Annotated in this window: 46 protein-coding genes (2 of these 46 cut by a window edge); 20 read left to right on the top strand and 26 right to left on the bottom strand. The window is 53.9% G+C overall.

Going from position 1 to position 57,671, the window contains the following annotated elements; genetic code table 11:
• The 9 genes from VGN67_RS03660 to VGN67_RS03620 form a co-directional block, all read left to right on the top strand.
• Positions 1-527 carry the 3' portion of a TraG family conjugative transposon ATPase gene (locus VGN67_RS03660; protein ID WP_327485413.1) on the top strand. The gene continues 1,987 nt to the left of window position 1, outside the view, so the window shows 527 of its 2,514 coding nt (coding positions 1,988-2,514); the start codon falls outside the window, past its left edge; its stop codon occupies positions 525-527.
• A gap of 113 nt (positions 528-640) precedes the next feature.
• Positions 641-1,825, top strand: coding sequence for a hypothetical protein (locus VGN67_RS03655; RefSeq protein ID WP_327485412.1), 1,185 nt, complete (start codon positions 641-643; stop codon positions 1,823-1,825).
• Complete coding sequence (locus VGN67_RS03650; RefSeq protein ID WP_327485411.1) at positions 1,822-2,997, top strand: type IV secretion system protein; 1,176 nt, start codon at positions 1,822-1,824, stop codon at positions 2,995-2,997. The genes VGN67_RS03655 and VGN67_RS03650 overlap by 4 nt, the downstream gene beginning before the upstream one ends.
• 5 nt (positions 2,998-3,002) lie before the next feature.
• Positions 3,003-3,212: a hypothetical protein gene (locus VGN67_RS03645; protein ID WP_327485410.1), complete on the top strand. Its 210-nt coding sequence runs from the start codon at positions 3,003-3,005 to the stop codon at positions 3,210-3,212.
• Complete coding sequence (traK, locus tag VGN67_RS03640; protein ID WP_327485409.1) at positions 3,209-3,826, top strand: conjugative transposon protein TraK; 618 nt, start codon at positions 3,209-3,211, stop codon at positions 3,824-3,826. The genes VGN67_RS03645 and traK overlap by 4 nt, the downstream gene beginning before the upstream one ends.
• Complete coding sequence (locus tag VGN67_RS03635) at positions 3,827-4,066, top strand: hypothetical protein (RefSeq protein ID WP_327485408.1); 240 nt, start codon at positions 3,827-3,829, stop codon at positions 4,064-4,066.
• A gap of 4 nt (positions 4,067-4,070) precedes the next feature.
• The gene (gene traM / locus VGN67_RS03630; RefSeq protein WP_327485407.1) at positions 4,071-5,486 is read left to right on the top strand and encodes a conjugative transposon protein TraM; all 1,416 of its coding nucleotides are present in this window, start codon (positions 4,071-4,073) and stop codon (positions 5,484-5,486) included.
• Between the two features lie 34 nt (positions 5,487-5,520).
• Positions 5,521-6,504 (top strand): conjugative transposon protein TraN, encoded by a 984-nt coding sequence (gene traN, locus VGN67_RS03625; protein WP_327485406.1) that lies wholly within the window; start codon positions 5,521-5,523, stop codon positions 6,502-6,504.
• Between the two features lie 1,232 nt (positions 6,505-7,736).
• Complete coding sequence (locus VGN67_RS03620) at positions 7,737-9,176, top strand: replication initiation protein (RefSeq protein WP_327485405.1); 1,440 nt, start codon at positions 7,737-7,739, stop codon at positions 9,174-9,176.
• A gap of 75 nt (positions 9,177-9,251) precedes the next feature.
• Here VGN67_RS03620 and VGN67_RS03615 read toward each other — a convergent pair whose 3' ends face one another.
• Positions 9,252-9,569: a hypothetical protein gene (locus tag VGN67_RS03615; RefSeq protein ID WP_327485404.1), complete on the bottom strand. Its 318-nt coding sequence runs from the start codon at positions 9,567-9,569 to the stop codon at positions 9,252-9,254.
• 208 nt (positions 9,570-9,777) lie between these two features.
• Here VGN67_RS03615 and VGN67_RS03610 point away from each other — a divergent pair, with 208 nt between their 5' ends.
• From VGN67_RS03610 to VGN67_RS03590, 5 genes are all read left to right on the top strand, one after another.
• Positions 9,778-11,151, top strand: coding sequence for a helix-turn-helix domain-containing protein (locus VGN67_RS03610; protein ID WP_327485403.1), 1,374 nt, complete (start codon positions 9,778-9,780; stop codon positions 11,149-11,151).
• Positions 11,152-11,248: 97 nt separating this feature from the next.
• The gene (locus VGN67_RS03605) at positions 11,249-11,425 is read left to right on the top strand and encodes a hypothetical protein (RefSeq protein WP_327485402.1); all 177 of its coding nucleotides are present in this window, start codon (positions 11,249-11,251) and stop codon (positions 11,423-11,425) included.
• A gap of 348 nt (positions 11,426-11,773) precedes the next feature.
• Entirely contained in the window at positions 11,774-12,739 is a 966-nt protein-coding gene (locus tag VGN67_RS03600) for a tyrosine-type recombinase/integrase (protein WP_327485401.1), read from the top strand.
• Between the two features lie 282 nt (positions 12,740-13,021).
• Positions 13,022-13,273 carry a type II toxin-antitoxin system Phd/YefM family antitoxin gene (locus VGN67_RS03595; RefSeq protein WP_327485400.1) on the top strand — a complete coding sequence of 84 codons (252 nt, stop codon included), beginning with the start codon at positions 13,022-13,024 and terminating at the stop codon, positions 13,271-13,273.
• Entirely contained in the window at positions 13,270-13,542 is a 273-nt protein-coding gene (locus VGN67_RS03590; protein ID WP_327485399.1) for a Txe/YoeB family addiction module toxin, read from the top strand. The genes VGN67_RS03595 and VGN67_RS03590 overlap by 4 nt, the downstream gene beginning before the upstream one ends.
• A 168-nt stretch (positions 13,543-13,710) precedes the next feature.
• Here the strand turns inward: VGN67_RS03590 and VGN67_RS03585 are convergent, their stop codons facing one another.
• The 14 genes from VGN67_RS03585 to VGN67_RS03520 all read right to left on the bottom strand — a co-directional run bounded on the left by VGN67_RS03585 (position 13,711) and on the right by VGN67_RS03520 (position 31,857).
• Positions 13,711-14,355, bottom strand: a complete 645-nt coding sequence (locus tag VGN67_RS03585; protein WP_327485398.1) for a hypothetical protein — start codon at positions 14,353-14,355, stop codon at positions 13,711-13,713.
• Complete coding sequence (locus tag VGN67_RS03580; protein WP_327485397.1) at positions 14,334-15,650, bottom strand: hypothetical protein; 1,317 nt, start codon at positions 15,648-15,650, stop codon at positions 14,334-14,336. Before VGN67_RS03580 ends, VGN67_RS03585 begins: the two co-directional genes overlap by 22 nt.
• A gap of 410 nt (positions 15,651-16,060) precedes the next feature.
• Positions 16,061-16,246, bottom strand: coding sequence for a hypothetical protein (locus VGN67_RS03575; RefSeq protein ID WP_327485396.1), 186 nt, complete (start codon positions 16,244-16,246; stop codon positions 16,061-16,063).
• A 125-nt stretch (positions 16,247-16,371) separates the two neighbouring features.
• Positions 16,372-17,643 carry a hypothetical protein gene (locus VGN67_RS03570; RefSeq protein ID WP_327485395.1) on the bottom strand — a complete coding sequence of 424 codons (1,272 nt, stop codon included), beginning with the start codon at positions 17,641-17,643 and terminating at the stop codon, positions 16,372-16,374.
• Positions 17,644-17,757: 114 nt separating this feature from the next.
• Entirely contained in the window at positions 17,758-19,146 is a 1,389-nt protein-coding gene (locus VGN67_RS03565; protein WP_327485394.1) for a hypothetical protein, read from the bottom strand.
• A gap of 85 nt (positions 19,147-19,231) precedes the next feature.
• Entirely contained in the window at positions 19,232-20,710 is a 1,479-nt protein-coding gene (locus tag VGN67_RS03560) for a hypothetical protein (protein ID WP_327485393.1), read from the bottom strand.
• Between the two features lie 176 nt (positions 20,711-20,886).
• Entirely contained in the window at positions 20,887-22,029 is a 1,143-nt protein-coding gene (locus VGN67_RS03555; protein WP_327485392.1) for a hypothetical protein, read from the bottom strand.
• An 18-nt stretch (positions 22,030-22,047) separates the two neighbouring features.
• Positions 22,048-22,557: a fasciclin domain-containing protein gene (locus tag VGN67_RS03550; RefSeq protein WP_327485391.1), complete on the bottom strand. Its 510-nt coding sequence runs from the start codon at positions 22,555-22,557 to the stop codon at positions 22,048-22,050.
• A gap of 6 nt (positions 22,558-22,563) precedes the next feature.
• A complete protein-coding gene (locus VGN67_RS03545; RefSeq protein ID WP_327485390.1) occupies positions 22,564-23,964 on the bottom strand; it encodes a RagB/SusD family nutrient uptake outer membrane protein in 1,401 nt (466 codons plus the stop codon).
• A 41-nt stretch (positions 23,965-24,005) separates the two neighbouring features.
• The gene (locus VGN67_RS03540; RefSeq protein ID WP_327485389.1) at positions 24,006-27,476 is read right to left on the bottom strand and encodes a TonB-dependent receptor; all 3,471 of its coding nucleotides are present in this window, start codon (positions 27,474-27,476) and stop codon (positions 24,006-24,008) included.
• Between the two features lie 6 nt (positions 27,477-27,482).
• Positions 27,483-28,478 carry a FecR domain-containing protein gene (locus tag VGN67_RS03535; protein ID WP_327485388.1) on the bottom strand — a complete coding sequence of 332 codons (996 nt, stop codon included), beginning with the start codon at positions 28,476-28,478 and terminating at the stop codon, positions 27,483-27,485.
• Between the two features lie 52 nt (positions 28,479-28,530).
• Positions 28,531-29,169 (bottom strand): RNA polymerase sigma-70 factor, encoded by a 639-nt coding sequence (locus tag VGN67_RS03530; RefSeq protein ID WP_327485387.1) that lies wholly within the window; start codon positions 29,167-29,169, stop codon positions 28,531-28,533.
• A 119-nt stretch (positions 29,170-29,288) separates the two neighbouring features.
• Positions 29,289-30,701, bottom strand: coding sequence for a sulfatase (locus VGN67_RS03525; protein WP_327485386.1), 1,413 nt, complete (start codon positions 30,699-30,701; stop codon positions 29,289-29,291).
• Between the two features lie 40 nt (positions 30,702-30,741).
• Positions 30,742-31,857, bottom strand: coding sequence for a hypothetical protein (locus VGN67_RS03520; RefSeq protein ID WP_327485385.1), 1,116 nt, complete (start codon positions 31,855-31,857; stop codon positions 30,742-30,744).
• A 148-nt stretch (positions 31,858-32,005) separates the two neighbouring features.
• On the opposite strand from VGN67_RS03520, the gene VGN67_RS03515 reads away from it, so the two are divergent.
• Positions 32,006-32,872, top strand: coding sequence for a sugar phosphate isomerase/epimerase (locus tag VGN67_RS03515; protein ID WP_327485384.1), 867 nt, complete (start codon positions 32,006-32,008; stop codon positions 32,870-32,872).
• Between the two features lie 13 nt (positions 32,873-32,885).
• On the opposite strand, the gene VGN67_RS03510 is transcribed toward VGN67_RS03515, so the two are convergent.
• The 10 genes from VGN67_RS03510 to VGN67_RS03465 all read right to left on the bottom strand — a co-directional run bounded on the left by VGN67_RS03510 (position 32,886) and on the right by VGN67_RS03465 (position 49,538).
• Complete coding sequence (locus tag VGN67_RS03510; protein ID WP_327485383.1) at positions 32,886-34,721, bottom strand: DUF5060 domain-containing protein; 1,836 nt, start codon at positions 34,719-34,721, stop codon at positions 32,886-32,888.
• 27 nt (positions 34,722-34,748) lie between these two features.
• Positions 34,749-36,152, bottom strand: a complete 1,404-nt coding sequence (locus tag VGN67_RS03505) for a Gfo/Idh/MocA family oxidoreductase (RefSeq protein WP_327485382.1) — start codon at positions 36,150-36,152, stop codon at positions 34,749-34,751.
• Between the two features lie 27 nt (positions 36,153-36,179).
• Positions 36,180-37,637, bottom strand: a complete 1,458-nt coding sequence (locus tag VGN67_RS03500) for an arylsulfatase (RefSeq protein WP_327485381.1) — start codon at positions 37,635-37,637, stop codon at positions 36,180-36,182.
• 55 nt (positions 37,638-37,692) lie between these two features.
• On the bottom strand, positions 37,693-39,183 hold the full coding sequence (locus VGN67_RS03495; RefSeq protein WP_327485380.1) for an arylsulfatase: 1,491 nt from the start codon (positions 39,181-39,183) through the stop codon (positions 37,693-37,695).
• Between the two features lie 37 nt (positions 39,184-39,220).
• Positions 39,221-40,726, bottom strand: a complete 1,506-nt coding sequence (locus VGN67_RS03490) for a RagB/SusD family nutrient uptake outer membrane protein (RefSeq protein WP_327485379.1) — start codon at positions 40,724-40,726, stop codon at positions 39,221-39,223.
• A 21-nt stretch (positions 40,727-40,747) separates the two neighbouring features.
• Positions 40,748-44,074: a TonB-dependent receptor gene (locus tag VGN67_RS03485; RefSeq protein WP_327485378.1), complete on the bottom strand. Its 3,327-nt coding sequence runs from the start codon at positions 44,072-44,074 to the stop codon at positions 40,748-40,750.
• 29 nt (positions 44,075-44,103) lie between these two features.
• Positions 44,104-45,687: a sodium:solute symporter family transporter gene (locus VGN67_RS03480; RefSeq protein ID WP_327485377.1), complete on the bottom strand. Its 1,584-nt coding sequence runs from the start codon at positions 45,685-45,687 to the stop codon at positions 44,104-44,106.
• 136 nt (positions 45,688-45,823) lie between these two features.
• Positions 45,824-46,999: a mandelate racemase/muconate lactonizing enzyme family protein gene (locus VGN67_RS03475; RefSeq protein WP_327485376.1), complete on the bottom strand. Its 1,176-nt coding sequence runs from the start codon at positions 46,997-46,999 to the stop codon at positions 45,824-45,826.
• Positions 46,996-47,913, bottom strand: coding sequence for an aldo/keto reductase (locus VGN67_RS03470; protein WP_327485375.1), 918 nt, complete (start codon positions 47,911-47,913; stop codon positions 46,996-46,998). Before VGN67_RS03470 ends, VGN67_RS03475 begins: the two co-directional genes overlap by 4 nt.
• On the bottom strand, positions 47,910-49,538 hold the full coding sequence (locus VGN67_RS03465) for a right-handed parallel beta-helix repeat-containing protein (protein ID WP_327485374.1): 1,629 nt from the start codon (positions 49,536-49,538) through the stop codon (positions 47,910-47,912). Before VGN67_RS03465 ends, VGN67_RS03470 begins: the two co-directional genes overlap by 4 nt.
• 412 nt (positions 49,539-49,950) lie before the next feature.
• Between VGN67_RS03465 and VGN67_RS03460 the strand changes: the two genes are divergently transcribed.
• On the top strand, positions 49,951-50,823 hold the full coding sequence (locus VGN67_RS03460) for an AraC family transcriptional regulator (RefSeq protein WP_327485373.1): 873 nt from the start codon (positions 49,951-49,953) through the stop codon (positions 50,821-50,823).
• Positions 50,824-51,470: 647 nt separating this feature from the next.
• Here VGN67_RS03460 and VGN67_RS03455 read toward each other — a convergent pair.
• Entirely contained in the window at positions 51,471-52,334 is an 864-nt protein-coding gene (locus VGN67_RS03455) for an AraC family transcriptional regulator (protein ID WP_327485372.1), read from the bottom strand.
• Between the two features lie 165 nt (positions 52,335-52,499).
• On the opposite strand from VGN67_RS03455, the gene VGN67_RS03450 reads away from it, so the two are divergent.
• The 4 genes in view from VGN67_RS03450 to VGN67_RS03435 are tightly spaced (at most 60 nt apart) and all read left to right on the top strand, a layout consistent with a single transcriptional unit that may run on beyond the window.
• Entirely contained in the window at positions 52,500-53,327 is an 828-nt protein-coding gene (locus VGN67_RS03450; RefSeq protein ID WP_327485371.1) for a phytanoyl-CoA dioxygenase family protein, read from the top strand.
• 46 nt (positions 53,328-53,373) lie between these two features.
• Positions 53,374-54,471, top strand: a complete 1,098-nt coding sequence (locus tag VGN67_RS03445) for a Gfo/Idh/MocA family oxidoreductase (protein ID WP_327485370.1) — start codon at positions 53,374-53,376, stop codon at positions 54,469-54,471.
• 14 nt (positions 54,472-54,485) lie between these two features.
• On the top strand, positions 54,486-57,191 hold the full coding sequence (locus VGN67_RS03440) for a PQQ-dependent sugar dehydrogenase (RefSeq protein ID WP_327485369.1): 2,706 nt from the start codon (positions 54,486-54,488) through the stop codon (positions 57,189-57,191).
• A 60-nt stretch (positions 57,192-57,251) separates the two neighbouring features.
• Positions 57,252-57,671, top strand: the start of a protein-coding gene (locus VGN67_RS03435; RefSeq protein ID WP_327485368.1) for a sugar phosphate isomerase/epimerase. 486 nt of this gene lie beyond the right edge of the window; 420 of the gene's 906 nt are visible here — the first part of the coding sequence; the start codon lies at positions 57,252-57,254; its stop codon lies off the right edge, out of view.

The following is a 57,671-nucleotide window of genomic DNA, read 5'->3' as shown; positions in this document are numbered from 1 at the left end:
TTCAGGTAAAAGGCGTTATCAAGGTGCTGATCATAGAAGAAGCCTGGAAGGCGCTCACGAAAGACAAATTTGCCAACTTCCTGCGGTGGGCATCTAAAACAGTACGGAAGCACGATGGCTCACTGGTGGTCGTAACGCAGGAACTGGATGACCTGGTAGGAAATGAGGTAGTTAAAGATGCCATCATCAACAATTCAGATATCAAGGTTCTGCTGGATCAGAAAAATTACGAGAACCGGTTTTCGGAGATAGAAGGCCTCCTGGGGCTTAGCCCCAAACAATCGGCCATCGTTCAGAGCGTCAACCGCTCCCTGGATCACCGACGGCCACCCTACCGGGAAGCCTGCGTGATGCTGAAAGACCTGACAAAAGTCTACGGCATTGAAGTGTCACCGACTGCCTACGCGGCTTTTACCACGAAAAAAAGTGAAGTGGAGCAAATTGAGAACTTAACTTCCAAAATCTACAAGGGTAATACCGAACGGGCCATCCGGGCCTGGGGTAGGGGAGAGCAGGCGGAATGCTAGCAGTGAGGTAGCTGATACCTTCTACAAAAGTGACACCGTGTCACTTTTGTAGAAGCAGGTGCCCCGACGAAATATAGTACATCAAGATCAATGGAAAGCAGAAACAACCCTCCATGTGTCGTAGCCGAAATATAGTCTTTCTCCTGTTAATGGGCTTATCATTGGCGGGATACCAGTCCAAAGCGCAAATGGTCACCTATGACCCTATTCATACGACGGTAACTACCATCATCAAATTTTTCCAGGAGCCCTCCTTTGGAGAGCTGGTGGGGAATGTCAAAAAGCTGGTACAGATCTCAAAATTCATTCGTCAGGTAGGCCGGGGAGTAGAGTTGGCAAAAGAGGCTACTACCACCTTGACGCTCATTAATAGTTACGGTAAAGTCATGGCGGCCGACAGGCACATCCTGTCTACTGAATACGCCGTCATCTCCAAGGATTTTGTATCCTTCGCCAAGGAGGTAGCCGCCATCACGACCGATCTGGCGGAAGTAGTACAACAGAAAAGCTCCTCCATGGACGATGGCCACCGTTTAAAGTTGGTGAACGATGCTTCCGACAGACTGAAGAAATTAAACGGAGAAATCAGAAGCTACGTCGGTCGGATTAACTACATATCGCAGCGCAGGTCCTTTGGAGTCGAAGACAAAGCGGCAACCGCCCGGTTGTATAAGATCGCAGCGGATGTGTCCCGGGCAGGAGGGAGTAGTTTTAGTGGGGTGGGGGAGTTTCCGGGTTACACCTACGGGAACGAGTATGACAACGAGAAAGTTGATTTCGAGGTAGAACGAAAAATGGCGCAGGAAGCCGCCCTGATCCAGCAGAAACTATATCAGGAGTATGAAACAAAGCTTCGCATCGCAGAGCTTGAGGCGCAGTCAATGGTAAGTCTGCAGATCCCCAAAACCACTAAGGAAGGCTTTTACCACATTAAAATGAAAGAAGGAGCCTCTCCGATGGTTCCACAGCTAACCCCGCACAATACCTTTTTTGCGACCACCATGCATTACGACTCCGCCAGCGGAGCCACCGTCACAACCCAGTACGAAGACAAGGGGAAAAATGCTTTCGATAAGGCACTCAAAGATTGGGAGTACCAGATGGAAGAAATCTGTGGTCCCTTGTGGAATGCCTACGAAAAGAAGATAGACTACGAACGAAACCGGATCATCCAGGAAATCATAACTCCCCTCAGGGAACAGTACCAACAGGAAATGAACGAAAAATTGAATGCTGCCAACGAGGCCATTACCCAAAAGTACAAAGGACAGTCAACCACCAAAGCCAAACCCCAATGAGTAATCTTACAGTTCTCGCATTCGGCAGCGCTGATATGCTTAACGTTATTGATACGATGTACGCCCGGGAGATTGCCCAGAATACGTATTCCAGTGGGATTGGCACGGAGCTGATGAACGCTTCAAGGGCTATTGCCGGTATTGCCGGACTGGTCTACATAGCCTCTAAAATCAGCGGGCAGATTGTCAGAAACGAGGGAATTAATTTTATCCCACTGCTACGGCCCTTTGGACTAATGATCTTGATTGGACTAGTACCTCAGATCACTACCCTTATTGATACTACTTTTAAAAAAGTGGCCGTAGCCGCTCAGGCCGATAGCGAGTCGGTCAGACTTCGGGTGGCTCAGCTGCAGAAGAAACGGGACGAAGCGGTTAAGAAGAAGTGGAAGGACATTGAGTCAAATGAGGATGCCTATTCCATGGAGTTTGGAGAGCCGGGTGATGCTATGTTTGAGGTGGTCATTAAATCATTTAACATAGCTACGGGAAAAATGGCGGACGATTTCAAATCCGCCCTATATGACTTTACCCAGTCCATGCTATCGCTGCTTGGAGATATAGCCTACATCATTCTCTATCTGATCTCGGCGGTGTATCGCATCATTCTCAGGGTGGTAGCTCCCCTGGCCATTGCTTTTGCCATCTTTGATGGTCTTAGTAATAATGCGCTCGAGTGGTTTGGCAAGTATATCAATTACGCCTTGCTCCCCATGGTAGCCGGCATCTACCAGAATATCGCGGTAACGCTGAATATGGGCTTTCTGGATGAAATGATGCTGTCGGGAGATATGTCCGGTACCCTTCCTGCCCAGGATCCATTTGCCTTTGGTCTTGTGTATACCGGTGTTCTGATTATACTCCTTGTTCTCTACACGCAGATTCCCTCCCTGACCAATATGATCATGGTGGTAGGGGGCACCTCCGGGATGATACAGGGCTTAACGGGTAAAACGGTGGCCGGAGCCAGTACAGCCCGAAAGGCAGGCAACGTACGCCTGGCCGCTGGGCCAATGAGTGCGGCCGCCATGGGAGCCATGGGCAGCATTGTGAAGGAAATGGCGGCGAACCGCACAAATCCCGGTGAACCCACCGGAAGAGCCGGTGGATTGGCGGGACAAAACTCATCCAACCGCCGGGGATTCATCCAGAATCCTACCCCTAAATTGTAAAACAAATGGGAAAGAAATCAATCTACGAGAGTTATGTACGGATTCAACTGGAGGCCATCATGATAATGGTACTGACCCTCACCCTAACCCTGTGCTGTTTACTTTGGTCCATTCATAAGTACCGGGAGGCTACCCGTCTGACGTACATCCATAACCAGGGAGTTACATTACAGATATTTGAGGTTACCGGCAACGAAATCAAAATTAAAAAATGAAAGAGCTCATTGATCTGGAGAAAGGGCACCAGCGTGCCAGATTACTGGTCCTAACCGTTGTGGTGGGTTGCCTGTTGCTCTGTTGTACTTCGGTTATCGTGGCTTTTAAGTTTGCGGCCGACGCTTCAAAAAGGATTTTTGTGGTGAACCGGGGCGTGGCACTGGAAGCATTCAGCGCTAATGTACTGGAAAACCGACCCGCCGAAGCGGTTTTTCACGTAACCCGTTTTCATGAGCTCTTCTTTACCAATCCGCCCGATGCCAGGTCCATTGAAGCCAATTTCATTAAGGCCTCCTTCCTGGCTGATGAGTCGGTAAAACTAACCTTCGACCGATTGAAGGAGGATACCTTCTACCAGAAACTCATCCAAACCAACACCAATCAGAAAGTAGTAGTAGAGAAGGTGGATGTAGATATGAAGAAGTACCCCTACAAGGTTCGGACGGTATTCAAAATTATTCAGGAGCGGGCCACTAACAAGAGTACCCGATTGCTGGCTTCCGAGGCAGTTCTGGTCGATGTTACCCGTTCGGAAGTAAATCCACAGGGATTTTTGCTCCGGAACTTCCGGATCACCCAGCGTAGTGAAGCAAGGGAGGAAATAGTTCGGTAAATGAATAACAGGTATATAGGGCGAATAGCCAAAAGGGTGGAGCCGGATCAGCCTCCCGCAGGCTATGACCTGGGAGCTGGCCTTAGAAAGAAGAGCATTCGAAAAGTGGAGCAACTGGGGAAAGGCTTGAATACCTTACAAAGTAGGGTAGGAGCCCGAGCTACCGGAATAGTGGTAGCCCTCCTGTGGCTGGCGGCCTTCTGCTATTTTGCCCATTTGATGATATCCTTACTATACTAATACTATGTCAGAAAAAGTAGATCTAAAGGCCGAAAAGGCTAAACAACTCTCCCTGCCGTCCAGGCATATATTTCGGTTACTCCTTCCGGTATCACTCCTGATTTCAGTGGGATTCCTGGGTACCCGCCAAGGATGGATTGGTAGCCCCCATGACACCAGCAGGGAGATGTCCGGTGTAGTGATGACCATTCCGGAGGCAAAAGTAAAAGAGCTTGATAAAGAAAAGAAGTATGGAGCTACTTCGGGAGAACCCGCGCTGACTGACGTCAATGGCATTGGAATCTCCCTGGATGAGAATTCAAATATCAATTCCAGAATGCTGAGTGGAGAGGCTGCCAACGTAGTAGGCTTAGATGCCAATACAAACCAGGCCACCCAGCAGCTGGCCCGGGAAATGGGCGTAGGTACCCCGCAGGGTACACCGGCTACGTATGAGGCCATGAAAATGACCAGCCAGCAAAAGAAAAACGGGATGCGAAACCAGCAGACAGTTCTTCAGCGGGAGTATGACCGGAAGGTGCAAACGTCAATCAACAGTATGTACCGAACTCCATCCTTGGGCCAGGAAGAAAAGCGGGAACGTGAAAGGACCGAAAGAGAAGAAGAGCAGCGGCTCACGGCCAATGATAAGCTCCTGGCTATACTTGATAAGCAGATCCAACAGCAAAACCAGGGGGTGACAGTAAGTAGAATTGATCCTGACCTAACTATACAAGCTCCCCAGCGGACGACAGAATCTCCAGAAACCACGTCGGGCACTTATGAAGTAATGCCCTATTCACGAATGGTTGGTACCAATGGAAGAGAAGGTGGAAATGCATTCTATAGTTTGAACGGTCACAAGATCAGCAACACCAGACCCTCCAGGGTCGGAGGTTCCATCAGGGCGGTGGTACACGGGGACGGGGATGGAATTACTATTACCAACGGTACCTCCGTTGCAGTTCGGATGCAGGAAGAAACGGTTATACTGATCGAAGGGGAACCCCTGGTCCTTCCCGTAAATACATTGATTTACGGGGTCGGAAGAATTAGCGGTGACCGTATAGACATTACCGTTAGTACCATACGGTTGGAGAACTACCTCTATACCGTTAACCTGGTTGCTTATGACCTCGACGGACGTAAAGGCTTATATGTACCTGATATGAAGATCAAGCAACAGGTTCAAAATGCCCTGGTACAGGGTTCCTCCCAATTGGCAAATCCGGGGTATATAATCGGCGGATCAGTTGGTCAGCAGGTGGGAGGTCAATTGGCCAGTCAGGGTATAGGCGTTGCGCTTAATGCAGGGAAGAATCTACTTAACCGGAAGGCACAGCAGGCAAGGGCACTGGTTAAACCCAACTATCAGCTCCTCTTGCGGTCCGGGAATGGCCCAACCTCCAACCTACCTGCCCGTGAGGACACCGATGAATAGAGACTAAGAAAAATAAAACTACTAATCTATCGTAATGAAACTACTTCACCTGGCAGGAATGATGCTGGCAGGTCTGTCCTGTGTTCATGGTCAGTCCGCCAAAATAGATTCCCTGATTCCCAATAGCGCTATTCGAAGAACAGAAGTTCTACAACCTATTGTCCTGGACCCGTATCCCTATATGCTTCCAATCGCCAAAGCTTCTGTAAGGGGAAGTTACCCCCTGGAGTTGTCCTACAATAAGACTACCCACATCGTGTTTCCATCAAAAATCAGGGATTTTGACGCTGGAAACGATGCGATCATTGCGATGGTCCCCGAAAAAATTCTAAACGTACTCCGTGTCAAGTCGGATAGTAAGGGGTTTATGGAGGAAACGAACATGACAGTGTTTACGGAGGACGGTGGTTTGTACAGCTTCCTGGTGCGATTTAATGAAAACCCGACAGTATTCAACCTTAATATGACTAATAACACGGCTGCCGATATTCAGGCTACACTAGCACTGGGAATAGGGAAGGATTTAAATGCTGGATCTAACTCCTTTGTTAGGCCTTCGGGTAGTTTCAATGAGAATGACATCATGTATTCTTCCAGGGAAGCGTTGGCCCGAAAGGATAATATCCGACGTACAGGAGTTCGGGGAAATGATTTTCAGGTATTTCTAAAAGGGATTTACCTGGATAAGAACAATGTACTGTACCTCAAACTCGAATTAAAAAACAAGAGTTACATGCCCTACCAGATTGACTTCATCAAACTTTTTGTCCGGGATAGAACCCACGCCAGGCGCATGGCGGAGCAACAGGAAGAAATCCCGGCGATTATGAAGTATCCTGAAAATGTTACCCACCTGAATGGACTACAGAAGTTGGAAAAAGTGGTATCCATTCCTTACTACACCCTAACCGACGGAAAAGTGTTGGAAATGGAAATTTACGAGAAGGGGGGAGGGCGGCATCTCAAACTTCAATTCACCAACGAAACTCTTCTTAAAGTCAAGCCGCTGGGCTTATAGTAAATGGGCTATGTTTGCAGGTGATAACAGATTTAAGAGGTTTGTCGTCATCGGCCCCGTATGCCTGTCAGCATACGGGGCTACTCTTTTCAAACCGATCATGAACTAATAGGCCATTCAAAAGTCAGGAGGAAGTCTTTACGGAAGTTAAGAATCCAGGCATTTCAGATGATACACACTTTTATAGGAAAAGCAACAAATTGAGGAGATTTAGAAATTAATTTAAAATTTTAATTTTAAAACATAAATATAAATACCAAGTTATTACATATAGAAACGATAAAAAGAAGACTATATGGTTGAAGAGAAACGGAGGAGATAAATACCAACTATAACTGATTTCACGGAGGCCCGGGAAGCTGATAGTCATCAACTATAACGGATTTCACGGAGCACATTGGGGAAGGCCAAAGCAAACTATAACCGTTTTCACGGAAACCAGAGGGAGCAGGTATGCTTAAACTATAACCAATTTCACGGAGAGCGAATTAGGAGCAGCGCACGTATTATAACCGATTTCACGGAAATCAGGTGGATCACCATAGACCAACTATAACCATTATCACGGAGAAAGTAGATGCAAAAATGGAGCTTATCTTAGGGCTGGTCAGAATTCTTCCAAGGTTAGCCAAAAGGACTTCCTGAAAGGTGTGCTAACGGGATAAACCCGTTAACTATAACGGATTTCACGGAAGCGAGCCCAGGTCTGTTCCTGAACTATAACCGATTTCACGGAGGGAATGGGTTTGCCTGGCTGCTCGATATATAACCACTTTCACGGAGAAGAGCCTTTGTTTGGCTCTATAACTATAACCGATTTCACGGAGCCGGGTAAATTTTAATTTAATGCACTGAAATGGTATTTTTCTTGGGGATAATACTACAGAAACCGGTTAGTTTAGGATCAATATTTTATAAATAGCCTCATTTTTTACCTAACTTAAAAAGAACAGGCGCTTTTGTGTGTTTTTTTCTTTTTTTCTTTTTTTAACTTTTACCCCCATAACCTATTGTAAATCAGAGGTTCATGGTCCTAATTATAACTGATTTCACGATATCTATAACCGATTTCACGGCAACTATAACGGCTTTCACGCTAAACTATAACCTGTATCACGGCGAACTATAACCTTGATCACGAAAATACTGAGAACTATAACTTATAGAGATGTTGGTTATATTAAATTGATCCTTATTTTTGTAAGTAGCTTGCAGAAACCTTAGGAGAAAGTATGGCCAGAAAGAAAAACAACTATCAAGACCGTTATTTGATACGGATGCAGGGTGGAAAGAGGGGCCTGGTGGAAGCTACCTCGAAAATGGATATACATGAGTTTCGGGTATTTATGACCATGCTTACGATGGTTTTGCCTGAGGATCATGATTTTGTTGAATATGAGATCAGAACGCAGGACATTCTTAAACTCTTTTCTCTAAGTGATGATGGCAGGTATTACGAAGCTATACGCGATGCCGCCGAAAGGCTTTTCAACAAAAAATTTGTAATCTTCGAACGGAAAGAAGATGGGGAAATATATAAAACTACTATTCACCTGATAGATGAAACAAGTGAGCCAGTCAAAGAAAGCGAACAGAATCGCATACGGGTCAAGTTTAATGCTAAGTTGAAACCCTACCTGTTACAGTTGCAAAGAGAGTACCTTACGATTGATGTTAGAAATATTACCCAGATCCAAAGCCCCTACTCTTTAAAACTGTACATTATTCTTAAGCATCAATACAATCTGGGCAACAGAAAAGCCGCCTATACCATCGAGAGACTGAGGGAAATTCTAGCTATTGATGATCATGAGTATCCTCTATACGGAAATTTTAAGCAGAAAATTATTAAGAAGGGAATGGCTGATCTGGAGAAGAATACAGATTTAATGGTTACCTATTTAGAGGAAAAAAAAGCCGGAAGAGCGGTAGAGTCGGTAGTTTTTCATTTGGAGGCCAGGCAAACTACCCGTTTAACTCAAACCAAATCGGCCCATTCTTCTGGAAAAGCATTGTCAGGTAGTACAGAAGGAATCCCGGCAAAGAAGAAAGACTTTGGCGAAGAGCAGTTTGATGAGTATCAGATAGCGGATGTCGAAGATGCCAATAAAGAAGACCCTCTGGACAAGCTTTACCAGGATATAAGCAGGTATGTTTCCAGGACTACCCTTGAAAAGTGGATTGGCCAGTATCCCTATGAACAAATCGAACGGGGGATACGCTATGCTCTGCAACAGGGACTAAAGGGTAAGGTGAAAAATATGGGGGCTTATTTGCAAAAAATGGTAGCAACGGCTGACCTGATCGACTCCGAACAGGTACAAAAGGAGGCTAAGAGAGTTTTAACGGGTAAAAAGCAACAGGTAGCAAGTACCGACCAGGTTCAGAAACAGATTGAAGAACTAAGGGAACAGGCTCATGGGCAGTGCATTGAACTTTTCAGGGAACTTGTTGAAAGCCAGGAAGATGCTCAGACACTGATACTCAGCAAACTGAAAATGGGACTATTTAGTTCGTATTATAAAAATAAGTTGAGCTTTAATGAAAACCTAGAAGATCCGGCTCTTTCTGGCATATTGGTAGGTATAGCCAGACAGCTTTATCCAGGTATCTTTACTTCGGTGATTCCCCTGGAAGAAAAAATATATAGCCTGGAAAAGGGGAGAAAGTAGTCCGTTTTCATTAAAGATAAATCAGGGCTTCCGCATAGGCTGAAAGGTAGTGGGGTAGGGGAGGGCAGCAGCTAACTACTTCTGATCAGTAGCTTTACCATTTTTGCGCAAAAGCCCCAGCTCCTGCTGAAGCCTTTCGTTCTCTTTTATATAGTGGGAGAGTTGTCCTTTCAGGTAAGCGAGCTGAGATAGGAGAGCGTCGACGGTTCTTTCGGTTTCGTCCCAGGGCACGGCTTCCTCAATTTTGCTGGCCTGGTTGGCGTATCCGCGGCAGGTACTGGAGCAGTACTTGGCGGTAGATCGGCTGGCGTAGTAGGTAGTCCCGCACCAGAGGCACGTTTTCTCAAATACCTTGGCGTTATATTTAAAATCGGAGCGGTCTAATTTAGGCATGGCAGGATGTTTTGGTATTTGATGTAAATATATAAAATATTTTTATAATGTTATTATATCGTTACAATATTTATATTTATGATATCCCTTGAAAAGTTTGAATAGACAATATTCATAGTACCTATTTCAACAATTTAATATTTCAACTATTAAGCAATATCTATATACAGATTTGGTAATAAGAAATGTTAGTTTTACACACAAACCTATGCTAACGCCTGAATCAATCCAATTACTGGCCGCAAACGGTGAAGGTTATAACGCCGAGTTCAAAGTTTCAGTACCCTCCAAGGTGCGGGAGCTGTCGGAAGAGGTGTGCGCTTTTGCCAACGCAGCCGGCGGTGTATTACTACTGGGTGTGGATGACCATAATCAGATTCAGGGTATTCAGCTCGATAATGCCAGGCGATCAGCCATTCAGAATAGCCTGGGCGACATCTCTCCCCCCTTGCGCTGTGAACTTTCGGTAGTCGAGGTAGACGGTAAGACCGTTGGCGTAATTGAGGTACCTTCCGGGCCAAATAAACCTTATGTGCTATCCGGTGCAATATACGTGCGGCAGGGACCCAATACCCAAAAGCTGACGACGGCCGAGCAGATGCGTGATTTTTTCCAGCAAGCGGAAAGGGTATATTTCGACGAAACCCCCTGCCCGAATTTTAACCCGGATACCGAACTAGACGAAGCTTTTCTGGCGGAGTTTTTGGCCGAGGCCCGCCTAAGCCGGACGGTGTCGCAGGAGCAGATATTCCAAAACCTGAGACTGTATACCCCGGAGAAAAAAATCAAGAAGGGAGCCGTCTTATTTTTTGGTAAGGATCCACAGGCGTACGTAGAAAAGGCAATCGTTCGCTGTGTGGCCTTTCAGGGCACGGATAAGCGCTTCATCATCGACGATCAGCCGTTCGGTGGCTGTCTGCATGAACAATACCTTCGCGCCATGCAGTGGTTGCGGGGCAAAGTGAACGTCCGCTACGACATCGAAGGGCAGGGCTCCAAACCCCGGAAAGAAATCTGGGAGATTCCCGAAAATGTTTTTAAGGAGGCGATCATTAACAGCCTGTCTCACCGCGACTACTACGAGAAAGGCGCGGTGACTACTGTCGAGGTCTTTACCGATCGGGTCGAAATCAGAAACCCCGGGGGCCTGGTTAGTGGTATTCGTATCGAGGATTTTGGGCAAAGCAGTCTTTCCCGCAACCCGCTTGTTTTCGGGCTGTTTTCCCGGATGCACCTTGTGGAGCAGATCGGTTCAGGTATTATGCGCATGAATGATCTGATGCGCGGTGCTGGATTACCCACTCCTGAATTCCGAACACATGGCATGTTTACGGTTACACTACGACGACCAGTTCGCACTGTGGAGAAAACTGTGGAGAAAACTGTGGAGAAAACCTCCAGAGAACAGATAAGTGAGTTGATTAAGCTTAACCCAAAGATAACGATTAAGGAAATGACGCAGGCAACCGGACTGACGCGACGAGGAGTGGAATATCAAATAAACCAAATGAAACATGATGGCGATTTGAAACGCATAGGCTCTGACCGGGGAGGCTATTGGCAACTAAGCGATCAACTTTAACATTTTAGCATAATAATATATCAATATCTCATTGTTTTATTATTACAAAATGTTAAGATACTAAAATACTAACGTTACACTCCATGCCCACCCGCCATTGGACTGGAAAAACAAAGTAGTCAATTACCATCTCGATATAACTTACCAGGTACTAAACCACGAATATGGCTTTACCGCCGACGAGGGAGGTACCCCCTCCTCTACCAGCAACACCAAAAAAATAATCCACGGCAACAACCTCATAGCACTCAAGGCCATTGCGGGCTGTATCTGAGGCGGACCATGTACTTATGAATTCCACATCAAGCTAAGCACTTAGCTATTTCCGTATAGATCCGCCCCGTTGAAACCAGGCGCCGTGGAAAACCCCAGTTTACATCATGTCCGCCGGGGCGGGATGATTCTTTCCCTCCAAATATTGACAGATTCAGTGAACTGAGATTTGCGTGTAGCCTCCCGGGGGCAACTAGGATTCCATACACTGAAATCTCAGGGCCACCATTCAGACCTCTATGTTGAGCAAAAGCGGGTACATGATTTTTATTATTATGTCCGATAACCTTTAATTATTGGACATAACCCGAATTTGGCTATCTTGCCTCTACATTTTACTCCATGCTCCATGGCTCACCCAACCATTGCCTCTAAAATCTCCGGACAAACCCTAAGGCTCGCCACGCACGAGGAGCTGGCGCAGCAGACAGCCTCTTTTTTCCGCCGGGGGCTGGAAGGTGCCCTCAACACGCAGACCGCCTACCGCTCTGACCTGAGGCAGCTGCGCCAGTGGTTACAACAGCGGGAGCTTGCCGACCTGCCCCTGACGCCCGCTACACTGGCCGCCTACCTCTCCAATGAGGCTAACCGGCATAAGTGGGCCACCCTCTCGCGCCGCCTGGCCGCCATACGCAAGTGGCATAAGTTGAATAAGCATCCTGACCCCGCCCTGGACGACACGGTGCAGACCGTGCTGGAGGGCATCAAGCGCAGCCTGGGGACCGAGCCGGGTCAGGCCCTGGCTTTTGAGATCGAAGAATTCAAGGAAAAGATACGGTCTATCCCCCGCACACCCACCGGACTGCGCGAGAGGGCCCTGCTGCTGCTCGGATTCGTGGGCGCCTTCCGCCGCTCGGAGCTGGTCGCCCTGAATATAGAAAGTATTCAGCTCACCCGGGAAGGAGCGGTGGTTTCCTACCAGGGTAGTAAGACCAACCAGTACGGAAAAACCGAGCAGAAGGCGCTGTTCTTTAGTCCAGACCCCGAGACCTGCCCCGTGCGAGCCCTGCAGGATTACACCAGTCTGTTAAGTAGAACGGCCGGACCGCTTTTTGTGCGCATTCGCAAAGGCCACCAGATGACTCAGGACCGGCTCTCGGACAAGCAGGTGGACCGCACCACCAAAACGTACCTGGGTCAGGAATACTCGGCCCACTCGCTGCGGGCTTCCTTTGTGACCATCGCCAAGCTGAACGGGGCCGACGACTCCCAAATCATGCAGCAAACCAAGCACCGCACCCGCACGATGATTGACCGCTATACCCGCGTGCAGCAGGTCGTCAGGCATAATGCTGCCATGAAGCTGGGACTGTGAGGCGGAACTTCTGAAGGATCAAGGGTAGGTACCCTTCACGGGGTCAATTAGTCTTGAAAAGGCATCCCGGTCGGTGATTTTGTGTCGCTGCTGCGGATGGTTGGGTACCCGGGGGTGGGTTCGTTCCAAGAGTTGATCCACTAGCAACTTTTTTACCACCCGGCTGAGTTGCCTATGACCCGGCATACATCTCAGTACACTACCAATTTCTTGGGAGGCATTTCTTCTTGAACTATTTCTATCTAAATTGTGTACCATAACGGTACACAAAAACAATGCGCTATGCTTGTGATCAGCTCCCGCGAATTCCGCGACAACCAAAAGAAATACATGGACCTGGCAGACAGTAATCAGCAAATTATCATACTAAGGGGGAAAGGGAGAGCCTATGTGCTCACACCAGTGGGTGAAAAAGACCGCTACTTCATGGATCCTCAGGTGAGGGCCGAGATCCAGGAAGGCATCGCCCAATACCAGGCTGGTAAAACCACACAAGTGGATAAGGCGGACTTCGACCGGCTCCTGGGACTGTGAGCTATCGGATTACTTTTACCGATAAGGCGCTGGAAGGGATTGAAAAACTGAAAAGGTCAGGTAACAAGCCGGTGCTGAGGAAAATCCGGAAACTGCTCGACGAGCTCACGGAGCGCCTGTATACCGGCACCGGCCAGCCGGAACAATTGAAGTATGACCTGGCGGGCTTCTGGTCACGCCGGATCAACCGGGAGCACCGCCTCGTTTATGCCGTCGATGAAATGACCATCACCGTCACCGTTATCTCCGCGAAAGGCCACCACCAATGACATGTCAGGTCAAAACCCAAAATTTCGCTGCCAGAATGGTGTGGCACGTCCTACGAGGACAAATTTTCAAGTGATCGGCTTCATGTAGGTACCCGAGTTCGGCCCGCCGTGCAATGTACACCAGGAGAAGCCATCGTAGTCCAAAAAGCGCATTTTCTTCATGGCTTCCTAGGCCGAGAACGCCTGCCAGGCCTGGCTTTCCGGCCATTTGTCCAACGTCAGTTTCCGGCCGATAGTGCCCTCGTCGTACGGCCATTCGTAGGAATGCATCCGATAGTAGGGCTTGCCGCGCAACAGTTTCCAGTTGGATTGGGCGATCGACTCCTCGTGTTCGAAATCGAAATAGGCCAGTTCAGGACTGTCGAGCAGGTCCTGGCGGTAGGCGTCGGGCCACCTTCGCAGTTCCGACCAGTCTTTGGTGTAGCCCGTGGGCGAGTCCTGGTTGCCGCGCGTGACCATCGGCGCGGTGTAGGCCCAGGAGGCTTTGATGGGATTGCCCTGGTAGTCGATGGTACCCAGGTCATTGCCGTAGTGCAGGTGCATCAGGTAGGACGAAAGGAAAATCAACCGACTCGAATCGACGGGATAAACGGTGTTGTATATCGTTTCGGCAAAGGCATCGGACTCCGTGACGGGCTTGCCCTTGAAGCTCTGCGGGTGGTTGGACGCCTCCCAGACCACGATGCTGGGGTGATTCATCACCTGTCGCATATAGCGCGGCATGTCGGCGAAGTCGATCTGCCGCCAGTCGTTGCCCGTCCTGATCCAGGAGGGCGTCGTCCAGATGAGCATCACGCCGAGTTGGTCGGCCATTTCGGCGATGCGCGGGTCGTTGATGCCCTCGGAGGTCGAGTTTTCCCAGGCGTGATCTTGGATGCGCAGCAGGTTGCCGTTCTTTTTTTGACCATCAGCAGTTCCCTGGCGATCCACTCCACGGGCGGACAGCGTTGCCAAACGGCCATCTTGTCGAGCGGCCCCCGGAAGCCCATGATCTGCGCCCCGTTGAGCATGGACACCTGCCCGTTGAGCCGGAAATGTCCGCCCTGCTGATCGACGGTGCGAAGCTTGGTAGCAAAAGCGTAATCGTCGATCGCCTTTTTCTTATTATCGCCCAGCGTCACCTGCACCCGGGAAAGGGCCGGATTTTCGGCGGTCCAGAGATTCGGGATTTTCACCGTCAGCACGGGCATGAGCGTCAGACTGTCTGTGAAATCGACAGGCACAGTGACCGTAGCTACCGCTTTGGCCGATTCGGTGGGATACCAGGGGAAAAGGGCGATGGCAACCTCACCCCGAAATGTGCCCTCGTGCTTCAAGTTGACCTGAATTTGAAGACGGGCCACGTCAGCCTTATCGCCTAGCGGCAGCGTGTGCGCGTTGGCCGACTCGATGTGGGCGGCCGCCAGCAAATCCAGCGACATTCGCCCCGCCTGCCAGCCGATGTTCAGGTCGATCAGCGAATGAGGCATCAACTCGCCTACCGCCTCAGTCAGCATGAAATGATTGACCTTGACGGCGATCAGATTGGCCTGGTTAGGCTTTAGAAAAGAACTGATATCGATCCGAAGCGGATAGCGTTCGGTGATAACCGCCGCGCGCTGCCCGTTGACCCACACCTCCCCGCCGGGGTCCAGAGTTTCGATGTTAAGGAAAGCCTTTTGAAAAGTACCTATTTTAACTTCTTTTCGCAGGTAGAGGTCTTCCTCGGCGAAGCGCTCCGAACCGTGACCCAGCGGTAGCTGACCCGTTTCCCACAGGCGGTCGTCGTAGGCCGGGGCATTCCAGTCGACGATGTCGGGTTTTCCCTGGAAATTTTCGTCCAGGAACGTTTCGGGGGCATAGGGGTAGTGGTCCCGGCCCGTCAGCGCGTAGCCGATGCCCAGCAGGTCGTCCAGTACCACCGCTCCCGCCGACTTCACGGCGAAGGTGTTGACCTGCCCGATGGAACTATACCCCTTGTTGTAGGCCAGTCGCTCGGTGCTGGCCCGTTCGCGCGGCACGTAGTCGGCCACCAACCGATCGTCCACGTAGAGGTTATAGCGCCCCACCGTCGTTTCGCCGCCCGACAAATCGACCTCTACCCGGAAGTAATGCCATTGGCCGGGCACGTAGGCCAGTGTATCGACGCGCTGGTGGCGGGCGGTAGTATAAAACAGCCGCCCATCGTTCCTGTAGCCGCCGGAACGCGCGCCCGGTCGGAAAGCTGGAATTTTACCTCGTGCTGTGTCTCAGCCTTCGCCCGCCACGACACAGTGAAGCGCCAGGCCTGGCTGGAAAAGCGCCAGGTGAGCGGCTCCGTGCACCCGCCGAGCCGTAGGTGGCCGTCGTTGCGGGTCACCCCCTTCGTTTGCTCCCAGCGAGCCAAGTCTTGTTGCCGTTCCTCGTGCTGTCCGGCGCGGTAGCCTAGGTACTTCCAGTCGGTCAGCGGCTGGTGCTGCCGCACCTGGGGTTGGGGCTTGGTTTTCACCCGGGCCAGGGCTTCGGCCACTTCGGCGTCGGTGACCACCTTGGTATTGAGTTACGGGTCGTCGAACTGCTGGCGGGCCAGGTCGGCGTACTGCGTCAGAAACGCCACCCGCTGCTCAGTGGAGAACACGGCGGTTATACCTTTAAAATCGATTTCGCCGTTGGCTGCCTTGTCGGGCGAGAAATAGCGCAACTCAAAGGACTGGCTGGATTGGGAAAAGGCGAAAGAGGAAACCAAAAGCAGAAGCGAGCAGTGCCATTACGTGCGATAGTGAATGGAAAACATAAGGAAAAACTGATTTAGAAATTTGATATTCTGTACAAAAACGAGTGCGGAAAAATCTGAGACGCTCCCTGTGAGCTTTACACGCGAATGATTTTTTCAATGCTGATCCGGTAAATCTGCCTTCCCAGTTTCTCGTGCGTAGAGTCGAAGAATACTTCCGTACCCTGCTGATTGGCGCGCGGATGCAGGTCGCAGCGGTACTCGCCCTTGTACTGCGGCGGCGAGAGGAACTTGCCCAGGATCACGCGCCGCTTGCTGGGGACGTGGTAGAGGTAGAGCGTCTGCATCCGGTCGCCGTCGGGGTAGGTGTCGTTGAGCACCCACTCGTTGTCGGTGCCGGGAATATAGGTGTTGTGGCCGTTGACAGTCATGGCCTCCGCCCCAATGTGTTCGCTGTTCTGGGTGTGGTCTTCCATGAGCCAGAATCCCCACTCCTTGCCCACGGGTCTGGTCCAGGCCAGGATGCGCCCGGGTCCGTCCCAGATGATGTGAGAGGTATCACCCGAAGGGTCGATGACGTAGCGGTCGCCGCCGTCGGTGGTGTTCATCGTCACCATGCGGGTGATGAAGGGCGTGGTCTTGACTCCGTCCTGTTCCTGCACTTTGTGCCGCCAGCGGTTGAGGAAAAGCATCCGCTTACTGTCGGGGCCGATGAGCAGATGGTTGAACCAATGCCAGTAGTTGTCCACCGACTCGCCCAGGTGCGGGACGGCGGCCATTTCGGCATAAGAGACCAGCATCTTATGCTTGCCCGTTTTCAAATCCATCCGGTAAATGCCGATGTCCGCCGGGGCCTTCTCTTTCTCATAAGGGTCAGTGATGCCCACGTAGCCGTAGCCGGGCCGTAGGTTCTGGATACGGTTGAACTCGGTGCCGACGGCGAACTTCCCATTGGGAGCCAGGGCGTAAATGGCCTTGGGCAGGATGCGCTCCTTGCCCGTTCTGATGTTGCGGACGCGGCTCTTGAAAGCTCCGTCGATGCGGTCGTTCCAGATGACCTCTTCCTTAGAGTTGGGCAGCCACTGCAACATGCAACCCTGCTGCCAGCCCCAGGCATTGGACGTACCCAGCTTGCGCCATTTGTTGTTGTCTTGTAGGTCAATCAAGCCGATTTCCAAGGGGTCGTCGGGGCCGGGGGTGTGGCCCTCGAATGGGGCCTGCATCCCCAGTGCGTAGCGACCCGTGGGGTCAACTTGTAGTTTATCGTAGTAGCCGAACCAATGAGGATGCGCGCCGTCGGTGATGCGCTCGACAGGGAATTCTTCGGCGGGAAAGAAATGCATCGAAGGGAGGGTAGCCATTCCCAGGCCGCCCAGCAGGCTGTTTTTGAGAAAATTACGACGAATCATTTAGCTGTAAATTAAGCGTTTGTGTTTGTCCTGTTTTGAGAAAAGGCCCATTTGATTACTATTTAACGGCTTGGCTCTCCCTCATTTGATAGAGGTCTTTTAGAAATCTATCCTTCAATCCAATAGCCGCACATTGTACTGTCGCGGGCTGGGCTGATAGCGTGAAAATTTTTCGGGTAGCAGTGGCTCGGGAGTGAATATGAATACGTACCTGTCCCAGGGATTGTACAGCACGGCCTCTTCCCGGGAGTCGCCCGCCACATCGGCCGGAATGCAATGATACCATCCCTGTCGCTGATCGCCCTGCGTTTCGGGCAGGGCGGGAAATTGGTGCGCCAGGGTACCTTTGCCACTCCACAGCACCCCGCCGTTATAGAGGTGGGCGGGTTTCGTAGGGCCATTCCAGTAGATGACGTCCATGCCCGTGTTGTTGGGCGACTGATTGACCTTAAACCTGCGGAGGATTTCCCCTTCCTGCCCCACCAGCATCATATCGGTGTGGTGGCCGTTGTAGCGGATCATCATCTGCGGGCCCGGCGCGGCATCGTCGAAATGCGCCACGCGTAACTCTTGCCCATGCGGCACGAGTGCCTCGCCCAGATTCAGGACAGCGTTGCCTTCTTGGTCCATCACATGGCCGAAACCCGAGCAGAAAGCTCGCTTTTTCTTGGGGTCGTCCCAGTAATCGATGACCACGGCGTCCATGTTCTTCCCTAATTTCTTTTCCCAAAGCGGCTGCCCCCCGGCATTCAGCACGTAGTAGCCGCCGTTGATTTCGTCGCGCCCATCGTTGTCCATGTCTCCCAGGGCAGGGACGTAGGCTGGGCAGTTGGCGTACTCGTCCCACTGGTTTTCGTAGGTCCAGAGTACCCGCAACTCGTTATCGAACGCAATGATCTTTGTGCCTAGCTTGACGATAAAATCCTGCGGGCTGGACTTCCCCCGCAAGTTAGCGATCAGGATGCGCTGGTGTACCCAATTGGGGCCTTTCCCCTGGCTTGAAGTCAGTTCGGGTGGATTGGCCTGCCGCTTCACGCGGCCTGTCTTCCCGTCCAGGATCTGGACGGATACGTTCGCCATGCTTTGTGGCTCTACGGTTTTCCCCTCTTCCACAAAAAAGGTGATGACCTCGTTACTCCCGTCGGCATCGATGTCGAAGATTGTCACTGGACCAGGGCGATTGGGCTGTAGGCCACCCGCCCCTTTCTGCCAAAGCACCTTCCCGCTTTCATCAAACGCGCCGATAAAACAGGGCTGCACGGCCCCGCCGCCCACCGAGTTGGCGGCGCGGTAGACCAGGAAATCGGCCCTTCCGTCGTTCGTCAGGTCGCCCATGCGGAGGTCGCCCCCGTAGGTAAGCCCGTCGGTGGTAGTGAGGAAAGCTTGCGGGATGGGTACTTTTCGATAAAGAATGGGAGTACCTTCTTCTTGTTTTTGACTAAAACCGAGGCCGACCACAACCGTAAGGAAGAAGATTCCCGCTGCCCAGAATGATTTTTTCATGGAGTAAATTACGGAATCTGGCAATTTTCTCATAAAAACGGGATAATGTTCAGGTCGGTGGGGTACCTTTCCTAACTTTACTGGTTCAGAAGCTCCAGTCCGTAGAATTTTCGCGGGGTTTGCTGTTAAGTGCGACGTGCAGTCGAAGAAATCCGGATAGCAGATCCCCCGTCCCCAGCTTGGCCTCATAGTAATTATCCCCTTTCTGGCGGACGAACAATCCGTCTTTCCACAGAAACGCAACGGCCATATCGGCGTATCGCTGGGCTTGTTCCAGATACTGTTTGTCTTTGGTCAATTCGTACCCTTCCAAATTGGCGTGAATGGCCTCCCCCAGATTCTGGTCGTTGTAAATGTCCGGCAAGGATTGGCCGTTGGCTATGGCTAGGGACTTCTTCACGATGGAGGTCAGTTCGTTAGCCCCGCCTTTTGCCGCTATGTACGCCGCTACCCGGCTGAGGGTGAGCAGGCTGGACGTGCCGTAGCCTTCTTTCCAGGGCGTGGACCAGGGTGCGCCTTTAACGGGACTGCCGTCCAGGTTGACCTCGCTGTAATAATTTCGTTGCGCCTCGTTCCAGCCGTATTTATCATAGGCCAGCAGCAGCGTGACCGCCTGGCGTTTCATCTCGTCCGAAGCACACAGCTCCCCTGCCTTGTAAAGCCAGTAGGCATATAACGCCGTGTTGCTGAGGCTGGCGGTCTTTCCGGCTTCGGGTTCGGAGGCATGGTAAAGACAGCCCAATACCAGATTGGTGCGACGGTCGCGCAGGTTCCAGTACAGGGTGCCGATTTGCCAGCTTTTCTCCTTCCAGGTGGCATCGCCGGTTTGTTGGTACAGGAAAGCGTAGGAATAGGCGTACAGCGCGGCGTGTTTGATCCAGGGCATGATGACCTTCTGGTATGTGCTCTTGTTCCAAACGGCGTGACGGTTGAACAGGTTCGTTTGTGGATCGGGGCCGGTGAAATGGTATTGCAATCCTTCGATGGCCTGCCGGGTGCGGACCGGGTCGGCCTCCCACAAGCGCGGCCAGGGTGGCGTCCACTCGATCAGCTCATGGGGCATTAGAAAACCCGGCATCTGCTCAATCATCCGGCTTTCGGACACCGAAACCGTATCGGTAAAGAAATTGTAGTACAAGTGTTCGCCCCAACCTAAAAGGCCCGTGGCCGGGTGCTGCGCACGTTCTATGAATGCCTGGGAGTAGGCTTTCGAGGCCTTTTGGTACTTATTACTACCGGTGATCTTCGTAAGTTCATCGAATACCCGCAATGTAACTACGTCGTGGTAGTAATTGGCTCCCCCGACGGCCCGATCGGAGGAGCGCACCCCTGCGGTCGGGGGCACGCCCCTGATGGGTACCGTTCGGTCACGCGCATCTATGACGGCAGCCCACATGGGCGTGGACGCCGGGCCGTAAGTGTCAAGTCCGGTAGCTAACAGCGTATCGGCAAAGGTTTGGACGTAATACAAATAATCGCGCTTGTCCTGCCGGGCGCTCCCTTGCCCAGCGGATAACACAGCGACTTTATCGGACGAATTGTAGCGGGATCCGGAGATGTGCATCGTCTGCGCTACTACCGGAATGCTAGGTAACAGGCACAGCGGCAGACAAAAACAGCGGAGGTTTTGACAGAGGAACGAAATAGGCATAAGATGATTATTTCCGGTAAAAAACAAAAATGCAAGAAGTATAACATACATTCGGCGTGCCGTTGTGCCAATTCCAAGGTCTCACTCAGTCAACGAGCATTCCATTCATCGGCGTAGGAAAAGCAGTACAGGCTAAATTTCGTCCCTTCCATATCTCCCACAGGTCCCTTCTCCGATACGCGCACCGAGTTATGTGCCGACGCACATTCGCCGGGAAAGTAGGAAAAACCACCATCCGCTTTCTTGTGGACTTTCAACAGGAACTCAGCCATCCTGTTGCCCGCATCGCGTATATCCTCAAATCGGTAGCCGTGGTCCAACTGCTGGTTCAGATCTTTCAGCACCTTCATCGAATCCCAGTTGATGGTCATGGGGGAGTTGCCGCTGCTGCCGAACTGACCGTTGGGCTGCTGCAATGCCAACACCGAATCCAGGGCTCTCTCCGCATGGGGCACCTCCTTTCCCACGGCCTGGTAGCCGGAGATTAGCTTAAACAAGCCCGCCATGCCCACTTCCTTACTTTTGCAGCCCTGCTTCATGGGCAGTCCGGTTTTTGGATCCATAATATGCCCTTCCAACGTGGCGAAGGCTCGCTGAATGGTCGGTTCGGTGAGGGATTTTTTGGCATCGGGCAGGCTATCCCAGTAGAACCGCACCACCTTCGTGAACCGTTCGCCATACAGCCAGGGATTGGACCAATCCAGGCTCATAATCCAGTCCCGGACGTCCACTTCGCGCAGGTCCACGAAAGGGGCCTTGTCGCCCCGGGACTTGGGCGTAGCGCCAAGCTGATTGAGCGCGCCCTGCGCCGCTCCCGACATATGCGCCCAAATGTGCTCCCACGAGTGACGGTCGCTGATCCGGTCCTGCTCGCCGACCAATGGATCAATGTAGTATAGCTCGTCCGGGTGCCAGGTAGACTGAAAAAATGAGATGGCCTCCTCCTTTTGGGCCTGGGGCACCGCATCCAGCTCACCCAAGGTATCCAGGATTCCGATCCCCATGGCCGAGGACTCCAGGGCGTATTTCCTGTCCATCAAAACGGTGTACCTCCAGCGTCCCCAGCCTTCATCCGGGTACCTGGTGGTTTCCAGGAACCGCAGGACGTCCGCTTTTTGGGAAAGCAGGTAGCTGCTGCCTTTCTTACGCGCAGGGAATCCGGACAGGGAAAGTGGGAATACGGCGTACAGGACACCCACACCGATGGATTTTAGATTTTCTCTTCTGTTCATGATATGAATTATAGCAGATTACCGCAGCACCGACGGAATCACATGGATGGCCCCGTTGGTGGGTTCGAGATTTGAAACGAACACCCGGTTGCCGCTGGCCGTAATGGTGAAGGTTTCGTTGCGGTTCAGGTTGATGCTTCGGCCCTTGAGCAGCGAAGGGTAGGGTACGATGTCGAGCGTCAGGTCGGAGGACAGCACCTTCTTGTCCAGAATGTGCAGCAGCAGGGTGTTTCGCAGACTTTCGACCGGAATGTCTTCCAGTTTTTTATTTCCCAAAAAGGCTTTGAAGGCCACATCGTCGGGCGCGAAGAGCGTAAAGGTACCCCCGTTCAGAGTGCTGGCCAGACCCGCCCGGTCGATGGCCTGCGCGAGCAGACTAAAGGCATCGGGACGACTTTTAAGGAAACCAACGATGCTGGCGTCGATCTGGCCACTAGGCCGCTGGGGGGATGGCTCATACTCGAAGGAGGTTTGGCAACCTCCGCACAAGGCCAAAAGCAGCAGGAGGAAAGGCAGGTTTTTTTTCATGATAGCTTATTTGTAAAAAGAGTTTTGAACCAGGCTGGGATTGGCGTTCAGCAGCCCCTCGTTGATGGGCCACAGGTAGTTGGCCGGATCGGTGATGAGAGGTAGCTCGCGGGTGACGACCCCGTTGCGCACTAAATCGAACCAGCGCTTGCCTTCGACGCACAGCTCCACATATCGTTCTTTCAGGATGGCATCTTTCACCTGCGCTTGCGTGGTGGCGGTGCTGGCGGGCAATCCCGCGCGGCTGCGGATGCGGTTCAGGTCCACCAGGGCGTCGGCGGTGCGGCCCTGGTCGTTGAGCATCTCGGCCCGAAGCAAGATGATGTCGGCCAGGCGGTAAATGATGATGTTGGCGTCGAAAAAAGTAAGTTGTTGAATCCCCGTGGGCGAGCCCCGGTACTTGATGTACTTCGGAAAGCTGGTCGTGATGTCGAGCGCAATAGCCGGTACCCGCAAGTCATTCGGCTCGAAGATGGCCAGGAGTTTTTCGTGAATCAGCAGCCGATTGGAGGCGCTGAACGGGGCGTACGAAGTGAGCGAGGCCGGGGAGTCGTTTTCCTGCAACTCGTTCTGGGAGTTATTGAACTGGATTTCATAGATACTTTCGGGCTGATTCTTGACAGAGAACAAATTGCCGTAAGCCGCTCCCGGCACCAGCGAAAAGCCGCCCGTGTCGATAATCTGGTTGGCCGCCGCCAGTGCTTTGGCGTAAAAATCAGTTTTGCCTTCCACTTTTGCCATCCACAGGGCGTAGTCGGTTTGCAGAGCCAGCGCAGCCCAGCGGGTGGGCCGTCCCTTCGTCTCGCTTACGGTGCTATATACGGTGGGCAGTTGGGCAATGGCGAGTTCGATATCCTTCTCGATCTGCGCCAGTACCTGGGCTTTGGGCGCCCGGGGCTGCAAAAAATTGGTGGTGGCCGAGGTGTAAGGCTCGGTGATGAGCGGCACGTCGCCCCAGAGCCGTACGGCGTAATAGTAGCTGAATGCCCGCGCGAAGGCTGCCTCGCCCATGTACTGGCTTTGAAGGCCTGGGTTCAAGTTCGGCACGCGGGAGAGGTTGGCCAGCATCCAGTTGGCCCGGCCAATGACGGTGTAGAGCCGCGTCCAGTTACCGTACTGGGTGCCCGCCGAGAGATTGTTCTGCATGACATCGACCAATGACTGAACGAGGTTGCCCCGCTTGCTGCTGAAAATATCGGCTCGCAGGTCACCCCACACGCCCACCCACATGGTGACGTCCTGCAGGCCATCGTTCAGACCCACGGCGGCGGCTTTGGCTTCGTCGGGGGTGTTCCAGAAATTATCCTGCGTGATGCTATCGACAGGTTTAGTGTCCAGCACATTACAGGCGCTCAGCAGCGCCGTCATCACGCTCAGTACGGCTATTGTTTTATGTATTTTTTTCATGAGAAATTTTTTTTGCCCGCTTTACAAAACGATTATCTTAATTAAAAACCCACATTAATCCCGACAATGACCGAACGGGCCAGCGGGTAGTAACCCAAATCGACGCCGTACTCGATGGCATTCCCATTGGCATTGGAAGAGGTATTGACCACTTCGGGATCCAGGCCGGAGTAGCGCGAGAAGGTCAGTAGATTCTGCCCCGTCACGTACACCCGCGCCGACTTTGCGAAGAATTTGGAAATCAGGGCGGTAGGCAAGGTGTAGCCCAGCGAAGCCGTCTTGAGGCGGATGAAGGAGCCGTCCTCCAGCCAGTATGACGAATTTTGCCGGCCGTTCTGTCGGGAATCTCCCACGTAGATTTTCGGAAAACTGGTGATGTCGCCGGGATTGCGCCAGCGGTTCAGCACGTCGGTCGAGGCCCCAGCCCCGGTACCCAGGCGGTGGCTGTCGCGGTCGCGGCGGAGTTCGTTGAAGACATCGTTGCCGTAGGAGAAATTGAAGAACACGCTCAGGTCGAAGCCCGCATAGGAGAAATTGTTAGTGAAGCCGCCTGTGAAGTCGGGGTTGGGGTTGCCCAGGATCACGCGGTCGCTGTTGTTGATGATATTGTCGCCGTTGGCGTCCAGGAACTCCACGTCGCCACCTTTGTAAATAAAGCCCGTGGGACCGTTGAAGCGGAGCTGCTTGGTGTTGTCCTCATCGGTCGGGAACACACGCAGTTGCTGAAAGCCGTAGAAGCTGCCGATGGGCTGGCCCACCCGCAGCACGGCCCGTCCAGTCACGATGTCGGCGTCGTTGGGCAGACTAAGGACTTTATTGCGGTTGAAGCCCATGTTGAATGAGGTGGACCACTTGAAAGCCCCCGTAAAGTTGCGGGTGCCGAGGTCGAACTCGAAGCCCTTATTCTCGATCGACCCCAGGTTGACAGCGATGGTATTGTAGCCTGTTTGGGTGGGGATGACCTGGTTGAACAGCAGGTCGTCGGTGCGCTTGTGGTAATAGTCGGTTGTGAAAGTCACGCGGTTATTGAACAGTGCCAAATCCAGGCCGATGTCCCACTGCGTGGTGCTTTCCCAGCTTAGGTTGGGATTAGGCAGGCCGTTGCCCGCCGGAGCCACGCCGCCCTGTCCGTTGTAGTCGGCCCCGATGGCCAGCGACCCCCGCGCGGCGAAGTTGCCGATCTGCTGGTTGCCCGTTTTGCCCAGGCTGCCCCGCAGCTTCAGGTCATTGATGGTGCGGTTGCCTTTTAGGAAACCCTCTTCCGAAATGCGCCAGCCGACCGAGGCCGAGGGGAAAAATCCGAAGCGGTTGTTAGCCCCAAAGCGCGACGAGCCATCGTAGCGGGCCGTGGCGCTGAGCAGGTACCTTCCCTCGTAGTCGTAGTTGACGCGGGCAAAGTACGACTCGATGCCGTAAACCGTCTTGGTGGTATAAAGCGACTCACGCTGCGGCGCGGCGTTCAGCGTCGGGATCAAGTCAGTAGAGTAAAGCGAACCCTCGCCGCCGATGGTTTCGGTGTTGTTCTGCTGCTGGCTATAGCCCAGAAGGCCCGTGACGTTGTGCTTTTGGGCAAACTGGCGCGTGTAGGTAAGCGTGTTTTCGTTGATCCAGTTAAATTGCTGAGTAAGCTGCGCGGCCCCGGTGCGCTTGGCGGAACCGAACGAGAAAATGATTTGGGGATAAAAGCGATCTTCCTTGAAGGCCAGGTAGTCCAGAGCAATGGAGGAGCGAAACCGCAATCCTTTAAGAAGCTCGTATTCACCGTACAAATTGCTAATCAATCGGTTGGAACCAGTCTTTTGGTACGATGCCACTAGTGTGGTGATGGGGTTGTTGGGTAGCAGGTTGCCGTTGTCGTCGTAGGGCGAATCGGTGGGCGGACGGGTGAGGGTGCGGAAAATGACGCCGCGCGAGTCGCGGTTGGACTCGCTGACGCGGTTGCTGTTGCTGTGGCTGAACGTAAAGGTGTTGCCAATTGTAAACCGCTTGCTGGGTCGGTACTCCACGTTGGAGCGGGCCGTGATGCGCTGGTACTTCGAGTTCAGCATGATGCCGTCCTGGTCGAAGTACCCCCCGCTGACGTAGTAGTTGATCTTGTCCTGTCCGCCGCTGACCGACATCTCGTAGTTCTTGATGGGCGCTTTTTGGAAAAGAGCATCCTGCCAGTAGAAGTCGTTGTCGAAATTGACCGTGTCCAGGGCCGCGATGGGGTCGCCGGTGCGGATGTCGCGCCCGGAGTTGGCCCAGGATTCACGGACGTAAGCGCGGTACTGGTCGGCGTTGATTTGCGAAATGGTGCGGGTGATCTGCTGCGTACCCGTGTAGGCGCTGAACTTAATGCTGGGCGCGCCCGCCTTGCCGCGCTTGGTGGTGATGAGGACGACCCCGTTGGCGGCCCGTGCTCCGTAGATAGACGTGGCGGCGGCATCTTTCAAAATCTCAATCGACTCCACATCGTTGGGATTGATGTCGGCCAGCGGGCTGCTGCCCGAGCCGCCGTCGGCCAGGCGGTCCACGCTGTTGGACTGGATCAGGATGCCATCGACCACATAAAGCGGGTCGTTGCCGCCCTGCACGGAGGAGTTGCCCCGGATGCGCACCGTGAGCGCACCGCCGGGCTGGCCGCTGCTCTGCGCCACCTGCACGCCCGCCGCCCGTCCCTGCAATAGGTTATCGACGCTCGCCAGGGGAATGTTTTGCAAATCCTCGCCACTGACCGAAGCCACGGCGCTGGTCAGGTCGGCCCGCTTCTGGGTACCGTAGCCCACCACGACCACTTCGTTGAGGATTTTGTCATCGGAGGCCAGGGTCACGTTAAGTTTTGAAAGATTGCCGAGGGTTCTTTCCTGTGTGACGAAGCCAACCGACGAAAACACCAGCGTAATGTCACCTTCCGGAACTGTTAACTGGTAGCGGCCATCGGCTCCCGATATGGTACCCCGGCTGGTTCCTTTCACCACTACGCTCACGCCGGGGAGTTCTTCTCCGTCATCGCCCGTCACCACGCCCGAAATGGTACGATCGATAACCGCCCGCAAACCGGAAGTCGAAACCAACATCGACGATGCGCCCAGCGGTTGAATGTCCCCCCCCGGTATTGCGGGCGTAAGTAGTTCCGTAGTATTGACCTGGGAGGTTGGTTTGGATTTAGTTTCTTTGGGATCGAGAATCAGGTAGGTTGTCTGATTGATTTTTTCCACGGCCAGCCCCAGCGGTTCGACCAGTTTCTTCAAAATACGCTCAGGCTGGTTGCGCGAGAGCAGCGGCGGACTAGTGTACAGGCCACCCACCACTTTGTCCTCGGCCAAAAGCGAGATTTTGTAGTGCGCTCGAACCATCGCCAGTGCTTCGGAGAGTTTCAGGCGCTTTTGCTGTGCGCCGTCGGCTTTGGCTTTGGCCGCAAACGTTTGCCGGGCCGTGGCCAGTGTTTGGGCGGTAGCGGGCAGCAGCAGGTTGGTGAACAGCAGTAGCCCGACTAGGTTCAGGGCGTAGGTTTTGAAAAATGTTTTCATAAAAAATCAATTCAAGGGTTTGGCGTACATAGTTATGCGCTGTTCTTGGCGGTCGATCCGCACGGGGATGAGACGTTCGAGGGCGGTGAGGAGTTCGTCGGCGGTGCGGGCCTCGATCGTTCCAGTGATGGTGCGTTCAGCGATGGCCGGGTCGGCGATGACAACGGGGACGCCGAAGCGATCGGTGAGCTGGAGCGCGACTTGACCTATATCCGTGTGGTCGAATATAAATTGATGGTTGCGCCATGCCGTCAGCTGCTCGGGGCGGGTCGTACGGCCTTCTTGTACCAAACCCGCTTTGGCCACCTCGACCCAGTCGCCGGGCTTCAGCATCTTTTGCCGACTCAGTTGGTGTTGGGTGTAGGTTAACCGCACCGAGCCGCGTTCCAGAACCACTTTCGTTTTTTCGCGCCGACTGCTCACAGAGAATTCTGTTCCCAGCACATCGACCTGCGTCCCATCGGGCAACTGCACCACGAACGGGCGATCATCCTTAGTGTGAACGACGGAAAAAAATCCCTCGCCCGCAAGTTCCACACGCCGCACGGCCTGCCAGCGAACCAGGCGGCTCACGCGCAACACAGAATTGGCGTTCAATTCTACTGAACTCCCATCGGTCAGCTCGACCCGAGTCAACTGGCCGTACCCGGCACTGTATTCCTTGTAAAGTAATTGGTCACGGAATCCATAGGCGGTCAAAAGCAGAAAGGCGACCGAGGCGGCGGCCAGCCACCAGCGGCGGTTCAGCGACCGGACAATCGTCGGTTGCGGTCCGGAGTTCGAATCGTCGGCTTGCAGATTCGAAAGCAGCTGGGCCAGTTCGTTTTCGGTTTGGGAATCGACCCATAGGTCGCGCCTTTCGCGGGCTTCCAGTTGTTGGAAATACTTTTCCTGATTCGACGGAGAAGCCTGTAGCCAGGCTTCCACGCGTTTTCGAAGTGCGGGATTTGGGTCTCCGTCCAGGTAGGTATTGAGGTCTTTGGGATGTAGGTGGGTTGGCATAGCAGAGTGGTTTATACGCTACAGTCGCTTAACTGCTGCCCTACCCTACCTCTTAGAATAAAAAATTTTCGAGGATTATTGCAAGCAGAGGCCACTCGTCCCGCAAGGCCGCTCGGAAAGCGGTCAGGGCTTTGCTCACGTGGGCCTCCACGGCCTTGACCGAGATGGAAAGTTCGTTAGCAATTTCGGCGTAGGTTTTCTCATCGAATCGGCTCATGGTGAAAACCTGTCGGCAGCGGGGCGGAAGTCGGTCTAGGGTCTGCTCGATATAATGCAGTAGGTCCTGCTCGTGAAGCAACCGCTCCACCGTCCCGTCGGATTGGGGGTCGGACTGGACTTTTACAAAATGCTGATGTACCTGCTGATGACGCAACTGGGTGACCGCCTTGAAGCGCACCGCCCGGAACAGGTAGGCACGGTACGAAGTTTCCACTTTACGATAATTTTCGTGCTGCCAAAAATGGGTGAACACGTCAGCCACCAAATCACGGGCCATTTCCTGGTCATGCACAAACCGGAAGGCGTGCTGACACAGCACGGGCTGGTAGATTCTAAAAAGACGCGTAAAGCCCTGCTCGGGATTTAGCGAAAAAAGTTGTTTGAGCAGGGCTTCTTCGGGATCAACGGAAAGTCCGTTCGGGATTGTCTCTTCCGCCGGGACTTCACCATCAAGAGGTTTGGTTTCCTGCATGACCATTCGATTTTTTTAAAAGAAGTAGGCTGATAATGATTTATACTGTCAACCCCAGCCGCGATAGCCTGCCAGGTTATGTTGCGTATCGGAGAGAAATTCATTCCCTACCCCTATTGCTATTTCGGAGGAATGGGTAGGGGGAGGTAGTCCTGGCTGACGATCATCCATTCGTGCAATTTTGCCTTCAGGCGGTGTTCAGTTTCTGCATAATCCGGTTGGCCGCTCAGGTTGTACATTTCGTAGGGATCCTTTTCCAGATCGTACAACTCAAACATGGATCTGGGGTTTGAGAATAAAATCCTGCCGAATTTTTCTTCCAGCTTTCCATCTTTCTTTCTGGCTTCCAAATCCTTCCATAGGGGATGTCCGCTTAAATCCACGGGTGAATAAGGGAGTTGCCACAGGGCGTTGTAAATCATTTTGTACTTCTTGTCGAAGACCGTCCGGCTCAGGTCAAAATAGGCGGTGTTTTGAGGCAACCCCGAGGAGTGGGGAACCCGGGCGGCAAAAACGTAGTCATGACCGTCGTAAGCCTCTCCCCTCAGCGCGGGCAAAAAGCTTTGCCCGGTCATTTCAGCGGGTTTGTCAACCCCGGCCAAGGCCAAAATGGTAGGGGCAATGTCGATCCCGGAAATGGGCGCATCGGTTGAAATTCCCTTTTTTAGCCCCGGCCCGGCCACAATTAGTGGAACGTGAAGCCCCACATCATACAAAGTACCCTTGCCCCGCAGTAAAGCCGCGCCGTTGTCCCCCATGAAAATGATGATGGTATTTTGGGCAATATTCCTATTTTCCAGCTCCCGCAGTACTTCTCCCACGTGCCTGTCCATTCGCATGATTTCGCCGTAATGCTGAGCAAGATCTTTCCTCACTTCCTTAGTGTCAGGCATACTTTGGGGTATATGTAAACTCTGAGGATCAGGCTCAAAATCGTCGGCTGTAAAGGGACGGTGCGGATCGCTGAAATTCATCCACATGAAAAACGGCTTTTCACCAGGCACTTGATTGAGAAACTCTTTGAACTGCCCAAGTACTTTGTCGTCAGCACCCGTATTGAGGTAGTCGACCCGATCGGGAAACGTGACGAGGTGGTACTTTTCAAAAGCGGCAACCGTTTCTTCGGGCTTCTTTTCCGAGCCGTCCAGATGGTAGGGGCGGCCGCAAATGCCGCTATAATAATTTTGGGGTGCCAGGAATTCGGGGATGGTGAGGGTCTGCCGGGGCAAAGGAGCCGAAAAACGGCTCATGCGGATGTCTATTACATTGCGGCCCGTGAGAATGGAGGCCCGGGAAGGCACACACTGGGGAGCGGCCGTATAGGCGCGCTGAAACAGTACACCCCGCCGGGCCAACCCGTCCAGATTGGGCGTTTTCAAGTCTTTATTGCCGTAGATACCCAGGAAGGGAACGCTGTGATCATCGGAGAGAATGAGAAGAATGTTGGGGGCGGTACTGCGGGACTGATCGGCATGTTGCCCCCAGGCCAGCGCGGCCGAAAGGAACAGGCCGATAAAAATGAATCGTTTCATAGGGTAGAATGGTTTACAATAAAATTTGATTTGAATTCATTCACAACACCTCCACCGCGCTGGTATCGTAAAGACGGATGTCGCTGAAAATGTCCGTCCAGGGGGTAGTATCTACAAAACGCTCCGGCAGGAGTTTTTGCAATAAACCAAAAGTACCCACCATTGATAGAATCTGGTGCGGGTGCTGGTTCTGCCAATCGCTCTGCGGGTCGTTCCAGTAGTTCACTACCATATCGGCGTAATGGTGCACGGCTTTACCAATCTCCTTCGTCCGGTAGCCCGGAGCCAGCGTTCCCATGTACTGCAGCGCGTAGAGGGCATCCAGTTCCAGGTAGTGCATCACGTGCTGCCGTTTCACTTTCGGGTTGGGTCGATCCAGCCAGCGGCCGTTGGGTAGTTGCAGGGCCAGCACGCTGTCGATGACCCGCTCAGGGTAAAGAAAAGCGCGGTCATGGTGCTGGTACATGGGCAGGATGTGGACGCTGCCACCCAGGGGTTGGTGGCGGTCGGTGTAAGTCGTACCTTTTCGCCACCAGCCCGTTTTTCCGTCCAGATTTTTATTAAGCCAGGCAAACACTGCCTCCCGCCAGGCAACGGTGCAGGCGGAACTGAGGCTATAACAGTGGATGCCGCCCCAGAACAGATGCGACGCTGACCATTGTTTGGCCCAGTCGATTTGTTCAAGCCAGGGAACTGCCTCCTCCACGGTATCGAAGGCATCGTACAAACGAACCGGATAGCGCTGTCTACCGCCCAGTACGCCCAGGGCCCCGATGACCATGCCGTTGGCGTGGAGTTTGGAATGCCCGAAGCGTGCGGTGTAGCTGCCGTCCTCGGGTGCCTGATAGCTGTTGATGTAATCAATCCACTGCTGCTTTTGATCTTCCGTAAGCGTTTCAGCCAGCGCTTCCCCCATGATGTGGCGGGCAATCGCCACATCGCAGGATGCGTAGAGATCCACTTCCTGGGAAGAGGTGGTTCCGTACGCTCCGTAAGGTCTTTCCGAGGAAAGCAGCGAGGCAAAATGCCCGTTTATCCGCCGCCGGACTTCGCTGAGGTCAATGGTAACGGAGCGGATAGAAAATTCGGGTAGCTTGGCCACAAACGGCAGCAAGCCACTTTTGCCAATCCAAAGTAAGGCTTCTCGACGGTACATGATAACTTATTAAAGGCTTTAAAAAAGTTCAGCTACTTTTGTTATTATTGCATCGGCCTATTTTGGTTGGGAAAATAGGTTTCCAAAATCTTCTCCCCATTTTCTTTCTGAGTATTTATTCCGAACAAACCTTTTGACTTGTAAAATTATGAAAAGAAGACAGTTTTTGGGCAAGGGGGCTACAGGGCTTGCCTCGGTAGGTCTGCTGGCCCACCTGCCCCAATCGCTTTCCGCTTTTGCCCCGCGCAAGGCGGTTACTATACCCATTGGTTTTCAGTCTTTTGTGGTCAAGAAAGAAATTGCGGAAGACCTGAAAGGTACTTTGGATCGGTTGAAAGGCTATGGTTACGAGCAGGTGGAGATGTGTTCGCCGTCGGGCTACTTCAAGTACGGCTTCGAGCCGCTGGCGAAGTACTCGGGCAAAGAATTGAAAAAGATCATCGACGATTCGGGCCTCGATTGCGTCAGTTGCCACTTTACAATGGAAGAAATGAAAAACAACCTGGACGATCGCATCGACTTTGCCCGGCAAATGGGGTTGAAGCATATGGTATTTTCGGGCGGCCTTTCCACCGATAAACCGGACGAGTTGAAAGCCCGCTGTGAGACAGTGAACCAAATCGGTGAAAAGATCAAAAAAGCGGGTATGGTTACGGGTTATCATAATCATAATTCAGAATTCGACCTGAAGATTGACGGCGCGCCCGTGTACGATATGATCCTGAAAGAGCTTGATCCTGTTTTGGTTAAAATGCAGTTTCAGACGGCTGCCATCCGGTCGGGCTACAAGGCCGCCGATTATTTCAAAAAGTACCCCGGGCGGTTCATCTCGGCGCACTTGCAGGATTATTCCCCGCAGGATAAAACCAAGGAAGTCGTGCTGGGGCAGGGCATTTCGGACTGGAAGGAGTTCTTCGCGGCGGGTAAAAAAGCCGGCCTCCAACTCGTCTTCGTGGAAATGGAATCCAATCCCGGTACTTTGAAAAACAGTATTACTTACTTGAAAAACCTTTAAGTCCGTCTAAAACTTAGTTGTCTTTTTCGAGCAGGACTACCCAGTCTTGCTCGTTGTTTTTGCCCGGTGGATTGCCCGAATCGACTATTTTTCCTCCCTGAACGGTGGTTACGGAACCGTTTTGCAGAGTTCCCCCTTTCAAAGGATCGTACCAGCGAAGCATAAATTGGCCCTGGGTCTCTTTCAAATCTATCCGGTGATTGGCTGATTTGGGGAAATAAAGGGCGTACACCTCACCCGCCTTGCGCAGGCAAAAAGCGCCGTCGGCCATCGCCAGCTTGTGGTCAGGCCGCATCTCCCAGTAGGGCAGGTTTTTTTGGAAAAAATCCAGGGCGTAGCGGGTGAAGGTCCAGAGTTGGTCGCGCGAGCGCCAATCTTCCAGCGTGAGGTCGTTGCCTTTGGTGAAAGCCCCGAAGTACCACTCGATGCCCGACGCGCCGGAAAGTAAAGTACCCCACAGCACGTCGCCGCGCAGGGTCTCGTGGGTCGGGTCTTCAGCGTCAGACTTAGCCCCGACGTCCCACTTGCCGATTTCGTCCATCGTCACCAGCCATTCGTGGCCCGCCTGACGGGAGCGGTCTTTCCAGTTCAGCACACTTTGCGCGGCTTCCCTGCGCTCGGACACTTGCAGGGCTACTCCGTCAAGATCGGCAAAACCTAGTAAAGAATCCAAAATTTCCTTCTTTGCAGCCTCCGTGGGTAAGGTATGGACCGTCACCGGGTGACGGTAGGGGTCGATTTTGTTGAGAAAACGGGTCATGGCCTTGCGCTGGGCGTCGTTTTGCCCGACGGGCGAAAAGTGGGCGGGGCCGTTTTCCTCGCCCAAATTCCAGTTGAGGGCCGGGTGGTGGGAAAAGCGGGCCACCATTTCCCGCAGGTAGAGCTGCCGCATCGGCCCCAGGTCGCCGCCGTCGAGCAGGGTTTCGTTTTCGGTTTCCTGCAAAACGATCTGCATGAAAAGCCCCCGCGACTGCATATGTTGGAAAACGATCTCCCACTGCGCTAGCTTGCTCACGTCGAAGCGGGTAAAGCCCTCGGGATTCCGGTAGGGCCACACGTCCTTGCCGTCGCCCCCTATGTTCATCGTAAGGAAGTACATCGAATTCATACCCTTGGAAGCCAGATAGTTGATGCCGCCGATCAGCGCCTTGCCCTTGCCGCTTTTCCAGGAGGGATCGCCCGTTTTCCAGTCGTTCAGGTGCGGGGCGTAGGCGTGGATGGCCGTGGGGGCCGGGGTGTCTTTCTCTTTGTTGACCCCCGCCATGCGGTAGGTATCGTCAAAATCCGCGTAGGCCAGCAGGTTCTCCGGGCTGTTGGTCCCACCTTTCAGCCAGTAATCACCTGATTCACCAAACCTAAAATAACCGTTGGAGGCCATGAGGCGCCCGTGGGCCATGAAATCGCTGCCGCTGCTGTCGGCGGCTACTACCCGGAATTTGCCTTCGGCGTTTTCCAGCGTTACTGATTCCCCGCTTTCCGCCGGGTCGGCGAGTGCGATGCCGTTGCTCCGTTCCAGCCGGGCGGCGTATTCCCAAGTACCTTCCCGGCCGGGGGTGAAGCGGACGCGCCACACATTGCCGCTGTCGGCGCTGGTGTTGGCGGCGTCGCCGTCGGCGGCGTAGAAGCCTCGCACCGCGTACTCGACGCCTTCGTGCTTGAAGTTCACCACAAGGCGGTAATTCAGGAAGGGATTGTCGGCGTCGGTTTCCGAGGTGGCAGGACCCTGAAAGTCAAGCGTTACGGTCTGCCATTTCGGGTACTCAATCGGGCTGTCCCCTTCCGTACTTTTACAGGAAAAGAACAGAAAGAGGCTGAAGGCAAACGTGAGCAGACGACAAAGTACTTTCATAGGAAGGGTTTAGGGTTTGGTTAGAAATCAGATCATTTTCATTTTTTCAGGGTTCCAGCGGACGGGCTTTTCCTGGTAGTAGCTGTGGTTGGCGAGTAGAGCCGCCCCGGCGGCGCGCAGCCCGAAGGTCGGGTCTTCGATGATTTTGCGCTCACCGCGAATGGCCTTGAAGAAATTGGCGGTGTGGTCGTAGTTGCCGCCCCGGTACCCGGCGGGAGCTTCCCACACGGTGCTTCCGGTCGCCAGGGCCGAGGCGCGGGGTTTCTCTATTTGGGCGGCGTATTCGGCCAGGATTTTCTTTTGCGTGGCCTCCGTAAAAGCCCCCAGCGCGTAGGGGGTCGGCATCAAGCTCAGTTTCGTGCGGTTCAGCACGACGGACGTCTGGCTCACCTCCATGTCGCCCTCGGTGCCAATCAGTCGAAAACCGCCCTTGCCGCCGCTCCCGGCGATGAAATTGATGCGAAAAGCCGCGTTGAAAGCCGCGTGAGTGTCGGTCTTGGGAAAATCGTAAAGCGTGATGCTGACGTCCGGCACGTCGCGGCCGTCCTTCCAGTAGCGCAGCCCCCCGGTGGCCTGGGCGCGGTCGGGGCCGTGGGAGCTGAGGATGTAGTTGAGGCTGGAAAAAGCGTGGACGAAAAGATCGCCCGCTACGCCCGTGCCGTAGTCGCGGTAGTTGCGCCAGCGAAAAAAGCGCGTGTTGTCGTAGGGTACTTTGGGCGCGTTGCCCAGGAAGGCGTCGAAGTCCACCGTCTGCGGGTTGGCGTCGGGCGGGATGGGGTACTGCCAGGCCCCCTCGGTGGTGTAGCGGTCGCTGAAAAAATCGAACATCACGATCTCGCCGATGGCCCCATCCTCGTAAAGTTGTTTGGCCTTTTCGTTGCCCAGCGACGACATTCCCTGGCTGCCGATCTGGCAAAGTTTGCCGCTGGCTTTTTGGGCGGTGATAATCGCCTGGCCCTGTTCCCATTGCTGCACCATCGGTTTTTCGCCGTACACGTGCTTGCCCGCTTTCAGGGCGTCCATGAACATAGTTTGGTGCCAATGGTCAGGGGTAGCAATGAACACGGCGTCGATGTCCCGGCGGGCCAGCAGTTCGCGGTAGTCCTTGGTGAGGAAGAGGTCGTTGCCCCAAAGCTCTTTGGCGCGATCGAGCCGACCGTCGTAGAGGTCGCAGACCGCCACCAGCTTCACACCCGGTACTTCCAGCGAAAACTTCATGTCAAGGACGCCCCGGATGCCGCAGCCGATCAATCCGATGTTGATCTGGTCGTTGGCAGCGTAGGGACGGGCATCGTAGTTTCTGTTTTCAAGAAATAATTTTTGACGAGAAGAAGCGGCCAGTACCGCTGGAGCGGCAGTCAGGGCGGCCGCTCCAGCGGTGATATTTTTCAGGAAACGCCTTCTGGTTTTGTTACTGTCGGAGTAGTTCATGGTTTTCTAAAAAGAAAGGGGTTGAAGTCAGGGTCTGTTACGAGACACCTCACTTTTGAAAGGATAGAGAGGCGAATATACATGCTCCTGCTCCATAATGGCCTGCATTTGCGAGACCACGTCAGGGAACTGATCTGCCACGTCCACTTGCTCGGAAATGTCCTCAGCCAAATTGTAAAGTCGTAACTTCATGGGGCTAATCTGAGTCGGGTGAACGCGTATCCCTTTCCAGATACCCAGGCGGACGGCCTGCTGGTTTTCATATTCCCAGTACAAGTGTGGATGCGGGGTCTGCGGCTGGCCCAGCAACGTGGGCAGGTACGAAATTCCGTCGATTCCGGCGGGTGGTTTCTGCCCGGCGATCTCGGCCATCGTGGGCAGGAAGTCCCAGAAGGCGGAAGGGTGCGAACTCACGCTGCCCGCCTTCACCTTGCCCGGCCAGCGCACGATAAGCGGCACCCGAATGCCCCCTTCCAGCAAATCGGTCTTGTAGCCGCTGAATTGGGCGTTGCTGCTGAAAAATGCAGAAAATTGGTGGGAATAGGGCATCGGCCCGTTGTCGCTGGCGAAAATGACGATCGTGTTTTTATCTATTTTCAAACTTCTTAGTTTTTCCATAATACGCCCCACGTCCCGATCCATGCGAGTGACCATGGCCGCGTAGGCCCTGGTTTCCTGCTGAATGGCGGCACTCGCTTCGGTCAGGTACGGATGATTGGCGTAGATGCCCAGTTCCGGCACCTCCTGCCGCTCGCCCACGGGAGCCTCGCCGTTGTTGTGCGGAACGGTCAGGGGCAGGTACAGGAAAAAAGGTTTGCTCCGGTTTTCATCGATAAAGCTGATGGCCTCCTTGATAAACAGGTCGTGGGCGTAATCCACCTTCTTGGTGGCGTAGCTTCCTTTGCCCTTCGTCCAGTGGGTCGAGTCCTTATAAACTACTTCGTTCCGCAGGTTCTCTTTCCTGCCATTTTTTAGCAAAAACTCCGGGTAGAAGTTGTGGGCCAAAATCTGATCCAGCACCCCATAGTAGAAGTCGAAACCCTGGCGATCCGGTCTTCCGGAAGTATCATCATTGCCCAGTCCCCACTTGCCAATCATGGCGGTGGCGTACCCCGCCCGCTTCATCACCTCGGCCACTGTAAGGGCCGAATCAGGCAAAGGAGACCCATTGCCGGTGGCCCCATTGCCCCGGACGGAGGCGTGGCCCGTGTGCATCCCGGTCATCAGCGCGCAGCGGGAAGGCGCACACACCGTGGAACCCGCATAATGCGCCAAAAAGCGCATACCCTCCCGGGCCAGTTGGTCGATATGTGGGGTTTTGATGCGGCCTTGCCCGTAACAGCCCAAATCCCCGTAGCCCATATCGTCGGCGAGGATGAAAACGATATTGGGTCCAGGGATTTCGCCTGCCGCGTGTCGAGCACCATGCTGCGTTTGTGCTGCGCAACCTGCCAGCAGTAGGGCGACCGATAAGGCAAGAGTCAAAAGTTTATTGTTATGCATCCTAAATCAGGTTTACTTTGAACGTATCGGTAACAGTTCATTCCGGCGTGATTCCCGCCGCCGCCAGTTCGCTTTTAGTCAGGGGAAAAGTCGACGAAGGCTCGTGCGCTTTTTTCATGATTTCCCGAATCCGGGCAACCACGGCGGGATACTGATCGGCTACGTTCTTGCGCTCTCCCACGTCCTTGTCGAGGTCGTACAGCTCGAATTTATCTTTCAGGATCGTGAAAATCCCTTTCCATCTCCCCATTCTCACGGCCTGTTTGTACTGGTTTTTCTTGAAATCAATGGATTCGTTGAATTCCCAATAGAGGTAGTCGTGCTGCGGTTGCTTTTGGCCCAGCAGTTCCGGCAGGAAGGAAATGCCATCCGTCCGCTGCTGAATAGGAGCACCCGCAATCTCGCAGACCGTAGGCAGCACGTCGTAGAAAGCCGACAGATGATCCGACCGGCTCTCCGCCTTCACCTTGCCCGGCCAGCGCACAATCATAGGGGAGTGCATCCCCCCGTCATAAAACGACCGCTTGTATTCCCGGAACGGACCGTTGGATTTAAAGTAGGCGTGGTCGTGGCCACCCTCATGGTGTGCCCCGTTGTCGCTTGTGAATATCACGACGGTATTCTCGCTCAGTTCCAGTTCATCGAGCTTTGTCAGTAGCCTCCCCACGTATCCGTCCAGGGCCTGCATCATCGATACAAAGGCTTTTTCCTTTTCGGGCAGGATGTCATTCTTGACTGGAAACTCCGCGTGGTACTCCATCGGGTCGTGTGGCAGGGCGTAGGCTACATACAAGAAAAAAGGTTTGGCCTGGTTGGCTTCCAAAAACTCCATCGCCTTAGTGGTCACGATTTTGTCCATGATAATGGGGCGTGTTTTCAGGTCCGCTGACGTCAAGTCGAACAATCTGCCGTTGAGGTACATGGGTTCAGTATTGATCGCCTTATAGCCTGCGTAGGGTAGATGGTGGCCCTGTGCATCCCACAAATCGTCGATCATTTGGCCCACCCGGTTGGGGTAATCTGAACTAAGCTTGCCGAAATGGTAGTCGAAGCCCCGGTCGTAGGGCGTCTGTTTCGTGAGCTCGCCGCCCAAGTGCCAGCGCCCGCTCATGCCTGTCACATAGCTGGTGTTGACCTTAATGGCTTCCGGTAGGGTGACGTATCGGTCTTCGAGCGGCACCACGCCCACGCCCGGCAGGGCTTTGTGACCGCGAATGGGGCTGTGCCCGGTGTGCAGCCCCGTCATCAGCGATGCCCGCGAAGGCGCACACACCGCCGACCCCGCGTAGTGATTGGAAAATAGCATGCCCTGTCGGGCCAGTCTGTCGATGTTGGGGGTGGAGAAAGAACGCTGCCCCAGCACTGACAGATCGCCCCAGCCCATGTCATCCGCCAGGATGTACACGATGTTGGGCGGAGTGGCCCGTTTGGGAGGATGCCCCTCGGCCAAAACCTGGTCCGGAGGCCCGCTAAAAAGGGCGAACAGCAACAGAACCAGAGCGAGATAGTGTATCTTTTGGTAAAACATGAATCTGCAGTAATTGAAAAAAGGTGCGAACTCTCTCTTAATTCAAAGCCGGATTGCGCGATAACTCCGCCATTGGGAACAACCATACCATCGATGGATCGTCGTAGGGAATGTCGCTTCCCTGGCGATCGCCGGACGGAATCGGGCGCTTCTGGGCCTGCAGGTACATCAGTTCGGCTCCCTCGAAACTGAGTTCTTTGTACCACTCGTCGTCGATGGCTTTGAGCGTCACCGCACTCAGCAGCGGCAGGCCCGCCCGCTGGCGCGTGAGGTTCAGGTCGGCCAACGCCTCGGCCGTATTGCCCCCGTCGAACTTGATGAGCGCCCGCATCAGCAGGAATTCCGGCGAGCGGAACATGGGGACGTTGGCGACCGCATTCTGGTACTTGTTGTTCCAAATGTGGTACGGCTCCTTGTAATCCGACTTGTACAGCGGGTCTTCCCCTGCGTTGTAGCGGATAAACCAGTCGCGGTAGCGCAGATCCTTGGCCGCCTCGGCGGGAACATTCCAGCCCAGGGCGTCGGTCATGCTGCTGCTTAGGGCGATGCCCCGCTGACGGTTGGTAGCATTGCCCGTGTACAGGCCGCTCATGCGCGGGGTGCGCCAGGCGTTGCGGTAGTAGAACGACACGTGCCAGATCGTTTCGGAAGCGCGCAAGCCCAATCCCTGTAAATTGAAAATATTCTTGCGAAGGTCGGTCTTGACCAGCGGGTACTTGCTGTTATTGGCCCCCAGAATGGCATTGCACTGTTCGAGCGCTTTGGGCCAGTACTGCTTGCCCATGATGAAATATACCTCGGCCAGCAAAGCGCGGGCGGCGTCCTTTTGGGCGCGATCCTGGTAGGTTTCGGGATGCACGCCGGGGATGTATTTTTCCGGCAGCAACTGAATGGCCTGCTGCAAATCGCTGATGATGAGATCGTAGGTTTCCTGGTTAGTGCTGGGGGCATCGAAGCTGGTCGCCGACACATTGGGAGTCTTTTTCAGGATAATACCCTTGGCAGTAGGCTGGCTGCTGAACGGTGGCGCAAAAACGCGGGTCAGGTAAAAGTGGGCAAAGGCCCGCAGGAAATAGGCTTCCCCTTTGATGCGTGGCACCCAAGCCTCGTTGATGTCCACGATTGTTCCGCCCGCCTGCTGGTAGTATTCCAAAACATTGTTGGCCGATTGCAGCACATTGTACGCGCCACGAAACCCGTATCCGATGGCGGTGATGGCGTTCTCGGTATTCTGGCGCAGGTAAAGGGGCTGAACGTTGGAACCCCCGTTCCGGCTGCCGTCGGCAAAGGGTTGCTGCTCCACTACGTGCGTAACCAGCGTGTTGTGGACTTTGGTCAAATCCAGAATGCCCCAGTCGCCGGGCGATTTGAGGTTGAAGTACCCGCCCCGGACAAAGTCGTCGATGTCCTTATTGGATGAGGGAGCCAAAACCGTCTGGGTGGAGAAAGTCGCTTCGCTTAGGAATTTTTCTTCGTTACAGGAGGTGACCAGAGCGGCCAGACAACCCAGTACGGCGATCAGATATATTTTATTGAGAGTCATGGTCTTGGTAATTTAAATGGGTTAAAAATTAAGGTTGATGCCCCAGTTGGCGCTGAATACCTGAATTGGCGGAGCAAAATTGACGATGCCCTGTCCCAGGTTGCGCTGCACCGCAGTGGTAGGGCGGCTGTTGATGACGTCCTCCTGGATGCCCGCGTAAAGCTGCTCGGGATCGAAGCCTCTCACTTTCGTAAACGTGGCGACGTTGTTCATGTTCATGAACACGTTGATGTTGGAGAACGGCAGTTTTTTCAAAAGGCTCGCGGGTAACTGGTAGGAGAGCGTCAGGGTTTTCAGGCGCATGAAATCGCCGCGCTGCAAAAAGTGGTCGCTGTCGTCCGACACGTTTTTGGCCTTGGAGGGGTTGGCCGTACCCAGTTCCCGGTTGGTCCAGGTGGGCGCGCGGTAGTAGGCGTCGGTATTCTGCGCCGACCAGGAGTCGGTGGCCAGATCCTTGCGCAGCACGGTTTGCCCCGAACCGATATTGCGGAGAGCACCAATGTTGTCGTACAGGTAGTTTCCGCCCTGAAAATACAGCAGGAAGCTGAACGATATTCCTTTGTACGATAAAGTGTTGGTCAACCCGCCAAAGAACGTGGGAATACCGGTTTTGCCATCCTGAACGATGGAGTTGGCGTTGACCTGCGAACTCGTCGGTACCAGCGTGTTACCCGTAAAGACATATTCCTGACGGCTGGCCGCTTCCGGGTCAATTTCCTTAATTGTCGGGTTGCCATTGGCGTCGTAGCCGGCAAAGGCCGGCAGGTAGAACATCCCGATGGGTTTGCCCAGTTGCACGGTGGTGAGGCCATTGATGCTCAGCGTGGTGGGCGAACCGCTGAATTCTGGATACAGCGTTATTACCTTATTTTTATTCAAAGTCAAATTCAGGTCGGTCGTCCAGCCGAAGCCACCGTCCCGACTGCGTACATTTTCGGAAGAGAGTTCAAACTCCCAGCCCCAGTTCTTCATGCTGCCAATGTTGGCGAGCGCGCCCACGAAGGCATTGTTAGTAGAATAAATGCCGATGCTGGGGGCAAGAGGCACGTTGAAGAGCATATCCGTCGTCAGGGAATTGAAGTATCCCACCGACCCGGTGAAACGGTTGAACAACCCAAAATTGAGGCCGATGTCAGTCGTCGCCGATTTCTCCCAGCGGATGTCGCCCGAGGCAATCTGCGACTGGATGTAGGCCGTGGAGGTGTTGGAGTAGTTTGGCCAGTTCTCGAAGCTGGCCCCGATGTACCCGAAGGGGGGGATATTGGAATTACCCGTCAGACCCCAACTTGCCTTGGCTTTCAGATAGTTGATAGCCCCAAGCTTATCCTTGAAGAAGGGATCCTCGGAAATCACCCAGCCCGCTGCCAGGGAGGGAAACAGGGCGAAGCGGTAGTTGGGCGAAAAGTTGGAACTACCGTCGCGGCGCAGGGTGGCCTGCAACTGGTAGCGCTCCCGGAAGTTGTAGTTCAGTCGCGTGAAGTACGACAGAAACCGCACGTTACTCCCCATATTGTTGCTGTATTCCAGGAACTGATCGGACGTTCTGATGAGTCCGAGCGTACCCTCCACGCGCGAATCGCCATTCTGGGCCTGCAGCGCGGTGGACTGGTTGCGCTGGTCGGTGACCTCGTAGCCCAACAGGGCCGAGATTTTGTGGTTATCCAAAATCGTACGCTCGTAGTTGGCGGTGAAGTTGGCGTTTAAGTTCAGGCGCTTGACGTTTCTGGTATCGTAGCGCGGCGAGCCGTTGTAAATGTAGTTCAGGGTGTCGGGGCGTGAGGAAGCCAGGTCTTCGGTTTTCACGTTGGCAATCCGCATGCGCTTGCTGATCCACTTGCTGTCCTCGGTGGTGGTGTAGTCGATACCGCCCGCCAGCCGCAGGGTAAGGCCGGGCAGGGGCGTGGCCTCCACGTTGACTGAGGATAGGTTACGATTGGTGGCTAGGTTGTCGTAGGCATTGTTACGGTCGGCGGAGTAAGTGAGGTTGTTGCCGCTAAACGGGTCGAATGGCGCATCGTTGTCGGGCCACCGCTGGGGAAACACCGGCAGCGCGCTGCTGTACAGCCCCCAATAGCCGCCCCAGCCACCATAGTTGAGGTTGGGGTCGGCGAAATTGACGGTGGTGCTGCGTACGTTTTGCCGCTGGTTGTCGGTGTGGGAGAAGGTGTTCCGCACGTCGATTTTAAGATAATTGGAGGGCGAAAAACCCACGTTGACCCGGCCCGTGTACCGCTTGAAGTCGGTGCCGATCCAGTTGGGCTTCTGATTGAAATAGTTGCCCGAGATGTAGTAGTTGGCCTTGTCGTCGCCCTTGGAAACGGAAAAGGTGTGCGACATCTGACTACCGTCCCTGATCACCAGCTTCTGCCAGTCGGTATCAGTGGTTTTGTATAAATTTAAATTGGTGTAGCGCGTCAGATTATCATTGCGCTGATCCAGCAGCGGCAGCCGAATCGGCACGAAGGTGTCGTCGGTAGGGTCGGTGAAGCCTGCGTTTTTGCGTCCCTCGGCCACCAGCCCGCGCCATTCGGCGGCGTTAGCCAATTGGATTTGGTTGATGGGTTTGTTGATGCCCTGGTTGAAGCTGTACGAAAACTGCCCCTTGCCGTTTCGACCCGTTTTGGTGGTGATGAGGATTACGCCGTTGGCACCCCGTGAGCCGTAGATGGCGGTAGCCGCCGCGTCTTTCAGCACCGATACGCTGGCGATGTCGCTGGGGTTGATGGTGCTGAGTGCCTGGGTGGCCCCGTTGCTGATCGGCACGCCGTCAATGAGGATAAAGGGCTCGGTTCCTGCTGTAATGGATTTGGTGCCCCGGATCTGAATGCGGGTATCGGCTTCGGGATCGCCGCTAGCGGTGTTGATGCGCAGCCCGGACACGTTGCCTTGCAGGGCCTGCTCGAAACTCGCCCCGTTTATTTTCTCGATCTTATCGTTTCGGACGGTGGAGATCGAGCTGATCACGTCCCGTTTGGCCTGCGTGCCGTAGCCCACCACCACCACTTCGGACAGCGCCTTGACGTCGGGATTCAGGGTAATGTCGATGACCGACCTGTTGTTAACAGCCACTTCACTGGCGAGATAACCCACGTAAGAGAACACCAGCGTGCTGGCGTTGCCGGGAGCTGACAGGCGGTAGTTGCCTTCTGAGTCGGTGGTGGTACCGATGGTGGTGCCTTTCACCAGTACACTGACACCCGGCAGCGGGTCGTTGTTGGTCACGTCGGTGACCCGCCCCGTGATTGTTTTTTCTGCACCCTGCGCGTAAACGGGGGGCGCGGCTGCCAGTTGCAGCAGGCTTAGCAGTAATGCCAGCCCCCACAGATGATTAAGTAATCGTTTTTCCATTGTGTACATAAGTTTTGGTGAAAAAAGATTTAGTTAAAAATTAAATACAGAGAAAGCATCACCACCGACAGCCCCCCCCACAGCCAAAGTACCCGCCGCGAAGGCGTGTAATTCAGGGCGGCGTAAGATTGGGTGAGCGTGGGAAAATCCGAGCGTCGGTCGAGCGGCGTCGCCAAAGACACGCCCACCATCAGGATCAAAATGAAAACAAACAGGAAAAAAGAAACCAGCAGGAAATGCGGCCAGAATGTCGGGCTGGGCCAGGCGCGAAGCTGGCAAACGCCTACGGCCAGACTGACGATGGAACCGACCACCAAACCGACGTTGGCCGCCGGGGTGGTCATGCGCTTCCAGGTCACGCCCAGCAAAAACACCGCTGCCATCGGCGGGGCCAGGTACCCCAGAATCGCCTGAAACAGGCTGAACAGATCCATGCCCTTGATCCGGTCGAGACCCAGCGCAATCAAAATCGCCCCTACTGCCCCAAGTACCACCACCGTGCGCCCAACGGCCACCAGCCGCGACGGCGACGCATCGGGCCGGAACCGCCGGGCGTAAATGTCAATCGTGAACACGGTACTCAGCGAGTTGAGGGCCGAGTCGATGGTGCTGACGAGGGCCGCGATGAGTACCGCCATAATCAGTCCGACCATGCCCACGGGCAGCAGGCCCGTCACCAGGGTCATGTAGGCTTCGTTTTCGTCGGGCAGGTTGGGGTAGAGCAGGTAGGCGATTATGCCCGGCAGGATGAACAGCGGCACGTCGATGATTTTGAGCCAGCCCGTGAGGTTGGTGCCCAGTTGCCCCTGTTCCAGATTTTTGGCCCCCAGCACCGATTGCACCATGCTTTGATCCGTACACCAAAACCAGATGCCCAGCACCGGATAGCCCAAAATAATGGCGATCCAGGGGTAATCGGGATTATCGGCGGGCAGTAACAAGCGTCCGTAGTCGGCGGGTAGTTCGGTGAGCAGCCGATCGATTCCGCCTAGTTTATAGATTCCCGCGATTACCAAAATACTGGAAGCCACGATGAGCAGAATCATCTGAAAAACGTTGGTAATGGCAATCGCTTCCAGCCCGCCCGCCACCGCGAAAAAGGTTGCCAGCAACATCAGCGCGCTCACCGACGCCCACAGCGGCCAGTCCATGATTTGGTTTACCAAAAGCCCCCCGGCGTAGAGCGTCAGCCCCAGCCAGGAAATCAGAATCGTCACCAACGAGTACCAGGCTAGCATTTCGCGGGTGGTAGCGTTGAAGCGCTTTCCCATGAACTCGGGCAGGGTACTTACGCCAGTATTCTTGTAATGCGGGGCAAAAACCAGAGCCAGCAACCCGATGAAGACGAAGGCGTACCAGGAGAAATTTCCCGCCACGATGCCCGTCGTGTAGCCCACCGCGCAGGATGCGATTAGCATCGACGGCCCCACATTGGTACCCCACATCGTTAGGCCGATGCTGTACCAGCGCAACTTACCGCCCGCCAGGAAATAGTCGCGCTCGCTGCTTTTCTGCTTGCGGAAGCTGATGTACGCACCAATGCCCACCAGCAGCAGCAGGTAAACGACTACCACGCCAAAATCGAGCAGATGTAAGTGCTGGTGGATGTTCATTCTTTTTGGGTATTAGGTTGTTGGGATGTTAGGCATTAGGTTTGGCAGGAGCTTATTCAGCTTTAAAAACTGGCTATCGTCAAAAAATGAGATGAGAAAAAACATTTGATAGCCTTATGACCTAACAACTTAAAAATCATTTCCAAATGAATCGGTCAGTAACGCGCTTTTCCTTCTCCAGGCGCGGCCAATCGACCTCCGCGCCGATGCCGGGTACTTCCGGCAGGATGAAGTGTCCGTTATTTATCTCCGCCCGTACGCTCAGCAGAGAAGCCATCGTTCCCACCACCGGCTCCAGGTACTCAAGTTGAGCCTCGTCGCCCACAGCCGCCACGATGGCCGCATTGAGGTGAGAAGTGCCGCCACCGCTGAACATCAGGCCATGATCACGGGCCATTTCGGCAATTGACAGCCATTCTCCCAGGCCGAGGATGTGTCCTGCAATGGGTTGCAGGTGCTGAACTCCGGCCCGCACCAGCGAGGGGAACACCAGCGCCGTGCGCTCCGACTCACCGTAGGAGATGGGTACGGGTGAGGTTTCGCACAAGGTCTCGATATCGTGCAGAGCCGCCGAGTGGATCGGCTCTTCCAGCCAGGCGATGTTCATTTCACCCAGTTCCCGGCTCAGTACCTGCGCCTTATCCAGGCTCAGCGATTGGTTGGCATCCACGGCCAGCCCGGTTTCGGATCTTAGCGCTTCCCGAACCAGAGCAATCCTAGTCAAATCATCATGTAGCGTGGTTTCCAGTCCGCCAAACTTCATCTTGATCGTAGCGTAGCCCTGTGCTTCCCAGGCCAAGCACTCGTCGAGCAGCTCGCTGCCCGTGAGGCTGATGCTCCCGCCGCTGGCGTAGGCCCTCACCCGTGGCTTGCTGCCCCCCAGGTAGCGAAACAAGGGTACTCCCTGCTGCCGGGCTGCCAAGTCATGGAAAATGCGGTCCAGGTGGCCCAAAGCCAGGGCCGCCCCGCCCCGAAACCCTTCATTGCGGATGCTCCAGTAAAGTAGGTGGTAAAGTTTTTCGTAGGAAGTCTCTTTTGTTTCGAGCAGTTGTGGGACAAAGCTGTTTTTAAGCAAGTCAAAAGCCGTAAACGGAAATTCGCACTCGCCCCACACGCCGCTGCGATCAGTGAGTCGGACGAAGCAGGCGCGGTATTCCGCAAAGGGCCCCATGGTGGCATCATAAAAAGGGCGCTCAAACTTCACCGGGGCAACGCAACGTAGCTCCACCGCGTGGATGTCGAAGGTTTCCTGATAAATGGGCGTCTTTAGTGGAAACAGATCCGCTTCGACCGATGGATTTTCTTTCGTCATTGAATTAGATCGGTTAGTTCTTCAAACACATTTTCTTCAAGCCGACCCTCCCGGCAGTCGGCCAGCGTGGCTTTGATTTGGGTTAAATTTTTGGCCCCCAGCACCAGGTAGTCCACTTCCTGCATTGACAGTAGGTAGCGGTGCGCCAGTGCCGGGAGGGTCATGCCCAATCGCCGGGCGAGCGCATCCGCTTGCCGGGCGCGGACAAGGTCGGCTCCGGAAACCCAGGCAGGGGGATTTTCCTGGTACTTTTCAAAGTGGTTGCCCAGCAAACCCATGTGCAACGCGCTGCCTTGGTAGGTGATGAGACCGTGGGCGCGGAAAAACGGAATATCCGACACTAACCCTTCCAGGCAGGCGGCGTTCAGGTTGTTATAGCTCATCACCACATCGAATCCCCCCTGCCGGATGGCACCGTGAAAGGCGGGCGGCACCAACCCGCCCAAACCGATCGCGGCCGTGGTCCCGCTTTTTTTTGTACTCTTCATAAAATCAAGAACTTCCGGTACCGACTCGGTGGGTACTTGCTCCGGCTCGTGCAAAAAGAGCAGGTCGAGTCGGTCGGTACCGAGCCTTGACCGACTTTCCGCCACGCTCCGGCGCATGGTCGCGACCTGGTAGTTGTTGGTGCGCCGATCGGCCGTCTCGGCCCGCAGTTTGCCCACTTTGGTACTTATCAATGGGCGCGGCCCGCGCCACTGTCGCAGGGCTTCTCCGGTTACAGTTTCAGCGTCGCGGTAGGCCGGGGCAGTGTCCAGCCGCCCGACGCCGTTTTCCAGTGCGTACAAAATAGCCTCCACGGATTCCTGCCGATCCACCTCCCCCCACACCCCGCCCAGTCCGGCGGTGCCGAGGACCAGGCCGGGTGCGCTGGCGTCGTGGCGGTACGTGGGTCGTAATGTGATTTGGTTCATTTGTTCTTCGTTTTTTCCAAAAGATTCCGATACTCGGGTTGCAGACCGGCTGCCTCGACGATTTGTCGACCGTTGCGCTGCGAAGCAAGGTGCATGGGATATATCAGCAACATAATTCCCGACTGGTGCAGGTTGAGGCTGCCGGGTACCCCCTGCACCACATTTTCTTCGATGACGAAGGGCTTTTCGGCGGAGCCGCCCGTCTTTTCATCGCAATAGATCGCGTACTTGATCCGCTGCCAGTGCTCCAGCGGCTCCGACAGATCGTGCAGGTAGTTTTGGTATAGCCGCGTGCCGGGCTGGTACGAAAGGGTATAGATGGCCGCCCCGTCGTTTAGCATTTTCACTACGTCGCTCAAATCGTTGTAGGCTATAAAGTTATCCTGCATGGGATTGGGCTGATCGGTCCAGCCGTAGCCCACGCTGATGCCCGAATAGGGCAAGTCGCGAATGGTGTTGTGCGTGATTTGGGCGTTTGAGGGATAACCCGCCGCCACGCCCACGCAGCCGTAGTAGTAGTTGGCCGCCCGCTCGATGAGGTTGTTGGCCACGGTATCGCCGTAGCAGATCTCTGTGCTGTCCGAAGGTTGGAAGGGCTTGTGGTATTCCGTCAAGGGGTCTTGAGTAAACTTGGCCAGAGCGACCGCGCTGCCGGCAATGTCGCTGAATTTGTTGCCTACTGCCGCGCAATGGCGCGTGCCGTAGTGCAGGTCGAGCGCCGTGGAACCCAAGTTGCGAAAGGCATTGCGCACGAAGGCCACGCGCTCGGCCCGGGCTACGTACACCGCAGCCGGTGGGCGATATACATACTGGTCGTTATTGGGTTCGGCCCGATGGTTGTACTGCCCCGTCTGGCTATTCAGGTAGCCATGCTCGCTGGCGTAAGTCCAGTTGGAGTACTGGAAGGAAAGATTTTCAAAGCGCAGATTGACCACTGGCTTGCCGGAAGTTCCCTCGATAATCAGCAGCGTATCCAGCGTGGGATACATCACCTGCACCTGGCTCATGTCCACGTCGGCCGGAGGCTGGTAGTAAAGGGTACCCTTGGCTTCGTCGTGGTACCATTCTCCCTCCGCATCGAGCAGTTCGCGGGCATTTTCAAAATAAAGCCGATGCGAGGGCTCGTGCATGGGGTAAGGGCGATTGAACAGAATTCCAGATTCCTCGTCCCGAAAGCTTACCCTGGTAAACTTTTGAAAGCTCAGGCCGTAGTTGCTTACTTTTTCCACTCGCAAATAGCTCTCCGCCCAGCTTTGAAGGAGGAGTATCTCCAGGCCGGGATTGCCCTCGCCTAGAACGGGATGCTTGCCCAAAACGATCAGTTCCCGATCCTTGTAGTCCCAGTCCGTGCTTTCCAGAAAGGTACCCTGATTAGGATAACGTGCCCGAATAGCTCGCTTGCCCTCGACGTACAACTGACGGAACCTGGCGTTTGGTAAAGGTGCCTGATAAATGTTGGGGTTGTCAGGAGTGGGCCGCCAGCCGGTCACCGCCTTCCCGCTGTGGATCAGCACCTGTCCATCGCCGGAACCACGGTAGATCACACGCTGCGTAGCTGATCCGCCGTCCTCCGGGCCAAAACGCAGCGGTTCTGCAAGGAAATAGTCGCCCGGCTGGATTTGCACGACGATGTCATGCGCTCGCTGTCTGTCCGACAAGGCCCGAACCGCCCGCTGCGCCCGCGCGAGGGTGCGAAAGGGTGCGTTGCTCGTTCCCCGGTTGTTGTCATTTCCTTCGGGAGAAATATGCAGACTGACTTGTGCCTGAGCAACTGTACCAATAGTAAAAAGGAGTACGCTAAAACATGAGATGAAAACTGACGCCATAAACAAATTGAAATTCTACTTGCCAAAATAACGGAATCGCATTTTAGCGTTCTTCTCCTATCTTATGACTTTATTACACTATTTTGACCAAAAAATGCTAATTGAAGTAAGTAAGTCGATAGAAAAGTCTTCTTTTCAATTAATTGAAAGATTATCGTCCAGTTTTTTCTTAAAAACATCTTAGTTCAAAAAACTGCCTTTTTACATCAATATGAAGACACTCGTAGAAAAATGGTCACGACCCAGTCAACATTCCTTTGTTAGCAATCGGTATGGAGTCGACAAGAGTTTCGACCGCTCTGCGGAGGTACTGATGCGAATGCACGACGAATACGAAGTCACAGTGATGGTGGGGTGTAGCGGCAAGCGGTTTATCGGCAACACGATCGAGAACTTTTCCAAACAGGACCTTTTCCTCATTGGCCCGCATGTTCCTCATTTCGTTCAACTCGACGAACACGATAAGGAGGATGTCATTACCCTGCGTTTTCTGAAAGAGGGATTTGGGGAAAACTTTTTCAGCCTGCCCGAAAACGAATTCATCGCCCGTTTGCTGGCCGAGGCTCAGCGGGGCGTTTCCTTCGATCAGGCCGATGTACCCGCTTTCCACCAAAAAATTGTGGAACTCACTACCTTGCAAGGTTTTGAGCGTATGATTGCCTTTTTCCAACTCTTGCAGCAGATGGCCCTCAACCCGCGACGCAGGGCTATATCGAGTCGGGGATTTACCCTGGTAAAAAATGTAAAGGACTGCGAGGTCGTCAATAAAACCTATGAGTACATCATCAACCGCTTTGCGGACCACGACATCACACTGGACGAAATTTCGGCTTACGTAAGTATGGCCCCGGCTACCTTCTGTCGCTACTTCAAGAAACACTTTCACAAAACTTTCACCAATTTCCTGAACGAGGTGCGGGTAGGCCACGCCTGTAAATTATTGCAAGAGACTAACTATAGCATCGCCGCAATCGCTTTTGCCTCGGGCTACAACCAGCTAACCCATTTCAACCGCCAGTTTAAACGCATTGTAGGGTATTCTCCTAAAGAGTACCGTCAATTACTGGACGGTCAGGGTGATTAGTCCTCTCTCACGCCTAATACGTGCGTAGGATATGTGTTCAATGAACCGTCTAAACCCGAACCCATTATCTTATCCTTCCCTTCTATTCTTTCGCCCCATAAAGCAGCAGCGTGTATTCAAAAAAAAATTACGTTACCACTACCCTTGGTTTTTTCCTTTGTAGTTGAAGACACTTTGAGCAACGTAGGGGTAGTTAACACATTTAGGGGATATCCGCCACCAACACCAATCAACTAACTGTTACACAGTTCACTGCGCAATTAGCTTCCGTTTTTCCAAAAACTCTTTCAAGGATTGATATCGGCGGAATTACAGGATTATTACCAGCGCAAAGTCGGCGAGCCGGGCGCCCGGTGGCGGCAAGAACAAAATGTGTGTTCTCAATGCGGTTCGTAATAAGTTGGTGCACCGTGTGTGCTCGGTTGTACATCGGGGGGTAAAATATAAAAAAAATTATACGTCTGGGTTTGCATAATCCATGGAAATCTGTGCCGGGGAATTCAACTTCGATGAAGACGTGGGCCGTGATCCATTAGAAGATTCTTTACCCGCTATACTATCCTATGAGCCGAAGGGTGTTAAATCGAGTTAACTAATTATAATATAGGTAGTTAATGGGCTATCGTGGCGGATTTACCCTAAATGTGTTAGCCACCCCTAGTATAGGGTGCGCTACCCTGCTCTCGATAGCGCAGCGGCGACATCCCGACCAGGCTTTTGAAGTGGGAACTGAAATTGGACCAGTTGTAGAAGCCACTTTCATAGCAGATTTCGGTAACCGTCCGGTCGGTCGTTATGAGCAGTTTGCAAGCATGAGCAATCCGGATTTCCGTGAGAAATTGGATGTAGCTTTTTTTAGTGCTCTTTTTAAAGTAATGGCAAAAAGCGGATACGCTTTGATGCGTAAGTGCGGCAACGTCCTGCACCCGGATTTTCTGTTGAAAATGCTGCATGGAGTATTCAAACACCCGGCGGATGCGGTTCTGATCCTCGACGGAATAGCTGACAATGGGTGAATGGTTGAGGTAATGAAAATGGCCGGAAGTACTGATTTGGTGCAGGCATTCGAGCAGGGCAGCGAGCTGCGGAAAGCCGGTCAGAAATTCGATGGTGCGCAGGCGTCGGCCCACTTCTTCCCGAAGCCCGGTGTCAAGGGCAATTCCCTGCTTCGCATTCTGGAGCAGGGAATGAATCGGTTGCATTTCGGGGAGCGCCCAGAAACTATCCCCAAACGAATCGTCGCGAAACTGTAACACAACTGCACTGGCTACGGTATCCTGGTCTTTTTTACGAAACCAGTGGGGAAGGTTCTTTCCCAGCAGGAAAACGTCTCCTTCGCGGTAGGTACCAATATGGTCGCCCACGAAGGCCGTGCCGCTGCCGGTTGCTTCCAGTACGAGTTCGTATTCCACGTGCTGGTGCCAGGGTGTTTCAAACTCAGGTGTGGTATAGGTTCGGGCCACAAATGAGGACTGGCGATCAAGCGGGAGCTTCTGAATAAGCGGTTTCATTCGGTATGTTTAGCCTTTTATCACTAAATTCGTTCATTCTATTCAAAATACCGGATAAAACTACGAAAATACCGGTAGACTCCAGCCAAACTATTTTGGAACTTTGTATGGTATTATTTCCTGAAAATAGTAGCTGTTGCCAAGTAACCAAAACCATTTTATACTATGAATACCCGACTTACCCCCGTTGAGAAAACCGATTTTAACCGGGACGGTTTCCTTATTAAACGTAACTTTTTTAGCCAGGAGGAAATTGATCTCCTGTACGGACTAGCCACCGACGAGACAGTAACCAACCACGCCTTTGACCTGAAAGATACTGCCGGTAATCGTACCAAACTTACGCTTTGGTTCACTCCCGGCGACGATTCCTTCGGGCTCATGTCCCGCTCGGAGCGTATGGTAAAGGCCGTAGAAACCCTCCTTGACGCCGACGGTGGCGTGTGTCATTTTCACTCCAAAATAATGCAAAAAGAACCCCAGAAAGGGGGGGCCTGGGAGTGGCATCAGGATTACGGCTACTGGTACAAAAATGGTTTCCTGTACCCCGAAGCAATGATTTCAGTGATGGTAGCTCTTACGGATGCATCCATCGAAAACGGTTGTCTGCAGGTACTCAAAGGAACCCACAAGATGCAACGCTTTGAACACACTTTTGTCGGCGAGCAACAGGGGGCCGACGCAGATTTTGTGGACGAGGCGGTGAAAAACAGCGAGCTGGTGTACGTGGAACTGAAAGCCGGCGATACCCTCTTTTTCCACAGCAACATCCTGCACCGCTCCGACGCCAACCTTTCGGATAAGCCCCGGTGGTCGGTGATCTCGGCTTATAACCTATCGTATAACAAGCCTTTTCGGGAAAAACATACCTCCTGCATTGAATCGGTCAACATAGTGCCCGACGCTGCCCTGCTGGAGAGTGGCCGTTTGGCGGTATCCAAGGCAGATTTTTTGAACAAAGAAGCTGAGATCACCTTGCAGACATTGGAATAATGAGCGGTAATCCAATTTTTCATTCGCTAAGCCTAAACCTAATACAATGAGTAGTAAACTGGAATATCTACCCGAATTGCCCGAAAACAAATCGGTGGGCATTGGCTGCATCGGGGCGGGCTTTATCATGGCCGACTGCCACCTGGTAGCCTACCGGCAGGCAGGTTTCAATCCAGTGGCCATCACCTCCCTATCCCGAACGGCAAGCCAGCAGGTAGCCGTCCGCCACGGCATTGGCAAGGTATATGACTCCTACACAGAGCTGCTGGCCGACCCAACCGTAGAGGTAGTAGACATAGCCGTACCTCCTGATCAGCAGTTGACAGTAATTCGGGAGGCCGTCCGCCACAAAAATATTCGGGGTATATTGGCTCAGAAGCCCCTGGGAATGAATTTTATCGAAGCCCTGGAAATCGTTCAGTGCTGTGAGGAAGCCGGGATCGTCCTGGGGGTGAACCAAAACATGCGCTACGACCAGTCCGTGCGCGCCTGCAAGGATCTGTTAAACCGGGGACTGCTGGGAAAACCCGTGTTTGGCTCCATTGACATGCGGGCCATTCCGCACTGGACGGCCTGGCAGGCCCAAATGGGCTGGCTTACCCTCCGGGTGATGAGTATTCACCACCTTGATACCTTCCGGTACTGGTTTGGCGACCCACAAAGAGTGTACTGCAGCGTGGCCCAGGACCCTAGAACAGCGGCCAAATTCCCACACGAAGACGGATTGGCCCTGTACATTCTTGAATACGAAAATGGCCTGCGGGCCTCCGCCTGGGACGACGTATGGGCGGGACCCGATACAGAAAATGCAGAAAAGGACATTTATATCAAATGGCGGGTAGAGGGGCTTGATGGCCTGGCGCAGGGCAATATCGGCTGGCCGCATTATCCACAAGCCATCCCCAGCACCCTCGACTATACCTCCACCCGGATCCCTGGTGGCTGGCAACGGCCCCGCTGGCCGGAAGTATGGTTTCCCGATGCCTTCACCGGCCCCATGGCCCAGCTACTAGTGGCACTGGAACGGGGCACGGACCCTGAAATCGGCGGTCGGGATAACCTGAGAACTATGGCCCTGGTGGATGCCTGTTATCTGTCGGCCCGGGAGCACCGGGCCGTAGCCCTGGACGAAATTCTACACTAATTTACCTTTTGCAAATGAGTACCTATACCCTTATCAAAAACACCGGACTGCTGGCCCTGGTCACCCTGCTGCTCTCCTGGATCAGCCCGGAGCCCGTGGTGCCGTTGACCGACGAAAAACCGGACGAAACCCGTTTTTCGAAAGTAATACTGGCCGAAAATCTTAACGAACCCATGGAACTGGCCGTGCTTCCCGACGGGCGCGTGCTGGTGGTGGAGCGCAATGGCGGAATTCTACTCTACGACCCCACCACGTCCGTGATGCGAAAAATCCTGGATTTACCCGTGTTCAGCAAGATCGAGGACGGACTGCTGGGTATGGCCCTTGACCCCGGCTTTGCCGAAAACCAGTGGTTGTACCTGTTCTACTCCCCTGTGGGTGACACGCCGCAACAGTACGTGTCCCGGTTTACTTTTAGGGACGGCACCATTGATCTAACCTCCGAAAAAGTCCTGCTCAAAATTCCCACCCAACGCGAAGAATGCTGCCACTCGGGCGGCTCCATTGCTTTTGGCAAGGACGGCCACCTTTTTATCGCCACCGGCGACAACACCAGTCCGTTTGGCTCCAACTACTACGCTCCGCTCGACGAGCGACCCGGTCGCTCGGCCTGGGACGCCCAGCGCACTGCGGGCAATACCAACGACCTGCGCGGGAAGATTCTGCGCATCCACCCCGAAGCCGACGGAACCTATTCCATCCCGGAAGGAAACCTGTTTCCGAAAGGCACCGCGCAGACCCGCCCGGAAATCTACGTGATGGGCTGCCGCAATCCAATCCGGATTTCGGTAGATCAGCAGAATGGGTACTTGTACTGGGGTGATGTGGGACAAAATGGAGAGAAGGACAGCGAGCGGGGCCCCCGCAGCTGGGACGAATGGAACCAGGCCAGAGGGGCGGGAAATTTTGGCTGGCCTTACTTTGCGGGCGACAACCAGCCCTACGCTGAATATGATTTTGCCAAAGAAAAAGCAGGCAAGTTCTTCGATCCGCAAAATCCGGTTAATAATTCCGTCCACAATACGGGGCTGAAGCAACTACCACCCGCCCAACCAGCTCTCATCTGGTATAACTATGTGAAATCGGATCTTTTTCCTCACCTGGGTACGGGTGGCAAGAGCCCTATGGCCGGCCCCGTTTTCTACACTGATTTTTATAAAAAATCGGAACGTTCTTTTCCGGGCTACTACAACGGCAAGCTCTTTATTTTTGAATGGATGCGCGACTGGATCAACGTAGTAACCCTGAAACCCGACGGCACCTATGGCAGCATTGAGCCCTTCATGCCCAACACGCTTTTTGAACATCCCATTGACATGGAATTCGGCCCGGACGGGGCGATGTACGTGCTGGAATACGGTACCTATTGGTTTGCCCAGAACGCCAACTCCAAACTGACCCGCATTGACTATTCCGAAGGCAACCGCCCTCCCGTAGCCAAACTGACGGCCAGTACCACCGTGGGAGCCGCCCCCCTGACGGTGCGCCTTTCGGCCAGAGGCAGCCTGGACTACGACGCCGGCGATGCCCTGACCTACCAGTGGACCATCATTCCGGCCGGTCAGGCCGCTCCACGGAAAGCAAGCGGAGAAACTACATCGCTCACCTTCGATAAACCCGGCACCTACCAGGTAACGCTGAGCGTATCGGATAAAGCGGGTAAGGTTTCGTCCCGTAGTACTGAAATAAAGGTCGGAAACGCTCCCCCGGCCATCAGCCTGGAATGGCCGTCGAACCGCTCGTTTTACTGGCCCAACCAGACCCTGGCGTATCGCGCGGTGATTACTGATAAGGAAGACAAGCAAAAAGGGGGGATTGATCCAAAAAAGGCCGTGGTGATCTTTGAATACATACCCTACGGGGAGGACATAACCCTGGCTGCCCAGAATTACGAGTCGGTCGTGGGCAGCACCCGCCTTACCGCCGGGGAGAAACTCATCAACGAAAGCGACTGCAAAGCCTGCCACGGCCTGAGCCAGAAATCAATTGGCCCCTCCTACCAGGAGATTGCCAAACGCTACAAAAACGACGGAACGGCGCGGGAAAAACTGGCCCGAAAAGTGATCAGCGGGGGCAACGGCAATTGGGGCGAGAACGCCATGTCGGCCCACCCGCAGCTTACCCTGGCGCAGACCACCGAAATGGTGAGTTACATCCTTTCCCTGGCCGAGGCCCCTGCGGCTGTGAAATCGTTGCCCCTGGCCGGTACCGTCGTGACCCGGGCACCCGCGCCGGAAGAAGCTCCGGGCAAGTACCTATTGACAGTGTCGTATACCGACAAAGGAGCAAATGGCATCGCCCCGCTAACCACCCGGAAGGAATTTTTGCTGCGCCCACCCCTCCTGGGAGCTATTGCCTGCGATACTTCCGCCAAGGCTGCTCTTAACGGTAGCAGCCAGAAAGAACCGGGCCGGGTGCGCTTCACCGAAAACGGTGCCTTCATCGGGTTCCGGCAGCTGGATCTGACCGGTATCCACAGTATTACCCTGCACCTGGTGTCTTCCGGCGTTGAGGGTAGCCTGACGCTGCACAGCGGCTCACCGGAAGGACCGCTGCTGGGCACGGTTCCCATACAGCGCTCCAACAAGCCCATGAGCCTGACCGCTGACCTTGCCAGGCCCATCGGACCGGACAACCTGTATTTTGTGTACCACGATGGCAAAGGAAAAGCCGGGATGTTCAATGGGCCGCTCTTTACCGATATTTTATTCCAAAAATAGTCCGAAAGCAGTGGAGCAAAGCCCCCTGCTTTCGGTTTTTACATTTTCATCCAAATCAGCATGATACAGGTAGGTATATTTACCGGCTATTTTCCTTATTCCCTGGCCGAAACCGCCCGGAAAATACGCTGTCTGGATTTCAACACGGTGCAGCTGGACGTGTCGTTCAAGGATATGGATCTCTCTACAGGGAGCCTGGATACCCCGAAGGCGAAAAAAATCCGGGATACGTTCCGGCAGCACAACCTGCCTATTTGCTGTGTATCAGGTTACACCAATCTGGTGCATCCCGATCCGGTAGTACGCCAATCCAATCTGACCCATCTCCGGCAAATCATCCGACACGCCAACGACCTGGGCTCTCCGTACGTGATAAGCGAAACGGGTACTTTTCACAAGGAAAGTGACTGGGTACATCACCCTAAAAATAAAACCGAAGCGGGCTACCGCGAGTGCCGCGATGTGATCGGCGAGCTGGTT

Origin of the sequence: Telluribacter sp., assembly GCF_035998675.1 — a bacterium.
In the GTDB taxonomy this organism is placed as follows: Bacteria; Bacteroidota; Bacteroidia; order Cytophagales; family Spirosomataceae; genus Telluribacter.
This window is presented reverse-complemented; position numbering and strand designations above follow the sequence as displayed.

Bases quoted from the DNA above. Each gene is read 5' to 3' on its own strand.
- VGN67_RS03520 (WP_327485385.1), bottom strand. From the start codon at position 31,857: ATGTACCGTCGAGAAGCCTTACTTTGGATTGGCAAAAGTGGCTTGCTG.
- VGN67_RS03495 (WP_327485380.1), bottom strand. From the start codon at position 39,183: ATGTTTTACCAAAAGATACACTATCTCGCTCTGGTTCTGTTGCTGTTC.
- VGN67_RS03585 (WP_327485398.1), bottom strand. From the start codon at position 14,355: ATGGCCGACCAACTCGGCGTGATGCTCATCTGGACGACGCCCTCCTGG.
- VGN67_RS03515 (WP_327485384.1), top strand. From the start codon at position 32,006: ATGAAAAGAAGACAGTTTTTGGGCAAGGGGGCTACAGGGCTTGCCTCG.
- VGN67_RS03560 (WP_327485393.1), bottom strand. From the start codon at position 20,710: ATGCACATCTCCGGATCCCGCTACAATTCGTCCGATAAAGTCGCTGTG.
- VGN67_RS03445 (WP_327485370.1), top strand. From the start codon at position 53,374: ATGAGTAGTAAACTGGAATATCTACCCGAATTGCCCGAAAACAAATCG.
- VGN67_RS03525 (WP_327485386.1), bottom strand. From the start codon at position 30,701: ATGAAACGATTCATTTTTATCGGCCTGTTCCTTTCGGCCGCGCTGGCC.
- VGN67_RS03490 (WP_327485379.1), bottom strand. From the start codon at position 40,726: ATGACTCTCAATAAAATATATCTGATCGCCGTACTGGGTTGTCTGGCC.
- traK (WP_327485409.1), top strand. From the start codon at position 3,209: ATGAAAGAGCTCATTGATCTGGAGAAAGGGCACCAGCGTGCCAGATTA.
- VGN67_RS03645 (WP_327485410.1), top strand. From the start codon at position 3,003: ATGGGAAAGAAATCAATCTACGAGAGTTATGTACGGATTCAACTGGAG.
- VGN67_RS03620 (WP_327485405.1), top strand. From the start codon at position 7,737: ATGGCCAGAAAGAAAAACAACTATCAAGACCGTTATTTGATACGGATG.
- VGN67_RS03470 (WP_327485375.1), bottom strand. From the start codon at position 47,913: ATGAACCAAATCACATTACGACCCACGTACCGCCACGACGCCAGCGCA.
- VGN67_RS03530 (WP_327485387.1), bottom strand. From the start codon at position 29,169: ATGCAGGAAACCAAACCTCTTGATGGTGAAGTCCCGGCGGAAGAGACA.
- VGN67_RS03545 (WP_327485390.1), bottom strand. From the start codon at position 23,964: ATGAAAAAAATACATAAAACAATAGCCGTACTGAGCGTGATGACGGCG.
- VGN67_RS03505 (WP_327485382.1), bottom strand. From the start codon at position 36,152: ATGAACTACTCCGACAGTAACAAAACCAGAAGGCGTTTCCTGAAAAAT.
- VGN67_RS03650 (WP_327485411.1), top strand. From the start codon at position 1,822: ATGAGTAATCTTACAGTTCTCGCATTCGGCAGCGCTGATATGCTTAAC.
- VGN67_RS03485 (WP_327485378.1), bottom strand. From the start codon at position 44,074: ATGGAAAAACGATTACTTAATCATCTGTGGGGGCTGGCATTACTGCTA.
- VGN67_RS03635 (WP_327485408.1), top strand. From the start codon at position 3,827: ATGAATAACAGGTATATAGGGCGAATAGCCAAAAGGGTGGAGCCGGAT.
- VGN67_RS03555 (WP_327485392.1), bottom strand. From the start codon at position 22,029: ATGAACAGAAGAGAAAATCTAAAATCCATCGGTGTGGGTGTCCTGTAC.
- VGN67_RS03460 (WP_327485373.1), top strand. From the start codon at position 49,951: ATGAAGACACTCGTAGAAAAATGGTCACGACCCAGTCAACATTCCTTT.
- VGN67_RS03455 (WP_327485372.1), bottom strand. From the start codon at position 52,334: ATGAAACCGCTTATTCAGAAGCTCCCGCTTGATCGCCAGTCCTCATTT.
- VGN67_RS03600 (WP_327485401.1), top strand. From the start codon at position 11,774: ATGGCTCACCCAACCATTGCCTCTAAAATCTCCGGACAAACCCTAAGG.
- traM (WP_327485407.1), top strand. From the start codon at position 4,071: ATGTCAGAAAAAGTAGATCTAAAGGCCGAAAAGGCTAAACAACTCTCC.
- VGN67_RS03550 (WP_327485391.1), bottom strand. From the start codon at position 22,557: ATGAAAAAAAACCTGCCTTTCCTCCTGCTGCTTTTGGCCTTGTGCGGA.
- VGN67_RS03475 (WP_327485376.1), bottom strand. From the start codon at position 46,999: ATGACGAAAGAAAATCCATCGGTCGAAGCGGATCTGTTTCCACTAAAG.
- VGN67_RS03615 (WP_327485404.1), bottom strand. From the start codon at position 9,569: ATGCCTAAATTAGACCGCTCCGATTTTAAATATAACGCCAAGGTATTT.
- VGN67_RS03510 (WP_327485383.1), bottom strand. From the start codon at position 34,721: ATGAAAGTACTTTGTCGTCTGCTCACGTTTGCCTTCAGCCTCTTTCTG.
- VGN67_RS03570 (WP_327485395.1), bottom strand. From the start codon at position 17,643: ATGATTCGTCGTAATTTTCTCAAAAACAGCCTGCTGGGCGGCCTGGGA.
- VGN67_RS03535 (WP_327485388.1), bottom strand. From the start codon at position 28,478: ATGCCAACCCACCTACATCCCAAAGACCTCAATACCTACCTGGACGGA.
- VGN67_RS03595 (WP_327485400.1), top strand. From the start codon at position 13,022: ATGCTTGTGATCAGCTCCCGCGAATTCCGCGACAACCAAAAGAAATAC.
- VGN67_RS03655 (WP_327485412.1), top strand. From the start codon at position 641: ATGTGTCGTAGCCGAAATATAGTCTTTCTCCTGTTAATGGGCTTATCA.
- traN (WP_327485406.1), top strand. From the start codon at position 5,521: ATGAAACTACTTCACCTGGCAGGAATGATGCTGGCAGGTCTGTCCTGT.
- VGN67_RS03450 (WP_327485371.1), top strand. From the start codon at position 52,500: ATGAATACCCGACTTACCCCCGTTGAGAAAACCGATTTTAACCGGGAC.
- VGN67_RS03480 (WP_327485377.1), bottom strand. From the start codon at position 45,687: ATGAACATCCACCAGCACTTACATCTGCTCGATTTTGGCGTGGTAGTC.
- VGN67_RS03440 (WP_327485369.1), top strand. From the start codon at position 54,486: ATGAGTACCTATACCCTTATCAAAAACACCGGACTGCTGGCCCTGGTC.
- VGN67_RS03610 (WP_327485403.1), top strand. From the start codon at position 9,778: ATGCTAACGCCTGAATCAATCCAATTACTGGCCGCAAACGGTGAAGGT.
- VGN67_RS03540 (WP_327485389.1), bottom strand. From the start codon at position 27,476: ATGAAAACATTTTTCAAAACCTACGCCCTGAACCTAGTCGGGCTACTG.
- VGN67_RS03565 (WP_327485394.1), bottom strand. From the start codon at position 19,146: ATGAAAAAATCATTCTGGGCAGCGGGAATCTTCTTCCTTACGGTTGTG.